The following is a 57,671-nucleotide window of genomic DNA, read 5'->3' as shown; positions in this document are numbered from 1 at the left end:
CTGGGCATTACCCCCGGCTTGGTGCGTGTATCGTTAGGAATCGAAGATACAGATGATCTGATCGCTGACTTTCAACAAGCTTTAGATGTAGCATTGTCTGTTTGATTACAGATAGTTCGGATGCTTAGTTGCGTCCGAACTTTAACTTTAAGGTGTTGTTAAAACTCCCAAGGAAATGTGTCCAAACGCTCGGGTCCGTCTTCGGTGATCAGCACCTGCGTTTCTAGCTTTATACTTTCTGATCCGCGTTCTGCGATCAGACTTTCCACACAAATCACCTGACCGACTTCGAACCGACCACCATGGTTACCCTCAAAATCCGGGTGCAGGGACACAACGGGCCATTCATCTGCCATTCCAACCCCATGTGCGGCCAATGAATAACGGAAGGGTTGATAGGCTTCGGGAATTTGCCAGCTTTTGGCATTGAATTCTGCAAAGCTGAGCCCTGGTTGGAGCAGGGCAAGATTGTGATCAATCTGAGCCCGAGCGGCAGAATACAGCCGGGTTTGCTGGCTCGTCATAGGGGCACCACCACAAGTCCATGATCGGCTTAGATCTGCGCAGTACCCGTAGGGACCAATCATATCAGTATCAAAAGAGATCATCTCGCCGGGCTGACATTCCCGATCTGAACATTCGCGATACCATGGGTTGGTGTTCGGCCCGCAGGTCAGCAATTTGGTTTCCAACCACTCCCCACCAGACCGGGCGTTTTCAAAATGCAGGTGCGCCCAGAGTTCGCGCTCTGTAACGCCGGGAACAGAATGTTGATATATGCGGGCCATCCCAGCCTCGCAAACCCGAATGGTCCAGCGCATCAGTTCGATTTCGTCGACTGATTTTATGGAACGCGCAATTTCGGTTATCTGACCGCCTTCGATGATTTTAATTCCGCGTGCGTTCAAAGTAGCCACGCCTTCGGGCTCCAATCGGTCCACTGCGAGGCGCATGTTTCCACCGCCGTGGGTGCGCAGTTCCGCGGCGATTTCGTCAGCCCAAAGATTCAGGCGTTCACCGGCCCGATCGCCTGCGGCCATAAACATCCACCCAATCGAATTGCGCCGCTCATCAATCCCGGGCAGACCATCGTTCAGGTGTTCGCACCCCTTGAATTCGAACATGATTCCGGGGCCTCCGTTCAGCAACATTGCGTAGCGAATGGGGTTATGGCTGGTCCAAACACTCATGTTCGAACTGTCAAAGGCATACCGAATGTTGACCGGGTCATAGAGCAATAGACCCGCAACCTCGTGTTGGTCCATCACCTCGCGCAATCGAGACAGACGATAAGCGCGGGCGCGATCCAGAACCGTTTGTGGCAACGGGCTTTTTAGGGGGCGATTGGCGCCTTCTGCGTTGAGATATGCGAGTTTTCGGTCGTCTTTGAAGGGGGCGCTATCAGTCATGACGCGCGCCCATAAAAGCCCAGACGTTCGCTTTCAGAAAACTGTACATCTGGTTGTTCGAAAAAAGAAAACACGGCGATCACCCGATTTGTATCGCCTTGCACTGGCGTTACGCGGTGGGCGGTGTTTTTACCTTTGAAAACGTTTAAGGTGCCGGGGGTGAGGGTAATGATATTGGAGGTCGGATCCTCACCGCGCAACAGTTTCGCGACACCGTCATAGTTGGGATCCGTATCGCTGCGTAGGTCCGTTCTGTATTCAAACCCACCACCGTGGTCCGGGGCTTGCAACAGCAGTGTGGTGGTAAATTCAGACCGATCAAAGTGCCAGTTCAAGGCTTGTCCTTTTTGATAGGACATAACATTTACTCGGGCCAACGGGTCGGCCATTACATGGAGCTGTGGCATCTCCATAGTTGCCGCGAGAAATTGAGCGAACTCGGGCCATTCATAGAGACGCAACAAAACTGACCCAGGAATCTGGTCCGCACAGAGTGTTTTGTTCGACGTTTGGAATGTGGTCAAAGCAGCGTGGTCTGGCGGCAAATCCTCCACTGGCTTGAAGTAAATGTTGTGCATCCGTTCGTGCAAAAATGCGTCTGATTGAAACGGGTTCTCCATTTCCTTTACAGCTTGTGCCGCGATGGCTGGGCGCATTAACCCATCAAGATTAAACATTCCTTCGGCCCGTAGGTCGGCACGGCACTGTTTCACCAAAGTGCGCCATTCTGGGCTGTTCGGGCGATGCAGGGGGAAGCGATCAAGATCCAGTATATCGTGCATGGGTGTCCCTTTGGGCTGTTTTACGGACCAGTGTGCGTGGCACTTGTCGAAACAACCACTATAAAATATCTTGGTCAGCATTAGATTAACTAAGGGTGCTAATGAAACTCCCTCCGCTAAATGCTTTGCGCGCCTTTGAATGTGCCGCACGAACCGGCAGTTTTGCCGCCGCTGGGGAAGAGTTGTCTGTGACACCTGCCGCTGTCAGTTTGCAGGTCAAGAATTTGGAATCTTGGTTGGGGCGCCAGCTGTTTACACGACGAGCTAATCAGGTTCGCCTGACCGACGCGGGGCGCGATTACTACCAAAATGCCGCCGCTGCTCTTGGAGAAATCGCGCGCTTTACTGACGCCTTGACGGAAAGCGCCAGTCGGCGTCCATTGGTGATCAGTGCACCCCCGGCATTGGCGGAATTATGGTTGCCCGACCGGATTGCGCGGTTTGATGTACAGCATCCAGATGTCCCCATAACGCTTAGGATCGAAGCCGAAGATAAGGATCTGGAACAACAGGGCATAGACCTGCGCCTTAGCTATGGTGGAGAGCTGCCAGATTACCGGACACAGCCGATGTTTCAGGATCAGCTGGTCGCCGTCGCGGCGGTTAGGTGTGATCCCTGCCAAACCCGACGGATTGCTATCGACTGGGGGCAAGCGATCACCTCGGTGCCCGGATGGCGGCACTGGAGTGCGCTTACTGGGAGAGCAATGGCATCAGTGGCGGAAATTTCAGCGCCCTCGGTGCCGTCAGCCTTGGCGCTGGTGAAGGCCGGAGTAGGTGTTGCACTGTTGCCTGAACAGGTGATCTGGGCGGCTATAAGTACAGGCCAAGTGGTGCGTTGCTCAGATGCCTTTTTGCCAATGCCGCGTCCTTATGTGATGATCTCGGCCCATCATCAAGCGCGGTCTCGGCGGTTGATCGCCTTGCAAAATACCCTCTTAGAAGGCGTATAAAGGGCGCTTTCGCTACGTTAGTTGTAAGCGGCGGTTTGCTGCCATTTGGTCGCAATAACCTGATACATAAACCCAATTTGACGTTTTTTGATGAATTATGACGAATTCCCGACCTTACGGTTCGAGGTTGAGTGTTACTTGCAAGCAGACGATTGGATTGGCAGCCGTCTTGTCCGCCCTTATATAAAGGGTGACCACTCGAAGGAAACGCGTTGATGAACTTTCACACCCGTGACGTGAACGAGACACCTGATCGTGACGAGGCAGCCGCCGCGTTGGAAACGCTGCGGGCCTGGGCCAAAACGGCTAGCGAAGCAGAAATCACGCAATTGGATCCAGCAGTGGCGCGATTGGTTCCCGGGTTGCTGCCAGTGAACTATCCTTCGTTGTCGCGGGAATACCCCGAAAATTTTGCTGTTGATGAGGCTTACAAAGCCACGCTGCCTGATTTGCAGAATGGCCCGTCCAGTCTAATCCGTGGGGCGAAGCAGCAGATCCAACATGTCGGGATTTCGAATTTTAGACTGCCGATCCGCTTTCATAGCAAAGAAGGCGCGGACCTCACGCTCGAAACATCCGTTACGGGTACGGTCAGTCTTGAGGCCGAGAAGAAGGGCATCAACATGTCCCGGATCATGCGGTCGTTCTATAAACACGCTGAACGGACCTTTAGTTTTGAAGTGATCGAAGCAGCACTGGATGATTACATTACGGATCTGGATAGTTTTGATGCCCGGATCCAGATGCGGTTTAGCTATCCCGCGCGCGTCGATAGCCTGCGTTCGGGTCTGTCGGGGTATCAGTATTATGATATCGCGTTGGAATTGGTGGAAACCAATGGTGTGCGTCAAAAGGTTATGCACCTCGATTATGTCTATTCGTCAACCTGTCCGTGTTCATTGGAGCTGAGCGAACATGCGCGTGTTACACGAGGACAGTTGGCCACACCACATTCGCAACGTTCTGTGGCGCGCATATCGGTCGAGGTGGATTGCAACACAGATTGTTTGTGGTTCGAGGACTTGATTGATCTGTGTCGTCAAGCTGTGCCGACGGAAACACAAGTGATGGTGAAACGGGAAGACGAACAGGCTTTTGCCGAATTAAATGCGGCGAATCCAATTTTTGTCGAAGACGCAGCTCGTCTGTTTTGCGAGGCACTGTTGGCGGATCATCATATCGGTGATTTTCGGGTTGTGGCAAGTCACCAGGAAAGCCTGCATAGCCATGATGCGGTGAGCATCCTAACCGAAGGTCCAACCTTTGCGGCGCAGAGTCTTGATCCTAAATTGTTCAACACCTTGTTCCACGTCGGTTAAGATCAATCACAGAGTTAGACCGCATCGGCTGCCTTATGTTTTGGCAGGCGCTATGTGTTTTGTTCGTTTAGTACTCATCCGAATGTGTGACGCTGCACCGCAGCAAAATTATGCTGCACTTGCAAGTTTGATCTTGTAGCATATCTCGTGACGTAAGAATCGTGTTGTTCAAACCATGACAACAGGATGGAACGGAAGGGGAGTGCAATGCGCACCCATATTGAACAACCAGCCACAAGATCCTGCCTTGGCGGGCTGTATAAGGTTCCCCTGACCGCGTTTTCACGAATTCAGTTTTTCTAGGAGCTTCCCCGATGACCGCACTCTCTAATCCGTTTGAAATGCAGGCCGCAGCCTTTCGCTTTGCTGGTTACGCGATGTCGTCACACCTAAAGATAATGCAAATCGTGACAGAGACCGCATTGCAATCTCCGATTTACTCGACCCAAGCTTGGCGCGCCTATGCTGCGCCAGTTGCTGCTGAGGCAATTCCGGTCAAGACTACTGAAAAACCTGCTTCGAAAGCTCGGGCGTCTAAGTCTGTGACAAAGGCGCCGCGTAAAGCAGTTGCTGCCAAGCCTGCGACTACAAAAGCTGTTGAAACAAAGCCTGTCCCGGTAAAGTCTGCTGTTGCCGCAGCGCCTGTTGGTACACGCAAAACAGCTGAAACCAAAAAGCCGGTGCATACCACAGCGCCAAAAGGGACTAAGACCGCCCAGGCAACTCGTGCGGTCAGTCAGCCAGCACCTGCTGTTGCGGCGCCAGCCAAACAACCGGTTAAGCCAGCGGCGGCACCAACGCGGTCAGAATCCCCGGTTGCTCCGGCTAAGGCCGAAACTGCAAAACCTGCTGTGGTGTCGACAAAGCCGGCCCCGACCAAACCGGCACAAGCTGCTGCGAAACGTACCAAACCAGCCCCGCGCCGCGCCCGTGCTACAGCAAATCGAGGCCGCCCAGTCAAAGGCAATTCGCCCACGAAAAGCTAAGGCGTCGCAGGACGGCTTGACACTTCTGCCCGACCACGCCAACGCTGCGAACCATGTTGGATTTTCGCCCTGTTGGATATGTGATTGGCCTATTGGTCGCCATTCTTGGCGGAACCATGTTGCTGCCTTTGTTTGCCGACCTGATTGAAGGGCGCGGTGAATGGCATGTATTCTTGGAAAGTGCCGTAGTTACGGTGCTGACCGGCGGGCTTATCGCGCTTAGCTGTGCCAATGGTGTTCGCGAAGGGCTGACCATTCAACAGACCTTTTTGCTCACAACTGGTGTGTGGGTTGCGCTGCCTATGTTTGGCGCAATCCCTTTTATGCTGGGCGAGACTGAGCTCCGTTTCGTGGATGCAATGTTTGAAGCCATGTCGGGCCTGACCACAACCGGGTCTACGGTGATCTCGGGGTTGGATAACCTGCCGCGCGGTCTGTTGTTGTGGCGTGGATTGCTGCAATGGCTTGGTGGCATTGGTATTATTGTTGTCGCTATGGTGTTCCTGCCTGAATTGCGGGTCGGTGGGATGCAGATCTTTCGCTCGGAGGGGTTTGATACATTCGGGAAAATCCTACCACGAGCGCAGGCGATTTCAGGCCAGATTTCGATGATCTATCTTGGGCTGACTGTGGCGTGCGGCATGACCTATCTGGGTATGGGGATGCTGCCCTTTGATGCGATAGTCCATGCCATGACCACAATCGCGACGGGTGGGTTTTCCAACTATGATGCGTCGTTCGGGACTTTTTCTGGACCTGCTGAATATGCGGCCTCTTTCTTCATGATCCTCGCGGCTTTGCCGTTTGTGCGGTATGTTCAGTTGATCAATGGGCAATCGCAACCTTTGTTTAAAGACAGCCAGATCCATGTGTTCCTGATGGTAATTGCGGCGCTTGTGGCCCTGACTGTTGCGATCCTAACCAATGTTTTTCCTCACGATTGGGAGCAGGCCTTACGAGAGGCTTTGTTTAACATCGTTTCGATCACCTCGGGCACGGGCTACGCCAGCGTCGACTATATGCAATGGGGCGGCTTTTTGGTGATGTTGTTCTTTTTCATTGGTCTTATCGGCGGTTGCGCGGGATCAACGGCCTGTTCGATCAAAATCTTTCGGTATCAATTGCTGTTTTCATCGGTCTGGGTGCAAATCCAGCGTATCCGCTCGCCCAATGGCGTGTTTGTTCCACGGTTTCAGGGACGACGTGTTGACAACGAGGTGCTGAGTTCGGTCATGTCATTCTTTGTCTTCTTCATCGTCACTATCGGTGTTGTGGCTGTGGGATTGGCATTAACCGGCTTGGATATGATCACGTCGGTTTCAGGCGCGGCAACTGCTGTTGCCAACGTGGGGCCGGGGTTGGGCAGTGAAATTGGGCCGGCTGGAAATTTCGCAGGTTTAAATGATACCGCGAAATGGATGCTGACCGTTGCCATGCTGATTGGCCGACTAGAGCTGATGGCTGTCTATGCCATCCTGACCGTACAATTCTGGAGAGCTTGAGGAGTAAGCCCGATGAAAAGACCCCTAGGTGCACAGATTTCTCATGCACTTAAAGATCGTGGAGTGGATGTTATCTTTGGCATCCCCGGTGTTCATAACCAGGAAATGTACCGTGGGATCGAAGAGGCAGGCATTACACATGTTCTGGCGCGCCACGAACAAGGGGCCGGTTTCATGGCCGATGGCTATGCACGCGCGTCGGGTAAGCCAGGGGTCGCTTATGTGATTACCGGACCGGGCGTGTGCAACATCATGACGCCGATGGGGCAGGGCTATTCGGATTCCGTTTCGATGTTGGTGATTTCTTCGTGCCTTGATGAAACAGCTGCGCGTAAGGGGCAGTTGCATCAAATGAAAGATCAAGAAGCCGCGGCTGCAACGGTTTGTGATTGGTCGCACACAGCGCATTCGCCCGCCGCAGCATATGGGCTGATTGAGCGTGCGTTTGAAGAGTTTGAAACACAGCGTCCGCGTCCAAAACACATTCAGGTGCCGATCGCTCAGCTCGAGGCTGATGCCGATCCGGCCCCTTTTCCGAATGTCCCTGCTTTGCGCACCAAAGCGTTGGAGCCTGATATCACCCCCGTTTTGTCCCTGTTGAATATCGCACAGCGCCCCTTGTTTGTTCTGGGCGGCGGAGCTCGGTCTAATTTGTGGCGCCAGATTGTGACGCAATTGGGGGCCGCAAGCCTGACCACATATGCAGGCCGTGGTATGGTCGGGGCTGGGTATAAACTGGATTTTGGAGCCGCTCTGGCACGACCGGGGAGTGCTGAAATCGTGGCTTCGGCGGATCTGGTCATCGCTGTTGGCACTGAGTTGGCCGAAGTCGATATCTGGCGTGAGGATCTTGGGCATACCGCGACACTGGTGCGCGTCGACATTGATCCAACGGTTTTGTCAGACGGGCAGCGGGCATCGGTCAAATTGCAGGCAGATGGCGAAAGCTTTGCCAAATCGCTTTGGGCAGCAACCGAAGGGTTCAAGCCAGCGACGGGTTGGAGTGAAGAGGAAGTGGCAAAGGCGCGTGCGGGGTGGCATGCGGAAACGGATATGGAGCGCCCCGGTATTGTTCCTATTGCCAATGCTCTCCGCGAAGCGATGCCCGAAGATACTATGATCTTCTCGGATATGACCCAATTTGCCTATGTCGCCAAAGAGGTGTGGGACATGCATCGTCCCTATCATTGGCATCATCCGTTTGGGTTTGGGACTTTGGGCTATGCGCTGCCTGCCGGAATTGGGGGGGCGGTGGCCCGCCAAGGTAAACCCACGGCTGTTATCATAGGGGACTATGGGTTCCATTATACCATGCCGGAATTGGGGGTGGCTGTTGAGCTAGGTTTGCCGTTACCGATTATCCTTTGGGACAATGGCAAATTGAAAGAGATCGAAGACAGTATGACTCGCGCGCAAATTGCTCCGAATGCGGTGATTGCCCAAAATCCCGATTTTTGCAAACTCGCCGAAGCCTTTGGCGCGAATTCCGTGGCACCTGCGTCATTGGATGAAATGGTGAGTGCGGTTCAGGCCGCGTTTTCTGCCAATAGGCCCACTCTGATTTACCTGACGCCTGAAGTTCTCGCCTGAGGGCGTGTTTCAGAAGTCTACAGCGTGCCTTGAAAGGAATGCCTCCATAGCCCGGCGAAAGAACATAGCCGAGCCTGGGTATCGACGACGAGTGGGAGCGGCCGCGTTAGATTTTTGAGGATCAGTTTTGCGAAAAGTAAAGGCGCGTGAAAGTCACGCGCCTTTGTTCGTTTTAAATTTTTTGGGAACGATCAGTCCCAGCAGCTTACCAGAACCGTCATACCATTCGCGCGGCGCCCAAGTTCATCAGGAGAAACATTTGCTCCTTCTGAGACGGTGGGTGTGCGTAGTCCTGCTGCGTCCAACACATCCAGCAAGGCGCGTGCATCGGCGGCAAAGCTCACGTCCTTGGGGAGTTTTTGCCCAGTTGGGAGATCTGGTAACAACATTCCAATGACTGTTCCGCCTGCATCCATCACTGGCCCGCCTGCATCACCGTCTTGTGGGGTCATTGCCAGGCGGATCAGTTCGGTTTCGCCACGCAAGCCACGTAGGTCAGCCAAGGTCCCTCGGGTCAGAGTTGAAGCACCCAGCAAGCCTTCGTAGGAGAAGCCGGAGACAGTCACGCCTGAGTTCAGGCGCGGCGCTCCATCACGAAAGTTGGCTACTGCCATTGGGGCAAGTGCCACCTTAGGGCGTAGAACCGCAACACCCAGAGCATCATCTGAACTTACGACTTCGGCTTGATAATCATGATCCAAGGTCACGCGCGCGCATCCTTTGACGGCTTCGCTGACGGTTACGACTGTGCCTCTTTCGTCGACGTAGAATCCGGATCGGGACTGGCGTGGCTTGCGGACCTGAAGTCCGGAAATGAGATCAACCTGTTGTTCTATATTGGACCCTGTTGCGGGATCCAAAACGCCGTTGGTGCGGGTGAAACTGGCCTTCATTTCGGTTAGAACGCGTGTGCGGCGATCCTCGTCACCTTCGGGCCAAATAAGGGTAAACCCTTTGATTTCGCCATTTTTCAACGCGGCCTGTGTGTAGGATACGATCCCATTGCCACGGCCTTCGATAGTAAAGCTATCTTTTCCTCGGGCGCGAGGACCGTTTAGCGGCACAATCTCGAGCGTTTGCATGATTTCATAGAGGCCAAACAAGGTGGCTTTGGTTCCCGGCTGACTGATGAGCAGCACTCGGGCGCCAAGGTCACTTTGGCTGTCGTAATGGGCAAATGGCGGTTCATAAGTTGAAAACCGAACGGCACCCAAGGGCATGTCCAGTTCGATCCCGGCTTGGTTGTCATACCGACGGGCCATGCCAACACTGATCAGCGGAGCATTGTATGCATCCATCAGGACTCGGCGCTGAACAGTGGTCAAAATACCTGAGGGTTCATACCCGTTGAATGTCTGCCATTCGGCCATGGAGCGTCGTGTGCCGGGTCCAAAGGCACCATCGATCCGGGCATTGTAAAATCCAGATGCCTGCAATGCAATTTGCAGAGCTTTCTTTTCTTCGCTGTTAAGCGCACGTTCGCTCCGGCGGGCTTCACTGGGCGTTTCGTCTGCAGCAGGTTTAGGGGCTGCTACAATGGTCTCAGCGGGTTCGGGCGTTTCAGCGGGCAAAATCGGGGATGCCACCACAACCCCGCGGTTCAGGACATTGGCGCCAATGGGCCAGAATTGCTGATCTAACGCTGAGGAACGGGCGACAAAGCTATCTCTGGGGATCTGCCGTTCCCTGCGATAGACGCGTAACACGCGTTCGGCATCCTGGCGTGCATAGGGGCCCAGAACAATCCCGTACCAGCTGCCCCCTAGCGAAAAACCGTTCACGTCCGCCAACGCGTCTGAGTAGATTTTGGCGCGCTCTTGGGCAACGCGCAGATTTGGGTGGGCTTCGATTTGAATCCAGACGACGTCTTCGGAGCTCTGTTGGGCGCTCACGGCACTCACGGAAATCATAAGCGTTAGAAAAAAGGTAGCGAAAACTCTTATCATCTGGGGTCTCTAGCTTGGGAAATTCTTAACATAAGCGCAGCTTACTCGTGATCCTGCAATATGCACCACTCCTCCGGCGACGGGGAAAATCATGTGTGTCGATATCACGACACGACGAACATTGCTGTAAACGCGCCAAGAAAGAGCAGGATCCGTAACTTCCGGCTGACAAAGAGAAAAATTCAGTTCCCAAATCAGATGACGCGTGTACGATGGCCGTGATTTCTAGACCTATTATTTTTACACTAATATTTTTGAGGGCGCTGCGTGTCATCCTATCTCCATTTAAAGACAAAGATTCGCTCTGAGCAGCACCGATTGCGCGCGGTTAGGACACTGAAAGGGTTGCGGGCCCGTTTAGAGGCGGTGATCCCATCAAAAGAGGCGCAAAATACACTTTTGTTCGCGACATGGAATTTACGGGATTTCGACCGGGCGGATCGCCGTGGATATGGGCCACGTCTGGACGAAATGCTGTTTTACATTGCAGAAGTCTTGTCAAAATTTGATTTTGTTGCGGTGCAAGAGGTTCATCAGCTGAATGAATGGCTAGAGATTATGGAAATCTTGGGCTCGGATTACGGTTACATCTGTTCAGAATCCGAGGATGAGATTCTGGGTGGAAGCGGGCAACGAATGATGTTCCTGTTCGACCGACGCAAAGTGCAGTTTGTGAACAGTGCCGGGGAAATCGCACTCCCGAACACTCTGGGGCTGTCAGAGGCCGCAGAGCACGGTGCACGTGATCTGCTTTCCAAGGGAAAACAATTTTCGCGTCCACCCTATGCGGCCCATTTTTTCACACAAGGGCTCAGGTTTTCGACCTGTACTGCGCATTTCAATTATGGAGCCGAAATCGGTGATAAGTTGCGCCAGCGCATGCAAGAGATGAAGCAGGTCATTGGATATTTTTCACAACGCGCGGATCGTGCATTAAAAGAGAAATCTGCAATGATCTTGTTGGGGGATTTCAATATTGTCTATCCTGGTCACCAAGTCATTCAATTGCTGGAAGACGAAGGATTTGTTGTTCCAGAAGTGCTCAAGACCCGTTCCAATTATAGGCAGAACAAATTCTACGATCAGATCGCGTTTAAAACAGACCCTGCGGTCATTGCCTATCGTGAGGAGGGCAAAGAGCCGAATGCGGGGGTGGTCAAGCTGTTTGAAATGATCCTGACCGAGGCCGACGCCGAGGCTTACATGCCTGATGCGGCGGAAACACCGAACGGGGCTCGAAAATCGGACCCGGCGCTTTGTAGCTACTACAGGGATTGGAAAACCTATCAGCTGTCTGATCACTGCCCAGTTTGGGCTCGCGTCGAAATCAACACAGCAAAAACATACTTTGAAGATCTGGAAGACCAATTGCGACAAGAGTAAAAGATGTGCCGTTGACGCCTTTGAGTAGCTTGCATAGGAAAGGCGCGACTTTGTCGATAGCGCGCCCATCCTCGGGCCCAGAGGGAATGCCATGACCGATCAGACCAGCGCACCGCGCTCTTTTCAGGAAATTATCCTGCGGCTTCAATCCTATTGGGCCTCCAAAGGCTGCGCGATGTTGCAACCCTATGATATGGAGGTTGGGGCAGGGACCTTTCACCCGGCAACAACTTTGCGCTCCCTCGGAAGCCAGCCGTGGGCCGCAGCTTACGTGCAGCCCTCGCGCCGCCCGACCGATGGGCGGTACGGCGAAAACCCCAACCGCTTGCAGCACTATTACCAATACCAGGTGCTGATCAAACCCAGCCCGCCCAACCTGCAAGAGCTGTACCTGGGCTCCTTGCAAGCGATTGGTGTGGACATGGATCTGCACGATATCCGTTTCGTTGAAGACGACTGGGAAAGTCCAACTTTGGGGGCTTGGGGTTTGGGCTGGGAAGTCTGGTGCGATGGCATGGAAGTCAGCCAGTTTACCTATTTCCAACAAGTTGGCGGCCATGATTGCCAACCTGTTTCGGGCGAACTGACCTACGGTCTTGAGCGTTTGGCTATGTATGTGCTCGGCGTCGATCACGTGATGGACATGCCATACAATGATCCCCAATCGCCCACGGCGCTGACTTATGGTGATGTATTCAAGCAGACCGAAGAAGAATACGCGCGTTGGAACTTTGACACCGCCAACACAGAGGTTCTGTTGCGCCACTTTGAAGAGGCCGAAGCCGAATGTGCTAACATTTTAGCGCAGGATCATGACGACCCGAAAACCGGAAAGCGCATCATCATGGCACATCCGGCCTATGATCAATGCATCAAGGCCTCGCACATATTTAATCTATTGGATGCGCGCGGCGTGATTTCGGTCACCGAACGCCAAGCCTATATCGGGCGCGTTCGTGCTCTTGCCAAACAATGTGCGGATGCCTTTGTGCAAACCACTGCGGGCGGTTATCGTGCTGAGGCAGTGTAAAAGGCAGGCCCAGCATGGATGACGCAACCCGCGAACAGTACGAAGAGAAACTGCGCAAACAACGGCGTAGAACAAAACGACTGATGCGCACCGCTCAAAGCGAAGGCTTTATGATGGGGGCCGCTGCGATGCTGCGCCCGGGCGATGTGGTGGTGGATTGCGGTGCCAACGTGGGGAATGTGACTGCCGTGCTTTGTGCGACCGGGGCAACGGTGCATTGTTTTGAGCCCGATCCCTATGCCTATGGGTTGTTGCGTGATCGTTTTGGTAAGGCTGAAAATGTCCACCTGCACAACAAGGCCGTCGGTATCGAGGCCGGCAGCATCGGGTTGATGCGTTCAGCCACCTTTGATGACGATCCCAAGAAAAACACGGTGATGAGCACGACTCTGCCCGGCGGGCGAGGCATCAGCACGGATGGATCTGATGTTATCGATGTGGAAATGATTGATTTTCCGGCGTTCCTGACGAGCTTGATCGCGACGTCGGGTGATATCGCGATGCTCAAGATGGATATTGAGGGAGCGGAGCTAGATATCCTAGAAGTTATGCAATCCCGTCGTCTGTTCGATCCAATCCGGATTACCCTCGTCGAAACCCACGAACGTAAGTTTCCGGAGCTACGTCCGCGTTTTCGCACGTTGAAAACCCAGATCGCGCAAGAATTCTCGACCAGTAAGGTCAACCTCGACTGGATTTGAAGGCACAGGAGCACCGGCCGAATGGGTCGTCACGCAGACATACCCACCGGATCAGGCGAGACCGGGCAGCAGTGTTTTGATCCCATCAGTGATCATTCCGACAGCAATGGCTGCAAGAATCATGCCCATGAGGCGGCTCATGATGACGCGCGCGGTGCCCGAAAGGTGCTTGGCCAAGGTTGGGGCGTTATAAAACGTGAAAGCAAGCAAAGCGATCAAAAACAGAAAAACACCAGCAAAACCAATCAGATGGGCGGTGTCTTTCACTTGATGTGCGTAGATGATCAGGGTCGTGATTGTGCCCGGTCCCACGATGATGGGGAATGTCAGTGGATAAAAGGCGACGGTTTCCGGCGCGGGATAGCTGTCTTTTTCCCCGTCAGTCCCGTGATGCGAACTGCTTTCAGCGCCATTCAGCATATTCAGCGCAATGAGCAGAACAACCAAACCTCCAGCAAGGCGGAAATCATCGACGCTGATGCCAAACATGTTCAAAACCTGAGTTCCTGCAACCGCAAACGCGCTGCCAAGGATCAAGCAATACAGCGCGGTCTTCAGGGCAATTTTGCGTTGTTCCGCGACGCTGGCACCCTCGGTTACACTCAGGAAAATGGGCAGGTTCGTGACCGGGTTCATGATCGCAAACAAAGCACCGAAAAAGGTTACAGCAAATGTGGTGTCCACGGCGGGCATCCTGATAATCAGATATATACTGCCCCGCACGGTGACCGAATTTCGGCACTAGCGAAAGAGGCAATACAAACAAAAGGCTTGAGGGTACAATGGGAAAATTCCTAGTCATCTTGCTTGTGCTCAGCACAGCGGTCGCAGGGGGCACGATCTATTACTTGCAAATCTATGGCTACTACTTCGAGGTGGTCGCGACCCCGGGCAAAGACGTCAAGCTGATGCCTAAAGATGGCACCGCACCTGTTGCCATTGCGTACACTGATTTTGAAGCAATCGACGCCGATAGCTCCCCCATCCGGTATCGGGGTTGTTTTAAAACAAATCTGAACCTTGAGGACCTCAAGCAGGAATATTCGGCATCTGCCAAGGTGGAGCCCCGCACGGCGCCGGATTGGTTCACCTGTTTCGATGCGCAAAAGATCGGCGCAGCGCTGGAAGAGGGGCGCGCTATAGCCTTTTTGAGTGCTAAGAATGTTGGGTTTGGCGTCGATCGGGTGGTTGCGATCACCGATCAAGGGGATGGATACATCTGGCATGAATTCAATGACTGTGGCGAAAAAGCGTATGACGGGACCGTGGTGGGAGAAGAATGCCCGCAACGGCCTGAAAACTGATCGGAGTTGAGAGAAACCAATGACCGGCGCTGTGATCATTCCTGACTTCCTGACTGCGACGTTGGGATTTGCCGTCTATCTAGTAGGGGCAGAGATAAACGCGCGCGTTCCGGTGTTGCGTCGGTTCAACATACCCGAACCTGTCACTGGGGGATTGCTGGCCTCGATTGTTGTATTGATCCTGTATCTGGTTGCCAATATTGAACTCGCCTTTGCGATGGAGACCCGCGATTTTCTACTGGTTCTGTTTTTTGCAGGCATCGGTTTGAATGCGCGCCTGTCCGACTTGATATCAGGCGGTAAGCCCTTGCTACTGCTTCTTGTCTTAACCCTTGTAACTATTCTTGCGCAAAATGTGATTGGGGCGGCTGGTGCCTTTATGTTTGGCTATCCATGGCAATCAGGGGTCCTGTTCGGCTCTGCGTCCCTGATTGGTGGGCATGGCACAGCAATCGCGTGGGCTCCGGATGTGGCAACCGCGACAGGGTTGACCGGCGCGACAGAGCTGGGCGTTGCTGTTGCGACCTTGGGTTTGGTTCTCGCCGCTCTTGTCGGTGGGCCAGTGGCAAAATTCCTTGTTGAAAAGCACAATCTCAGCCCCAGCAGACCCGGCGAAGATCACACCGTTGGCTTGCCCGATACAGGACCTGCTGACAGTAGACACATTGATCACCTAACGGTGATGCGCGTGCTCCTCCATTTGAACCTCGCCATCATTTCCGGATATTTCTTATCCGAAGCAATTGCGGCCGCAGGGCTCAAATTGCCCCTGTTCGTGCCCTGTCTGATCATGGGCATCGTGATTGCCAACCTGCGGTCTGCCATTTGGCCAGAGGCACACCCCGTATCCCGCACGCCCGCGCTTGCGATGATCTCGGAATTCGCGCTGGGGGCGTTTCTGGCGATGTCATTGATGAGCCTGCAATTGTGGACCATCGCCGAGCTGGGCGCGGTGATTGCGGTGATCATGCTGGCACAGACCACCTTTACCGTGGCGTTTGTGTTGTTTGTTCTGTTTCCCATCATGGGGGGCGGATACCGTGCTGCTGTTCTGGCCGCTGGCTTTGGCGGCTTTGCGTTGGGGGCGACCCCAACCGCAATCGCGAATATGACCGCGGTAACCAAGCGATATGGCCCGTCGCCTATTGCCTTTATTGTGCTCCCCCTTGTATCCGCTTTCTTCGTGGATATCGCTAATGCCATCGTCATTCAGGCGATCGTGAACTTCTAAGGACCGACCATGCCCGACCTGCTGATCGAACTGTTTTCCGAAGAAATCCCCGCGCGGATGCAAACCCGTGCTGGTGAGGATTTGAAGAAGCGGGTGACTGATGGTCTGGTCAACGCGGGTCTGACATATTCTGGCGCTGCGGCGCTGACCACGCCTCGTCGTTTGACCCTGACCATCCAAAGTTTATTGGCTGAATCCCCCACCATTCGCGAAGAGCGCAAAGGCCCCAAGGTCGGCGCGCCTGACAAAGCGATCGAAGGCTTCTTGCGCGGTGCGGGTCTGACCCGCGATCAGTTGGAAGAGCGTGAGACCCCCAAAGGCGCGGTCTATTTCGCGATGATCGAAAAAGCCGGACGCCCCGCTGCTGAGATCATCGCCGAAGTGTTGGAAGACACAATCCGGAATTTCCCATGGCCCAAATCCATGCGCTGGGGCAGTGGCAGTTTGCGCTGGGTGCGCCCGTTGCACTCGATTCTTTGCGTTCTAAATGACGAGGCCGGTGCGGAAATCGTGCCGCTGGACGTAGATGGCATTGCCTCGGGCGACACGACCGAAGGCCACCGATTCATGGCCCCGGGGCGGTTTAACGTGACCTCGTTCGAGGATTACGAAACCAAACTTAAACGCGCCTTTGTGGTCTTGTCGCCCTCTGAGCGAGCTGAGCATATCTGGAACGACGCCACAAATCAGGCCTTTGCCGCCGGGTTGGAAGTGGTTGAGGATAAGGGCCTGTTGGCCGAGGTTGCCGGTTTGGTTGAATGGCCGGTTGTGTTGATCGGATCCATTGACGACGATTTCCTCGAACTGCCGGCCGAGGTACTGCAAACCTCGATGAAAGAGCATCAGAAGTTCTTTTCGGTGAAGAACCCCAAAACGGGTCGCATCGAAAAGTTCATCACCGTGGCCAACCGCGAAACCGCTGACAACGGCGCGACCATTCTGGCAGGTAACCAAAAGGTTCTGTCGGCACGTCTGGCGGATGCCAAGTTCTTCTGGGAAAACGATCTGCGCACGGCCAAATCCGGCATGAGTGCTTGGACCGATGCCTTGGGCAACGTCACATTCCACAACAAGCTGGGCACGCAGGCCGAGCGGATTGAGCGTATCGCTGCGCTGGCCCGTGAACTGGCCCCAGTGACCGGTGCAAATGCGGATCAGGCCGAAAAAGCCGCGCGTCTGGCCAAGGCCGACCTGAGCTCGGAAATGGTCTATGAATTCCCCGAACTGCAGGGTCTGATGGGCCGCTATTACATTGAGGCAGCGGGCGAAAACGCTGCCGTCGCTGCCGTCGCGCAAGATCACTATTCCCCTCTTGGCCCATCGGACGATGTTCCTACTGCGCCCCTGTCAGTTGCTGTGGCATTGGCCGACAAGCTGGATACACTGACTGGGTTTTGGGCGATTGACGAAAAGCCCACCGGTTCGAAAGACCCATTTGCCCTGCGCCGTGCTGCGCTTGGTGTTATTCGTTTGATTCTGCAAAATGACCTGCGCCTGAACGGTGAAGTAGTCTCTTTGGCGCATTCAAACAGAGTGCGGTCAAATATCGATTTGGGACTGACACCGATTGAAGATGTTCATAACCTATTGTCGTTTATCCATGACCGTCTCAAGGTTTTCCTCCGTGATGAAGGCGTCCGTCATGACATTATCGACGCCTGTATTGCAATGGACGGCAATGACGACCTGAACCTATTGGCTAAACGTGCTCGGGCACTCAATGCTGTGCTCAGCACCGAAGATGGTCAAAACCTCGTTCAAGGCTTCAAGCGCGCCAATAACATCCTGACCCAAGCCGAAGACAAGGATGGTGTCGAATACTCCTATGGCGCGGACCTGAAATTTGCTGAAACCGACAGCGAAAAGGCTCTGTTTGCCGCATTGGCTGAGGCCGAGACACAGATCGCACCTGCGCTTAAGGCCGAGGACTTCCCCGCTGCTATGACCGCGATGGCGGGTTTGCGCGGTCCGATTGATGCGTTTTTCGATGATGTGCAGGTGAACAGCGACAATCAGGTGCTGCGCCGCAATCGTCTGAACCTGCTGAGTCAGATCAGAACCATTTGTTCCAGCGTGGCTGATTTGACCCGTATCGAAGGCTAAGCCAGCGTAGCGCGCTTACCCGGCGTTGCCTCGCATCTTTCCGCCAACGTAAGGCTGCGTTAAAAAACGTGCCTTACAACACCCTTGCGCCACGCTGAATCCCTCTTATGCTGCGGGGAACTCAAAAGGTGCCGCAGTGCAGAATAATCCAGATACCACCCTCATCACGCCTGACGCTCCGGTGGCAGCAACCACCCATGGTGGCCGGGCCAAATGCCTGCAACGACTGGTGCGATTGGATCTTCCGGTGCCACGTACCGTGGCCTTGTCTTTTGATGCGGTGCATCAGATCGCCGAAGGGCAGCTGCCTGATATTGACGCCATTTTGGGCGAATTTAACCCGACATCCTTGCTGTGTGTAAGGCCCAGTTCCGAAGACCCCGATTGGGGCGGACCGGGGGCTGTTCTGAACATCGGCATGAACGATGCCCGGTATGTAGATCTCTGCGATACGTTGGGGCCAACGGCTGCAGCTGCGTTGTATCTGCGATTTGTCCAAACCTACGCGGTGCATGTTGCGCGTTTGGACCCGGATGTCTTTGACGATGTTGTCGAAGAAGGCCCGCAGGGCCTGTCTGAGATGTTGCACGCCTATGAAACCGAAACCGACGAAGTGTTCCCGCAAGAACCGGGCGAACAATTGGGCGCGGTTTTGCGCACGATGGCGCGCGCGTGGGAGGGGACATCGGCCCGCCTGTTGCGTCAGGCAAAAGGCGCACCCGCAGATGCGGGGCTGGGTCTGGTCGTTCAGGAAATGATCCCCGGCCTTGGGCTGGGCGAAAGCGGATCTGGCGTATTGCAACTGGCGAATTCGACAACGGGACTTCCGCAAATTACGGGTCGGTACCTTAGCCAGTCGCAGGGCCGTGATGCATTGGGGGCAGGGGCTCCGTCCTTATATCTGGGGTGTGATCCACGTGGCCCATCCCTTGAAGAAAAAGCACCCGGTGCGTTTGATGATTTGAAAACGCATGCAGCTCTGATGCGCGAGAAATTGCGCGAAGAGATGCAAGTGGAATTTGTTATCGAAAACGGAAGTGTCCATATTCTGGACGGCGTTCGGGTGCAGAGATCGTCGCGTGCCGCTGTGCGTATCGCCGTGCGTCTGGCGCAGGATGGCATTATTCCAGAACAGGAAGCGGTGATGCGGGTTGATCCGCATACATTAAACGAATTGCTGCACAGGCAAGTTGATCCAGAAGCAGAACGTGATGTTCTGACGACTGGGATCGCCGCAAGCCCGGGCGCGGCTACCGGGAAGATCGTGTTCACATCCGCAGAAGCTCAGGCAAGTGCGGCGCGGTCTGAACCCTGTATCTTGATCCGTCGAGAAACCTCGCCCGAAGATATCCGTGGCATGCATGCCGCTGTCGCCGTCTTGACCGAAAAGGGCGGCATCACGAGCCATGCGGCTGTGATTGGCCGTGGGATGGGGTTGCCGTGTATTGTTGGAGCGTCTGGTTTGCGGTTCCAAACCAAGAAAAAAGCACTGATGGCCCCGGATGGGCGCATTTTCAAAACCGGTGATGTTCTCACCATCGACGGCACATCAGGGCAGGTTCTTGTAGGCGAGCCCGCCATGCTGGAAGCCGCTCTGGATGATAGTTTTCAAACACTCATGGGATGGGCGGACAAGGAACGTGACATCGGCATTCGCGCAAATGCGGACACCCCTGCCGATGCACAGACCGCGCGTAACTTTGATGCTCAGGGGATTGGCCTGTGCCGGACTGAGCACATGTTCTTTGAGCCTGGGCGCTTGACGGTAATGCGCGAGATGATCTTTGCTGAAACGTCGTCGGGGCGTGCGGCGGCACTGGAACGATTGTTGCCGATGCAACGGGATGATTTCACACAGCTTTTCCGGATCATGCAGGGCAAGCCAGTCTGCATACGTTTGTTTGATCCGCCTTTGCATGAATTCCTGCCCGCAACCCGCACCGGACAACGCGAATTGGCCGAAGCGTTGGATCTGCAAGTTAGTGATGTGACGCGACGTGTCGAGGCGATGTCAGAATACAACCCGATGTTGGGTCTGCGCGGCGTACGTTTGGGTGTCACGGTGCCCGAAATTTATGACATGCAGGCGCGTGCAATTTTTGAGGCAACGCTAGAGGCCAGCAAACATGGCGCGGCGGTCGTGCCCGAGGTGATGATCCCGCTGGTCAGCGCCAAGCGTGAGGTCGAGCTTGTGAAGGCGCGTATCGACACTGTTGCTGCGGCGGTTGCATCCGAAATGGGAACAGACTTTGACTACCGCTTAGGTGTCATGATGGAGACGCCGCGCGCATGTTTGCGGGCTGACGAGATTTCTCCCAATACAGCGTTTCTAAGCTTTGGAACAAATGACCTAACGCAGATGACCTATGGCCTGTCGCGTGATGATGCAGGCCGGTTCATGTCGGCGTATGTGCAACAAGGCGTTTTCACCGAAGACCCGTTCCATGTATTGGATACCGAAGGTGTGGGGGAATTGCTGAAACTGGGCGCAGAACGCGGTCGTGCAGCACAGCCCGATGTGACTCTTTCGATTTGTGGCGAACACGGTGGCAACCCCGAATCAATCGCGTTTTGCCGCGATGCTGGGTTTGATTATGTGTCCTGTTCGCCCTTCCGAGTCCCTGTTGCGCGTTTGGCCGCAGCCCAGTTGGCCATAGCTCATAAATTGGGGGGCGATCCCTAAATAACCGCAATATATAGTAGTTTTTAGACTTTTTCTGGCGTTTGACCGACGAGAGATTTCCCCAACTACTACCTTGCTTTTTCGACAAAACTGGACCTTCGCGGCGCTCTGATGTAATGCGCTTCGAGCGTTGGCTTAATTTTGCCTTTGCGGAACGAGTGTTGTGGGAAGTATTGAAATGAAATGGTTGCTTAAAATTGCTGTGCTTTCGGCAGCGATGATGGTTCCTCAGGTTTCTGTTGCGGACAAAGGTCTGGTGACTCTTCTGGAGAACGAACAGTCTTCTTTGAATACTTTACCGGGTGCGCGGTTTCGCGAGTATCTCAAAGCGATCCGACCCAAAGCGCCCGCATCAAACACTGTGCTAAAACCGGTTGACGTGACTTATACCCGGGCCTGGATAGACCAACGTGCAGCCCCTGATGGGAATGCAGATTGGCAATGCCTGTCCGAAGCTTTGTATTTTGAAGCTCGCGGTGAAACCGTCAAAGGCCAATTCGCCGTTGCAGAAGTCATCATGAACCGTGTCAAAAGCAGCCGGTTCCCTGATTCTGTTTGTGGGGTGATCCGTCAGGGAACGGGGCGCAAATACCAATGCCAATTCACTTATACCTGTGATGGCCGCAAAGAAGTGATTGCTGAAAAACGCGCGTTTGAACGTGTCTCAAAGGTCGCCCGCGCCACGATGGATGGGGTGACGCAATCTTTGACAAACGGTGCTACGCATTATCACACAACCGCAGTTCGTCCCAGTTGGGCTAAAGTGTATAAACGCACCGCAAAAATTGGTGTTCACCTGTTCTACCGTCATAACTATCGCACCGCGAGCAACTAAGCGGGCGGTGCTAACGTAGGTCAGCCGATTCAGATCTGCGGGGACCGGAAGAACGACGCATTCGACCTCTGGTGTGGCGCATGTGAGGCTGCTATAGGCCCGCGCACTGCGTAGTTTGCGCACATTGTTTCCCGAGCCCCGGAGGGCATCACCATGAGCTCAGAGATCCGTCTCGCTTTTGCGCATCCATCCGAACGATCCGAGGCTACCGCTCCGCGCGGGCCTCTCGATCGGATTTCCCTACGCGACTACATTGTCGAGGTTGAGATTGGCGCGTTCCAAGCAGAACGTGGAACAACACAGCGGATCTGCTTTAATGTCGTGGTCGAGGTCACACCGCTAACCGGTCCGATTGATGATGATGTGGATCGAATCCTGTCCTATGACCGCGTCACCGAAGCGATTGCGCACGAGCTTTCCGAAGAACGGCTGAACCTGCTGGAAACTCTGGCCGAACGCGTGGCGGAGCGGATTTTGCTTGAGCCTCAGGCCGTAAGAGCCTTTGTTCGGATTGAAAAGCTGGATCGTGGATCTGGTGCTTTGGGTGTGGAAATCGTGCGTTCAGGCGAAGTTGCACATGAGATCACCGAAGATGAAGGTCCCCATCCGCGCCTTGTTTATTTGTCCAATGATGCGATTGCGCATGAAAATCTCGGTGGCTGGATCGATCAGTTGCAAGCGCGAGAACGTCCGTTGATCTTGTGTGTCGGGGCTGCGGATTTGACGGCCCCTCAGACAGGGCACACGATGACCCAACGCCGGATTGACCTTCTGGCGATTGAGCAAAATGCATGGAAACTGGCATCGCGCGACCCTCGATGCGTTGTCGTCTCAACACGGACCGAATTGGACTGGGCGATGAAGAACGGTCAGATTTGCGTTTGGGCTCCGTCCAAAATCGTTTTGGATGCGGTCGATGGCCCTTCTGCGGCGCCCTCGGAGGCTGTGCCGTTGGCGGCATGGTTTGCGGCCACATTTGAAGCCGACGAGATGTTGGTGATTGATGCGGAGCTGCCTGAAAACCCGGGTGTTCCTCTGCGTCGGGTTCCACTGGATCAGGCTCAGTTGTGATCGAATATTACCGTCCGTTGGTGCAACAGGGGACAGCGCGACCGGATTCTGCAGTTCCTTTGGTGGGGACCAAACTTTGGTTTCGCGACGTCGAGGTGCTTACTCGAAATACGCCCGCTTGCGTTGTGCCTGTTCGTGAGGTGCCTGCAGATCAACTGGCGCGTCTTTGTTCTGCCCGCGCTCCACTTGCAGGATTAGATCTGGCACAGCCTCAGATCATGGGGATACTAAATACGACCCCTGACAGTTTCTCAGATGGTGGCCTGCACAACAGTGTTGAGGCCGCCTGTACTGGGGCTGCTGATATGACGCGGTCAGGCGCAAGTATTCTGGATATTGGCGGGGAATCGACCCGCCCGGGTGCTGCGTTTGTGCCCGCCGAGGAAGAGATCGCGCGCACTGCCCCAATTATCAAGGCCATTCGCGCCAACTCTGATGTTGTGATCTCAGTGGATACGCGTAAGGCATCGGTGGCGCAGGCTGCTTTGGAAGCGGGGGCGTCGCTGGTGAATGATGTCTCCGGGTTTACCTTTGATTCAGAGCTGGCTCCTGTTTGTGCAGCAGCGAACGTTCCTGTGTGTGTAATGCATGCCCAAGGGGATCCGGCTACGATGCAGGATGAACCTGCTTATGACAATGTCCTGCTCGATGTGTACGATTTTCTTGAAGGGCAGATTCAGGTACTTGAACGACGCGGCATGTCACGCTCTCACATACTGGTGGATCCGGGCATCGGGTTTGGGAAGACGCTGACCCACAATTTAACCTTGCTGCAAAACCTGAGCTTGTTTCACGGGCTAGGCGCTCCGATATTGCTGGGTGTCTCACGCAAGGGTTTCATAGGAAAGCTTGGTCAAGAACCTCGCGCTGACCAACGCGCACCGGGGTCGATTGCAGTTGGGCTTGCCGGGCTGAGCCAAGGCGTGCAGGTTCTGCGGGTTCATGATGTGGCAGAGACGATGCAGGCTATTCGATTGTGGCAGGCCGTACGCTGATCGTAAAACGCTAGGTGTCTGATTGGGTAAAAAGCCGCTTGAACGCGCCATATTGACTGAGCGCGACACCGAGCAAAATCAGGACCAGAGCCCAAAGCAATGACGGGGGCAGGGGTTCGTTCAGAACCAACCACCCAAAGAGGACAGACCACAGTGGTACCTGATAATTGGTCAAGCTCATGAATGTTGGGCCGGCACTGCGCACCACCATGACACGCAGCAAAAATGCGCCTGCCGTCGGCACCAGCCCTAGCAGGGCGAGTGCTAGAAATGTACGCGAATCCACGGCGGGGGGCGGGCCTTCGACAAGAAGGGCACAGATCAAGGCGATGGGCGTTCCAATCGCCAAAGTGATTGCGGTCAAGCCGGTTGAGTCCACGGTAGGGAGCTTGCGTAACAAAACGCTGGATATGGCATAACACCCTGCAGCCCCCAGAACAGCCAAGCGGCCAAAGGTTTCATTTGCTGAAGCAGAGCTTTCAAATGCCTGCCCGCCGATCAGAATGACGACTCCGGCGAACCCAATGACAAATCCTGCAACCTTGCGCCAACTGAGCTGCTCGCCGGGAACCATGAAATGGGCAAGCGGCAGCACCATCAGGGCAACAGACGCCATGGACACCCCAGTGAAGCCACTGGTGACGAATTGCTGACCCCAACTGATCAACAAAAAGGGGAGGGCAGTGCTGAGCACGCCGATAACAAGCGTCAGGCCTACGGTTGCAGGGGTGGGGCGTTCTGCAAACAGGGCCCCACCACGAACTTGCCAGATCAGCCCAACCAATGCAGTCGCAAATACAACGCGCGCTGTCGCCAGCCAAAAAGGTGTGATCCCTTCAAGGGCGATTTCAATGACCAGAAACGTCGCCCCCCAGATCACCCCAAGGGCAACGACCATAATCCAATCTCGGCGGGAAATTTCGGGGGGTTGTATCATAGCGCGACTTGACCCCGGACCAAAGCCGGGGTCAAGCGCGGAAACCTATGACTGGTCTATCTTAGGCATTAAGTGCAGGCGTCGCGGACCATCTTTTGGAATTCAGCCAACATGACCTCTCCGCCCAACCCTTCGGCCAAGGCGGCGACTGAATAATCCGGGGACCGCAGAGAACGCTGCATCTTTTCGCACACCCAAACATCTTCGGTCTGGAAATCCCCTGTTTCGAGGGCGGGCTGCGTCCAGTTCTTGGATTCGATCAGACCGCTTTCGGGATCGTATCCCGGTGTCCCTTTGAGCGGCTCTTTGTAGCTCCACCAACTTTTGGGGGACCATGTGCGCGAACGCATGATCATCGTGTCACCATCTATTGGTTCGATTATTGAGACAGTCAGCGACCAAGGCGACGGCACGATCAACGTGGTTGGAAACATCATGTAAACACCCCCATAACCAGGATCTTTGGCCCCCTTAAACGTGGGCATTCCACCTCCTTTTGCCTGTTTCTCAACAAACACCGGGATGCGGTTTTTGATGCCGTCGCGTTCTGTCGAATACCAGACCATATGTTCGCCGTGCTGGTCCCAGACATTCAGCCCCGTTTTGGGTCCGCCCAGCGTGTTCTCGTGCAGGTAGGCCAGGTGATACCCATCAATCGCGTTCTCAAAAAAGACTTTCCAGTTGCATTTGATCCGATAGACGAACTCTTCGCTGCGCTCCAATTTCTCTGAGGTGATGTCGTGAGGAAAGGGTGCAGCATCAAGCGGAGAGATCCACTCATCAAAATTGGCGTTTGGGTTTGGGTTGGCAAAGACCATACCCTTCCAACGGCCAATAGCCGCGTTGTGCAGATTCAGAGACTTGCGGTCCAGATCAGGGAAGCATTCAGACCGGTCAGGCACTCCACGCAGGCGACCGTCTAGGCCGAAGGTCCAGCGGTGATACGGGCAAACTAGCGTTTTACCAGCGTTGCCTTTGCCTTCGAGCAGCTCAGTACCCCTGTGGCGGCAGATATTTTTGAAGGCGCTTAGATTGCCGTCAACGTCTTGAACAACCGCAATGGGCTGCACGCCGATACGTGCGGTGACAAAATCCCCTGCCTGGCCAAAATCGCTGTCAAAAGCCACAAGTTGCCACGTGTTAGCGAAGAGGGTTTCCTGTTCACGTTGGAACCATTCGGCCGAATAATATGCCTCTTTGGGCAAAATTTGCGCTGGCATGGGTATCCTTTCCTAGCTTGGCCTTCAATTAACGATCAAATGTGACAAATTAAAGGATGGCTGGGAATTTAAGATAATAAGGGGATACGACAAAAAAAGGCCCCCGGTCGAAACCGAGGGCCAAAAGCTGTCAACTTGTGAGTGCTTAGTTCTTTTCTTTGTCGACCATCTTACCGGCCGAGATCCAAGGCATCATGCCGCGCAGTTTGGCACCTGTTTCTTCGATCATGTGCTCATCGTTGGCACGACGAGACGCTTTGATGGTTGGCTGACCAACCGCATTTTCCAGCATGAAGTCACGAACGAATTTACCCTGCTGAATGTCGTTCAGAACTTCTTTCATCGCTTTCTTGGTCTGCTCGTAAGGCAGGATGCGTGGGCCGGTTACGTACTGACCAAACTCAGCGGTGTTCGAGATGGAGTAGTCCATGTTGGCGATGCCGCCTTCATAGATCAGGTCAACGATGAGTTTCACTTCGTGCAGGCATTCGAAATAGGCCATTTCTGGTGCGTAACCAGCTTCGACCAGAGTTTCGAAACCACAACGGATCAGTTCAACCAAACCACCACACAGAACAGCTTGTTCGCCGAACAAGTCGGTTTCGCACTCTTCACGGAAGTTGGTTTCAATGATGCCGGAACGACCGCCGCCGATTGCGGAACAGTAGGACAGGCCGATTTCCAGTGCTTTGCCGGTTGCATCGTTGTCTACTGCAACAAGGCATGGCACGCCGCCGCCTTTGGTGTATTCGCCGCGTACGGTGTGACCGGGGCCCTTAGGCGCCATCATGATCACGTCAACGCCTTCTTTGGGCTCGATCAGGCCAAAGTGTACGTTCAGGCCGTGGGCAAATGCGATGGCTGCACCGGGCTTGATGTTGTCGTGTACGTATTTCTTGTACGTTTCTGCCTGCAATTCGTCGGGCATGGTGAACATGATGACGTCACACCAAGCTGCGGCTTCGGCGATGCCCATTACCTGCAGGCCTTCGCCTTCGGCTTTCTTGGCAGACGCAGATCCTTCGCGCAGAGCGACGACAAGGTTCTTAGCGCCTGAGTCACGCAGGTTCAACGCGTGCGCGTGACCTTGCGAACCGTAGCCCAGGATGGCCACTTTTTTGTCTTTGATCAGGTTAATATCGCAATCGCGATCATAATAAACGCGCATGTCAGCCGTCCTTTTTCGAATTGAATTGCAGAGGTTGTACCCCTGCCATCGTTGATTGACGAGGGCATGCGGCTTGATTATTTGTCGTTGGTGAGAAGAATAATTCGCCTAAACTTAGGTTCGTGTAAATTTCATGCTTGATGACATTGATCGACGCATTCTACGGCACTATCAGGCCGATCCCAGCCTGAGCACGTCCGAACTGGCGGAACGCTGTCGGATCACGTCTGGGGTTTGCTGGCGTCGGATAGAAAAGATGCAGTCCACTGGGGTGATCCTTGCACAAGAGGCGGTGATAGACTGGGGGGCGATGGGTTATGCGGTCGAGGTGTCCTTGAGGGTGACGTTAGACAAGACACAGGCGCGTGCCTTTGATGAATTTACGGCTGCTGCGCGGCTTGTACCCGAAGTGATCGAAATCCAAACATTTCTGGGTCGTGTCGATGTGCGCCTTTCCGTGATCGCACGGGATATGCGCCATTATCAGGAAATTTATCGCGACCGTATTCTGACTTTGCCTCACATCGCAGACATCGAAGCCTTGATGCACATAGCGCGCGTCAAAAGCAGCGAGGGATTGCCCGTATGATCGATTTGGATGATCTAGACCGGAAGTTGCTGTTCGCTTTGGCGAAAGACGCCACACAAAGCGCCGGAGCATTAGGGCGGCGGTTTGGGCTTTCGCAGCCTGCAACGTGGAGACGGATCAAACGTTTACAGGATGCAGGGATCATCAAGGGGCACCGTCTGCGGCTGAATGCCGAGGCTCTGGGCTTTGGCGTGACTGTTTTTCTGGGCGTTAAATTGGCTCGCAAAGGGCATATTAGCCTTGATGATTTCGAACGAGCGGTGAGTGCGATCCCAGAGGTGCAGACGGTGGAGCATGTTTTGGGTCTGTATGATTACCGGCTCCGGGTGGTGGCACGGGATTTGCCTGACTTTGAACGCGTTTTGCGCCGTCGCATCATGACCTTACCGGGGGCCGGCGATGTCGAAGCGAACGTTTTGCTCAGCGAAGAGCGTCTGCCCGGACCTTTGGGCGTCTCACTGGGGGACTAAAGTTTCCGATGTGTGTCGCAAATGAGCAGTGCAAGTCTCAGAACGATCCGAGTAGGCTTTGCGTGAACCCTGATCCCTCGTTAGATCAAGAGGGAAATTTTTGGAGAGAACGTGATGGCCGCTTTGCTCGATACCGTTGACCCTGAAGGTCTAGAAGAATTCTCGGTGGTGTTCACCGACCGCTCACTGAACCATATGTCCGCTGCGTTTCAGCAGGTGATGCGCGATATTTCGGGGATGTTGCGTGAGGTGTATAACGCCCATGCTGTTGCTGTGATCCCGGGCGGTGGCACCTACGGGATGGAGGCGGTCGCCCGGCAGTTCGCGCGTGGTGCAGACGTATTAGTGGTGCGCAACGGGTGGTTTTCCTATCGTTGGAGCCAAATCTTTGAAGTTGGCGGATTGGCGGCGTCCTCAACCGTGATGAAGGCGCGTCAGTCTGGCAATGTGGATGCATCCCCTTTTGCACCCGCGCCAATTGACGAAGTTGTTGCGGCGATCCGCGAAAACAAACCTGATGTAGTCTTTGCCCCTCATGTGGAAACGGCTGCAGGGGTGATTTTGCCAGATGACTATGTGACCGCCATGGCTGCAGCCGCGCACGAAGTTGGCGCGCTGATGGTTTTGGATTGCATCGCATCGGGTTGTGCTTGGGTTGATATGCAGGCGACGGGCGTTGACGTGTTGATTTCGGCCCCGCAAAAAGGCTGGAGTGCCTCACCCTGTGCCGGTCTGGTGATGATGTCCGAACGTGCTGAGGCGCGTTTGGAAGAAACGACCTCAGACAGTTTTGCCATCGACCTGAAAAAATGGCGCCAAATCATGCAAGCCTTCGAAGGTGGCGGGCATGCCTATCATGCCACCATGCCGACTGACGCGCTGCGCGATTTCCGCGATACCATGTTGGAAACAAAAGACTACGGTTTTGACAAGCTGCGCGAGGCACAGTGGGCTTTGGGCAATGGCGTGCGTGTTATGCTGGCTGAAAAGGGGATCACATCGGTTGCAGCAGACGGATTTGGCGCACCGGGTGTCGTGGTGAGCTATACATCGGACCCGGAGGTTCAAAATGGTAAGAAGTTTGCGGCTCTGGGAATGCAGATCGCGGCGGGTGTGCCGTTACAGTGTGATGAGCCTGTGGGATTCAGCACCTTCCGGCTGGGCCTGTTTGGTCTCGACAAGCTGTATGATGTAGATGGCACAATCGCGCGTTTGCGTCGTGTCTTGGATCAGGTTCTCTGATCATGCTTTTGGTCGGGGCGGAAATTACTGTCCGCCCCAAGGCCATACCGTAAACTTAGGCCAATAACGATGAGGCTAAGCGCTAACCAGCTGCCGCCCCAAAGCAGAGTTGAACCGCCAAATTCCTCGGCGAGCATGCGTGCATCAGATTGCAGAAATGACCGTCGGATGGTGTCGTCGAAAATATCGTATGGTACATAGATCATACTGGCGAGGCCGATCACACGTAGGAACAAGTCGTTGAGATCACGCGGTAGATACTTTGCCGACGCCACCATGCCTGCTCCAGTTATCAACCCGAACCCAAGTGCAAACCCGTCGCGGACATACAAGCCAGTCGCCGCGAGAATGAGCGCGCCCAGTCCGGCGAAAACCACCCGGTCCAAATGAGTTCGAACCGCGACGATCAGCAAGGTGGCCCCAATCAGCAGCGAACCTAAATACCCTGCACTCAAAGTAATAAACCGACTACCGCCACGCCCAATGACTGCGCCACCTTCCTGTGGCACAATGGTCAGGCGTTCCACAGTGCCACCCGTAAACAATAGGGCGGCAGCGTGTGAGAGCTCATGTAAAAAAACGATCAATATTTTTAACGGCAAAACCACTGGGGTTTGCCATAGCGCGAACAACAGCGCAGTCAGCGCAAGTAGTTGCCAGTGTCCGCGGATAAGGCCATGCATGCTCAGCGCACGCCCAATCCCATTTGCATCAATGTCTTGCGAACAGGAGCCATCGAATAGAGCGCATTCAAACCTGCGGCACGCATATCGCGCAGTGGACGCGCCTCAACCATCGAAGCTCGGTTCAATAGGTCGATCCCTTTGACGCGCAGTTCGATGTCACGGATGCGGGCTTTGTGATAGGTATCCAGCATCTCTTGATCGCCCAGACCCTCGGCGCGAGCGGTGGCCAGATCCAGTAAGCAGCGCAAATCACCAAGCGACATGTTTAACCCTTGGGCACCGATCGGGGGGACCACATGCGCGGCTTCAGCCATTAAGGCGATACGTTCCCCTGACAAACGATCCGCGGATTGGCTGATGATGGGCCAGATGGTGCGGCGCGACGCGAGCTTTAGCGGGCCGAACAATCCGCAAGATCTTTCGGTCATTGCAGCCTCAAATTCAGCCGGATCAAGCTTGGACAGCTCAACCGCTTTGGGACCGCGTTCCATCCAGACAATGGCGGATGACGGCGACCCTTGCCAATCGGGCAGGGGGACCAGCGTAAAGGGGCCACCGGATCGGTGGATTTCGGTCGATACGTTTTGATGGGCGATGGGATGGGTGACTGCAAAAGCCAATGCCTTTTGACCATACCGGGTGGTGTGGACGTTGATCCCGGCCGCATCGCGCATTGGGGAGCTTCGCCCGTCGGCTGCAAGTACCAGTTTGCACCGAACACGTGTGCCATCGCTTAACCCGACACGCGCCTCGGCCTGACGTGTAAAGAGTGTGCTTGTGCCGGTTCCGGGTCGAAAATCGACGTTGGGAAGGTCAGCCAAGCACGCTACTATTTCACGCCTTAGCAGCCAGTTTGGCAAGTTCCATCCAAAGGGTAGATCTGACAGATCAGCCGCGTTGAAATCACGCACGATCCGCGGTTCTGGCAATTCGCCCCCCGCGTCCACAATGCGCATGATCTGCAACGGCGCGGCATGATCACTCAGTCGCGCCCACAAGCCGCACTGTTCCAACAGCATTTGTGCCGGTTGCAGAAATGCAGTGGTGCGCATGTCCGACCCTTCGACGTCCCGTTCAGTCACGGGCGGCGTCGGATCAACACAAATCACGTCAAACCCAGCTGCACCAAACGCAGCTGCCGCAGTCAATCCGGCGATACCTCCGCCGGAGATCAGGATGTCGCAAGACTCGGTCATGAGCTTTCCCTTCATTCTGGGCTGCAATCTAGGCCGATACGGACACCAAGGCCAAGCGGCATCCTGTCCTGCTTTATTTTCCGCGTGAAATCAGAATGAGGATCAAGAACATGACGGGGACAAACAGGACCGCCGGCAAATAAAATCCGGGTAACCCGAACAGCAAAGTGGAACATCCCCACATGCAAACAACTGCGGCAATTGCGAAAAACCAGATATCCGCGCCACCTTCGGCCATTTCTTTGGCCATCCAGCCAAACAGTGGAATAGCAAAGACCAAACGGTTCAGTAGCGGTGGGCGGGTGGGGAAATCTGTGGCAGCCATTGGAGCCTCTTGGTTGAGAAGTATAAGCTGCAGGTAGGTGTAAAAAGATGCATTGATCAGGTGTATTTTCGTCGCAGGTCGTGATCAGGACAGCTGCGCCAGAAACCGGGTTAAATCATCTGTGTGATGTTCGATATGGTCGGCCTCGTGTGGATCTGGAGCGACGTGAACGGTCCGCATTCCCATATCGTGGGGGGCCGCCAGATTGCGGGGGTCGTCTTCGAACATAGCAGCTGTTGTCGGGGTGACGTCTGCCTTGGCGAAAACCATTTCAAAGGCCCTTTTCTCGGGCTTGGGATGATAGTCGGCATGTTCGACGCCATAGACCGCATCAAACAAACCGCTCAAACCACGGGCAGAGAGAACACGTTCGGCATAGGGTGCAGAGCCGTTGGTATAAACGATGCGTTGGCCGGGCAGGGCGCGGATGTGCGCTGCCAATGCAGCGTCGGGCTCCATGTGGCTCATGTCAACTGCATGCACAGCATCGAGGTAAGGAACCGGATCGAGATCATGTTCACGCATCAGGCCGGCCAGGGTTGTCCCGTATTCACGCCAGTAGTGCGATCTTAGGTGATCGGCCTCTACTTGTGACACACCCAAGGTGGTCATCACATAAGCCGTCATCTTGACCTCGATCTGATCGAACAGGCGCATGTGCGGCGGATACAGGGTATTGTCCAAATCGAATACCCAGTGAGAAACATGAGAGAAAGCATCTTTGACCATCCCCGTGATCTAGGCCAAAGCTGTGTTTGGATCAATGGCAAGGCTTGATTGAAGTCATCGCACAGGGATAGACAGGTTCGAATAGGGAGCGCAGATCAAATGAGCCAGAGCCGACATCCGCAGAAAGATGCTTATCACCTGATCCTCGATGCGATTGACGTTGGGGTCTATAAACCGGGGGATCGGCTTGTTGAAAGTGATCTGGCCGAGCGCTTTGGTGTGTCTCGAACTCCGATCCGTGAAGCGCTACAACGTCTTGAAACACAGTCGTTGTTGGAACGAGACGGGCGATCCCTTATCGTGGCGTCGCTTACGCATAACCAGATGTCCGAGTTGTATGCGGTACGACGGGCGCTCGAAGGGTTGGCAGCGCGCCTTGCTGCGCGCCATGCTACCGAAGAAGAGATCAAGGTTCTGTACGATATGGTCGAAAGAGATGATGCCTTGATCGATGATCCCAAAGCTTTGAGTCGTGCAAATCGTCGGTTTCATGAACAGATCCATTTGGCATCACACAACCGATATCTTGTACAACAATTGGATCTTGTTCATCGAACCATGGCGTTGATGGCGACGACCTCTTTGGCTGCCGAAGGGCGTGGCGAAATCGCACAGAGTGAACACAAAGGCATCGTGCAGGCGATCGAAGCGCGGGATGAAGAAGGCGCAGAGGCGGCGTTGCAAGAACACATATCGATTGCCTTTATGACGCGGCTTAAACTGGATGCTGGCGAACGCGAACGAAAATAGCGCCGCTCGCGGCTAAATAGGGTCGGTGACCTCTTCGACGGCCTGACCATGTTGGGTTTTATCCCAAAAGAACGGATCACTCACCAATTCGTAAAGAGCCTTGTAAGCCGCGAGCACACCTAATGGGAAATAGAATACCATTGAGGGCACCCACCCCACGAGGAAGTGTCGCTTGGACGAAGTGACTGCGGCAATCCCGACCGCAAGCGCCAGTAACTCGGTTGCGACGAATACCCCAACTGAAAATGTCATAAAGGATGCGGGCAACGCAGCCTGTACGGGATGGGGCAAGCCAAACAAGATCAACCAAAAAGACCAAAGGACCGGAGCCAGCAGGAACTGACCTAGTGTGCCAAGAAAGAATGCCTGCAGCCCGAAAAAACGACGGGCCCCTAGATCGACCCAGAGCTTGGACGGGGACCGCATGTGCACCAGATAGGTGACCATGAACCCTTTCAACCAACGTGACCGTTGCTTTACCCAAGGCCAAGTGCGGAAATTGGCTTCTTCGAATGTGACGGTATCGATCAGTTCCGTCCGATATCCAGCCCGGCACAACCGAACCCCAAGATCCGCATCTTCAGTTACATTGTGTGCATCCCATCCACCGAGTTCCTCAAGAACTTTGCGTTTGAAAAACAAGGTTGTACCGCCAAGAGGGACCACAAGTTTCATCCGTGCAATACCCGGTAGAATAACGCGGAACCAGCTGGAATATTCGATTGTAAAGCACCTGGCACGCCAACTGCTGCGCGGGTTGTAATAGTCCAAAATACCTTGCAAACAGACAACATCGTCGGGTGCGTTATTAAATCGTTCGACGACATGCTGTATCTGGTCAGGCATTGGGGCATCTTCGGCATCCCAAACACCGATAATGTCACCTTTGCAGAAATCCAGCGCGTAGTTCATCGCCCTTGGTTTGGTTGTTAAGCCCGTATGTTCAGGCACCCGAATTACGCGAATCCAACTGGGTAGCTCGGTGCGCGCCACTGTTTCACTTGTGATGTGGTCTTTTTCCTCTAACACCAGCACAACATCCAGCAATGCCTTAGGGTAGGTGAGGCGACCCAAGCGGGTGATCAATGCCGAAGCGATTTCTCGTTCTTTGTAGAGTGGAACCATGACCGATACTTTTGGCAGGCGAAATCCAATGCCTTTGGAAGAGAGGCCAGTATCCGGTTGGCTGGATGCGCGAAATTTGGACTGCAGGTAAACCACAAAAGAGATAAGTTTGAGGGTCGAAAATAGAAGCAGTGTAGCAACAGCCACAAGGAAGAGCGTCGTCAGAACTAAGGTGGGCATCAAATAGGTCGCAGCAGCCAAGCATATACTTGCGACAATGGCTGGTATGCGGGTTTCTGATTGCCAGGTTCGGCAACTATAAACTCGGTCGACACGCTCTTCAGCGGCAGCGGCGAGTGACTTTTTATATTGAGCGGCAAGGGCCGCAACGATCTGTTCTTCGTCAGCTAAAACAGGAAGTGCAATCACCCCAGCGGTTTGCAGTGTGTTTTTTGAGAGATGAAAATGGTCAGGTCTGGACGTAGCAATCAAAAGGATCGGCCCAAGACGCATCCAGGGAACAACGCGGTGTTCGAGCCAAAATTCAGCAGGCATGACATCGCATAATTCTCTTGTGGGTGGTGTTTCCTCTAGATCGGCCAATTGAACGCCAAATTGAAGCGATAACATTTCAAGGATGTCATGTTTGCTGGCCCACCCTTCAGCCACGATAATCTCACCAATCGGAGCCTTGAGCCGCAACTGTAAATGAAGCGCCTTGACGAGCTGCTGCTGGGTGATGATGCCATTGCCAACAAGATGCCGCCCAAGGCGTTTGTGGGTTTGGTCAAGCGCCAGCGCAGGTGTAGAAGAAACAAGCCTGAGATGCTGTTCGCTCATAAAAAAACCCTAACGGAAGAAAGTTTCCGTTAGGGTTGCGCGAGTTATGTTAACACAGGGTTAACGTGCGTTGGGAACTGCAGTTCAAGCCGTTGCCTTTTGCACATCCATTGCTTCAGCAAACCGTTCGAACAGGTAAAAACTGTCTTGCGGACCAGGGCTGGCCTCGGGGTGGTGCTGCACTGAATAAACGGGCCGGTCGGCCATGCGGATGCCGCAGTTTGATCCGTCAAACAGAGATCGGTGCGTTTCTAGAACGCCATCGGGCAGAGATTGCGCATCAACAGCAAAGCCGTGATTCATCGACGTGATCTCAACCTTTCCAGTGTCCATATCTTTGACTGGGTGGTTGGCGCCGTGATGGCCGTGGTTCATTTTGACTGTCTTAGCACCCAGCGCCAAAGCGAGCATTTGGTGCCCCAAGCAGATCCCAAAAACAGGCAGTTGGGTCGTATCCAGGATCTCTTTGATCATAGGAACAGCATATTCGCCAGTAGCTGCCGGATCGCCGGGGCCATTGGACAGGAAAACACCATCGGGATCATGCGCCAGCACTTCGGCAGCGGTCGAGGTCGCGGGTAAAACCGTCACATCGCAGCCGGCCGAGGCCAGGCACCGCAGGATATTGCGCTTGGCACCATAGTCGAGAGCAACGACTTTGTGCTTTGGAGCTTCTTGCCGGGTATAGCCGTCGGGCCAAGCCCACCGCATTTCGTCCCAACGATAGCTTTGGGCGCAAGTGACGTCTTTGGCCAGATCCATGCCTTCTAGACCTGCGAATTCACGTGCGGCAGCAACCAATGCTTCAACATCAAAGTTGCCTTCGGGGTCGTGAACCAATGCCACGTGCGGGGCACCTTGCTGACGAATGGCCCGGGTCAGGCGACGTGTGTCGATCCCGCCGATGGCGATGCGCCCACGGGCGGCTAGCCAACTCTGAAGATCTTGGGTCGAGCGCCAGTTCGATGGCGTTGTCGGATCCCACTTAACAACCATGCCGGCTGCTACCGGATCACCAGTTTCGTCATCTTCAGGTGTTACGCCGACGTTGCCGATATGAGGGAAGGTGAATGTCACAACTTGACCCGCATACGAGGGGTCTGTCATGATTTCTTGATAGCCAGTCATGGCGGTGTTGAAACAGAGTTCTGCAACCGTCTGGCCTGTCGCACCAAAACCGGTTCCGTAGAAAACTGTTCCGTCAGCCAGCGCCAGACAGGCAGTGGGTTTGGGCGAGGCAGATAGGGCCATGACGCGACTCTCCTGTAGGGTAAATCGAGGGATACCTAAGGGGCTTAGGCCGTTGGGTCAAGGGCGTAGAAAAATGCCCGGGTTCAATAATTTCAATAACTTAGCCATATTCGTATGCTGTTGTGTCGCGGTTTTTCTTTGGGTATGTTCGGGGTCTTGTGTTTCCATGGGGATGGACAATTAGGATGGATATGCGCACTCGGGTCGGTAACGCCCTGAAACAAGCGATGAAAGACAAAGCGGTTGATCGCTTGTCAACTTTGCGGCTGATAAATGCAGCTATCAAAGACAAAGATATCGCGGCACGCGGGGCTAGCAGTGAAGAGGCCCAATGCTGTGGCGATGCAGAAGTCCTTGCGATACTTGGAAAAATGACCAAGCAACGGCAGGAAAGTGCCCGCACCTATGAAGAGGGTGGGCGATTGGATCTGGCAGAACGTGAGCTGCAGGAAATCAATGTCATCGAAGAATTTCTGCCAAAGCAACTGAGTGACAAAGAGGTCTCAGAAGCGATTCTTGCTGCGATTACGTCGACCAGTGCTGAGTCGATCCGCGACATGGGCAAGGTCATGGGAGAGCTCAAAGGGCGATTCACCGGCCAGATGGATTTTGGCAAGGTAGGGCCCATGGTCAAGGATCAGCTCTGCGCGGCCTCACCGGGGCAATGTTAGATTGATCCAGATAAAAATCAGCAAATTGTGACCAAAGGCTTCGCGATTGCGGAGCCTTTGTTTTTGGAAAAATCTGCGTTTTGCGCTTAGAGCGTATTACGGATCAGCGACGCAGTTTGCGAACGAGTTCGGGATAGAGCGCTTTTCGTTCATCTTCTGCAAGGAACGCCCCAATCTCTACTTCGCGCCCACCCCCACTGAGGGTGATGTAGAATGGGACGGGGCCACTTTTTTCATACATTTCAGCGCGTGCCCAATATTGGTTGCATTCCCATTCCTGGGTTTGCCCATTTGGGTTGGTCCGCACCAAATGAGCGTTGTCGCGGGAAAGAGTGAGCACCTCAAGTATTCTGCGCTGCCGGTAGTTATGCTCCAGTGCATACCAGGTGCCAGCTACCATTAAGAGAACAAAAGGCAGTAGGCCCCACAAAACAGCGGACCCCAGCAAACCCAACATTGGGATAATGGCGAGGGTGAACAAGGATAGGATCAATGCAGCTGCGCCGCGCGGGGGCAGCGAATTATGGGGCCACAGTTTCAATTCCTGCACGTCTGTGGCGTCAGGTGCGCGCTCGGAATGCGCTGTAGGGGATATGGACCAAGTATAAGGCATGTTGCAGCAGCCAAGACCTAACACGATGGCGGAAACTGTCGAGAGGAAAACAGGCCTAAGTTACATGACCCAGTCGTGCCCAAGACAACGCGTCATCCAAACGATCATCACCCCAAAACACCTCGTCGCGCACGACAAAACTGGGGGCGCCAAATACGCCGGATCTAACGGCCCGATCGGTTTCATCAGCCAGTTCTTTCACAATCGCGTCTGATCGGGACCGGATCAGCGCCTCAGCCGGGTCCTGACCAGATCGATGCAGGGCCTCGGACAGATTGGGTTCGCTCCCCGCAGGTAATCCGTCAATGAACCAGATACGATAGCTTTCTCGCGTAAAGGGAATGCCCCAATCTTCTTTCAGCCCTAGAAGCGCAACTTGATTTACAAGCTGGAGATCGGGAATGGGGTATGGCGCAGGAACGCGGGCTGTTATTCCGTATTTCGCAGACCGACGTTCAATGTCGCGCCACATATAGGCGGATTTTTCAGGTTTGCCTGCAAACGGAATATTCTTTTGATCGATCATGACGCTTCGCACGTTGAAAGGTCGCCAGCGCACCGTCACATCATTAGCGCGCGCCCAATCCGGCAATCGCATAACGGTAAGGTAGCTGTAGGTGCTACCGATCGAGTACCAGAAGTCGATTTCAGGCATACGAACACTCCGAGATCCATTGTGTTTGCGAGACTGTAACGCATTTTTTCAATATTCGGAAATTGTCTGAATTGGGGAACTCTAGATCGCTTTTCTGGATCCGCATTTTAGTGAACAGGGCACCATACTTTTGCCCTGTTCACTAAACAGGAGGAAATGCGTTAATTGATGAGGTATTTTGATGCCCTTGTAATTGCGGCCTCTGTGATTGCGAGATCTTCGTCCGTCAATGCGAGACACGGATAGGTCTTGGCTGCTGATTTGAAGATACCGAGTTGGTGCAAAGCGGCGTGATACCGGTTTGTCGCTGTGGTGTCGGCATTCAGCACATCTCGGTAATTGCGCACTGGGTGTGGGGTAAACACAACTTCGAACAGGCTGGGTTCGCCAACGATTTGATAGGGAAGGCCAACGGCGTCCAGTGCCGTCCGCGTCATATCCATAATACTGTTCCCGAATAGATTTAGTTTTTCATAGGTTCCGGGGCGCCGCAGGATTTCGAGGGTTTTCAATCCTGCGACAGCGGCAACCGGATTGCCCGCAAGGGTGCCCATTTGCATCAGCCATTTGTCGCGACCGACGATCTGGGCATCGAAATGGGCCATAATGTCGGCACGCCCGACGACAGCCCCCAAAGGAAAGCCGCCGCCAATCACCTTTCCCAAGGCGCATAGATCAGGCGTGACACCGTAATGGGCCTGAGCCCCACCATAGGCAAAGCGAAAGCCAGTCACCACTTCGTCAAAGATCAGGATAATTCCGTGTTTGTCCGCTTCATCCCGCAACAATTGCAGAAAACCGGGCAGGGGCGGAACGATACGTTGCAACGGTTCTACGATAATGGCTGCAATATCGGCCCCATATTCTGCAAGAATGGATTTGACGTAGTCAAAGTCATTGAAAGGCGCGATTACCATTTCAGATGCGACGCTGTCGGGAATACCGGCGCTGTCTGGAATTGGTTGTGGGAAATTGGCTTGTTGCGTTGGCGCAAGGCTCATCTGAGCTTCGGCGCTCATGCCGTGATAGCCGCCTTCAAACTTCAGGATTTTGGAACGCCCGGTAAAGGCGCGTGCCAACCGTAGCGCGTACATGTTTGCCTCGCCTCCCGAAGCGACAAAACGCAGTTTCTCGCCGCACGGCATAGCATTGCAAATCTCTTCAGCCAGTTCGACACCTGCACTGTTATTGGCAAAGAATGTCATGCCTTTGGGGATCTGCTCAAAGATGGCTTCTTGAACTTCTTCGTTGCCGTGACCAAGCAACATGGGACCCGAACCAATCAGGTAATCGACGAATTCGTTGCCATCTTCGTCCCAGACTCGGGCAGCTTTGCCGTGGCTGATAAAGATTGAAGGATCAAAATTCCCCAACCCTCCGGCTGGTAAAACCTCCTTGGCACGTGCGGCCCATTCCGCTTGGGGTGATGTCTTTTTCATAGGTCCGTCCGGTATCAAGTCAGATTGGCAAGGCAGATCAAGAAATGGGGCACCCATTTTCCCTGGTCCAGCATCCAACGCCATTTGAAAACCCTAGCGTTACCCTCTGCAAGCAACCAGAATGATACACCTTCACGAACTCACAATGTCGTGCGTGGTTTGCCCACACAGTTAAAAGACAAAAAAACACCTGCCATAGAGATCTACGACAGGTGTTTTGTCTTTTTGCAGATATCCAGAAACCAGTCTGGATATCCATTTTTTAGTAGCTCAGCGCTTAGTGCGCGTGGCCTTTGTCCCATTCTTCCTGCTTGGGCAGGATTTCAAAGGTATGCTCTGGTGGAGGCGACGAAAGTGTCCACTCCAGCGTATCTGCATATTCATTCCAGTAATTATTTTCGGTCACTTTAGCACCGCGGAGCAGAGCGTAAATGATGATACCAAAGAACAGCAGGAACGACGCAAACGAGATGAACGCACCCCATGAGGAGATGTAGTTCCAGTATGCAAACGCTTCTGGGTAGTCGATGTAACGACGTGGCATACCCTGACGACCCAAGAAGTGCTGTGGGAAGAATGTCAGGTTCGCACCGATGAAGAACATCCAGAAGTGGATGTGACCCCAGAATTCGGAATACTGACGACCAGTCATTTTACCAAAGTAGAAGTACACGCCAGCAAAGATTGCGAATACCGCACCCAAAGACATCACGTAGTGGAAGTGGGCCACAACGTAGTACGTGTCGTGATACGCACGGTCAACGCCGGCCTGTGACAGAACCACACCGGTTACACCACCAACGGTGAACAGGAAGAGGAAGCCAAAAGCAAACATCATAGGCGTTTTGAACTCGATCGAACCGCCCCACATAGTTGCGATCCACGAGAACACTTTAACCCCAGTTGGTACCGCAATGACCATGGTGGCCAACATGAAATAAGACTGTTGGTTCAGCGACATCCCGACGGTGTACATGTGGTGCGCCCAAACGACGAAACCCAGAACACCAATCGCGATGATCGCCCAAACCATCGGCAGGTAACCGAAGACTGGTTTGCGGGCAAAGGTCGCGATGACGTGGCTAATGATACCAAAACCGGGCAGGATCACGATGTACACTTCAGGGTGACCAAAGAACCAAAGGATGTGCTGATACAGAATTGGATCGCCACCACCGGCAGGATCAAAGAAGGTGAAGCCAAAGTTACGATCCATCAGCAACATGGTGATCGCGCCCGCCAGAACTGGCAAAGACAGCAGGATCAGCCACGAGGTGACAAAGATCGACCATGAGAACAACGGCACCTTGAACAGGGTCATGCCAGGGGCACGCATGTTCAGGAAGGTTGTGATCATGTTGATCGCACCCAGAATGGACGAGGCACCCGAGACGTGAACGGCGAAGATCGCCAGATCCATCGACATGCCGCCTTCGGTGGTGGACAGCGGCGGGTACAGAACCCAACCAACGCCTGAACCGAGCTGATCGTTGCCGCCCGGGGCCAGCATCGAAGCCACACCCAAGGACGTACCAGCGACATATAGCCAGAACGACAGGTTGTTCATGCGTGGGAACGCCATGTCCGGTGCACCGATCTGCAGCGGCATGAAGTAGTTGCCAAAGCCGCCGAACAGCGCGGGAATGACCACGAAGAACATCATCAGAACGCCGTGATAAGTGATCATCACGTTCCAAAGGTGGCCGTTCGGGGTACAGACATCACCGCTCGAGAATAGGCGGAAGCCTTCGAGGCACATGTATTGAACGCCGGGCTCCATGAGCTCCAGTCGCATGAAAACGGTCAGCGTTACCGAGATCAGACCGACCAGAGCCGAAACGACCAGGTACAGAATCCCGATATCTTTGTGGTTTGTCGACATGAACCACCGGGTAAAGAAACTCCGGTTGTCCTCATGCTCGTGACCATGAATGGCTGCGTCTGCCATTTGGTGCCTCCTGTTGCAAATGAACGCGTAGACGGGATTCCCGACGCGCGTGGATTAATGCTGGTTTTAGAATGCAGGGGGGCCGCCTTCAATGGCGGAGTTTGATCTGGATCAAGAATAATTGTCGCGGGGGCACGCTTGAGCACTGATATGGGGTCGTGCAGGGTGCATTTTCAAGATGATTTGCAACAAAAAAGGACCCATGATGTCGTTCTCCTATGTCAGCACTGCCCAAGCGCAACAGGATTCGGGACTCAGAATGATCGTGGTGGGAGGTGTGCCAAGCCCTTGGGGAGAGGCCGCCAAAGGGCTGTTTCATGTCAAAAACCTGTCTTGGTACGCAACTCGTTTGGCTTATGACGAACCGGCGCAAGCAAAATGGGCTGGGGTGCAATCCGCTCCTGTGGTTTTCTGGCAGGATGAACCGCCTCTGATAGAGGCTTTGCAAATTTTGGACCTGACCCAACGGATCGCCCCTGATGTCGATCTGGTGCCAGAAGCCGATGCAACAGATATTCGTGCGTTAGTTGCGCGAATGGCTGCTCCGGGTGGTTTGGGGTGGCAGCGCCGTTTGCAGCTGGTGCATGGCGGTATGATGGGGGCCGAGGGCTTTCACCCCAAAGTGTCTCAATATCTCGCTTCAAAATATGGATATTCACCTGAGCGTGGGGAAGGGGCCGGTGCTATGGTGCAGGCGATACTCGGGGAAATGTCGGCGACCCTTGCAGATGGGCGAACCTACTACTTTGGGGATAGATTGACAGCGGCTGATATCTATGCTGCGACGTTCTTGGGATTGTTCAAACCCCTGCCAGAAGACCAATGTGCGATGAAGCCGGCCACGCGCAGTGCCTTTGAGACGTTGGATGAGGCAACGCGCGCAGCGCTTGATCCGGCGCTTATCTCTCATCGGGATCGCATCTACGCCGAAGCTTTGGAGTTGCCGTTGGCCTTATGATCGGCCCATTCCTTGACGCAGGCGCGCTGTACACCCAAAACACGCAAGCCAAGATATTCACCCCTTTCAAAAGGCTAAACCGATGATCGCTTATGATACTGACAACATATTCGCCAAAATCCTGCGTGGAGAGATCCCCGCAACGCGGGTATACGAAGATGATGAAACGCTCGCTTTCATGGATATCATGCCGCGCGCAGATGGGCATTTGTTGGTGATTCCCAAAACACCATGCCGAAACGTTTTGGATGCAACGCCCGAACAGTTGTCAGCTGTGATGAAGACGGTTCAAAAGATGGGAAATGCTGTGATGGCGGCTTTTGCGGCCGACGGGGTCACCATTCAACAGTTTAACGAAGCTGCGGGTGGCCAAGAAGTTTTTCATCTTCATTTCCACGTTTTACCGCGCCACGAAGGTGTCAAAATGCGCGCACCGGGCACCATGGGGGATTTCGATTTGATAGCGAGTCAGGCCGAGAAAATCCGCTCCGCGTTGTAAGATTTTGATCTTATTGAGCTTTAGCTGGTTTCGAATGTTTTCTGTGGATTCGCTGCTGAGATGCGATCAGGCTTAAAAAATTGCCGCCCTGTTCGGGACAGGGCGGCAGAAAATTTTAAAACCCATAGTACATGAAGTCATGGACTGAGGGACTTTTTTGAAAACACCACTCACTCACAGAACGGTATGGGAATTAAATCACGTTTCGGGCATCGCGGCATGACCCATATGGATCATGGGTTACGATATTGTTATGTTTCCTGACTTTCTCAGAGTGGGTCGTAAGGCAATAGACCCCCAGAGGCAGGCGCGGGCGCGAAACGAAGGCAGGGTAATACTCATTCGAGACGATGTGGAAAATAAGGGGCAGGTTTCACGGGACCAAGTCATCACTGCGATTTATGAGACAGTGCTGCGTCCTGAGCTCTACGAGCTCTTCATGTCCGCATGGGAAGACCACATTTCCAATATCCTGAGCGAACCGGACCTAGCGATGCGGTTGGATCGCTGCGATTTGCAGGGCGGGATGGAGATCGACCCAGAACTCCAGGCGCATTTTTCCCGAGCCTATGATATTTTGGAACAGCTTGGGCGCAAAGTTCCCAGATCTGAGTTGAAACAGAGAGTCATCGACAGTGCCGGTTTCACAATTCTATCGAACCCTGATGGCCAGATCGTGGCAGCCGGGCTCGCAGCGCGTGACATCGTGAATGAGACACATTCCTTATCGGACTTAACCGAACACCTGACAGTCAATGGCGTTCGCATGCTAGAAGATCTGTGCGAGAAAGCACGATGCGAACACGACAAGGTCCATTCGCCGATTGTTTTAACGACAGATATTCAACCACGTCACTTGATTGCGCGGATCGCTTTTGACGAAGGTGCGCCCGTGCAGGTGCTTATTGAAGGCTTGGATTATCAGTGGACGGCGGAAGCTGAACAAATGCTGATTACGTCATTTGGTTTATCACGCGCCGAAGTTGATGTGGTTCGTAATCTAATGGCGGGGTACACTTTGCGCCGCATCGCTGAGATTTCTCAGCGGTCCGAGCATACCATCCGAAATCAAACAAAATCCGTTCTGGCCAAGACCGGGGCCCCGGGACAGGCAGATCTAATAAGGCTGGTCGCCTTTTTGATCGACAACGAAGATCGCCCTAACACCGGACACCCTGGCGTGGTCTCTCTGCAAAGCACAATGCTCGAGATGGAAACCGGGTTGAAAATGCAGGTTTTCGAATGTGGCGACCCTAAAGGCTATCCAGTGGTTTACCTCCACGGCATGTTGGACGGTATGGCGCCACTTGAGTATCTGCAAAAGCAGTTCCAAGAGCAGGGACTGCGCGTGATCGCCCCTGTGCGGCCGGGATATGGGCTATCGGACGGGGTCGGAACCCCGGAAGACGCAGTCGAAATGATCGTTCGCCACGTTAATGAGCTTATATCGCGGATGAAACTCGAACGCCCAGTTGTGCTTGGCCATATGGCCGGGGCCTTGCATGGGCATTTCGTCTGCAAAAGGTTGGCCAACCGTGTTGCAGGCATGGTGGCCGTTGCCGCAGGGGGGCCCGTCCTGCGCATGAAACAGATCTCAAAAATGGCGCCGCGTCAGCGTGTTATGACCTATACCGCACGCTTTGCACCGGCATTGTTGCCATTCTTTGTGCGGGCGGGTGTGGCGTTGGTTGACAGTGATGAAATCGGCCAGTTTATGGACTCTCTTTATAGACCTGGATCGCATGAACGGATAGTTGTCGACCATTTGGGTGTCGCGGAGTTGATGCATGCTGGATATCGTTTTGCCGTGCAATCCGGGTCAACAGGGTTTGTATCAGACGGTCACATGATGGTACGAAATTGGGTACCTGAAGTGGACGGGTCAAAGACGACGGTCCTGCATCTGCATGGAGGCCGGGATCCCGTCATTCCAGCTTGTGCAACAGAGCGGTTTACGGCTGACCACGAAAATATGGAATTTCGGTTATTCCCTGAAGCTGGGCAATTTCTCATCTATGAACAGCCCGACGTTGTTCTAGGGGCGATACGTGACTTGATCACCCGCTAGGAGGCAAGAGCCTCAGCGTGCATGTGCCGGCCTTGAGCCTTGCATGTCTTAAGCCGCTAACCGTTGTTTTGTTCGAACACGCGTTCAAAGCTGCGTTTCAAAGCAACATCAACATCGTCCATTGTCACTGGGAGCCCCAGATCGACAAGGCTAGTCACCCCATGTTCGGTGATGCCACAGGGGATTATGCCTGTGAAGTGATCTAAGTTTGGTTCGACATTAATTGAAATGCCGTGAAAACTTACCCATTTGCGCAGCCGGATACCGATGGCCGCGACTTTGTCTTCGGCTTTGGCCCCTGTGGCAGTCAAGGGTTTGTCATCGCGCTGAACCCACACACCGACACGCCCGTCTCGGATTTCCCCAACCACGTTGAACTCGGCTAGCGCTGCGATGACCCAAGTCTCGAGCTGTTTCACAAAACGGCGCACGTCATGCCCGCGTTTGCCCACATCCAGCATGACATACACCACACGTTGTCCGGGACCGTGATAGGTGTATTGCCCACCGCGTTTGCTGGGATAAACCGGAAAGCGATCCGGATCCGTTAGATCTTCGATCTTGGCGGATGTGCCTGCTGTGTAAAGTGGGGGATGTTCGACCAACCAGATACATTCGTCTGCGTCGCCTGCGGCGATATACGCAGCCCGTGATTCCATAAAGGCAACAGCCGTGTCGTAATCGGTCAAACCGTCTGAAGTAATCCATTCCATTGCGGCTGCTTATCTGGTTGGAGGAAAAGGGGGAAGGGGGCTCAGACGCTCTCTTCTAGTACGCGTTGCAAAACTTGTGTGTAGGTTTCGACCCCTTGCGCACCGGTAATCAAGAATTTGCCTTCGAACACCATGGAGGGGACACCCGAAATGCCACGCTCGGTCCAGAATTGTTGTTTCTCTCTTACAGACGCGGCATGGCTGCCTGAGCTTAAGACCTGTTGCGCAGCGTCGCCATCCAGTCCCGCGCTAACGGCGCAGCGGATAAGGACGTCGCTGTCAGATACGTCCTGCTCCTGCGTAAAGTAAGCGCTGAATAGTGCCAGTTTTAAGACGTGCTGACGTCCTTGAAGAGCGGCCCAATCCAGCAGTTGGTGTGCTTGAAACGTATTAACTATACGACTGTCGTCTGAAAAGTTGAAAGCAAATCCCAAATCAGATCCCAATTGCGTGAGTTGCGCCCGAGCTTGCTGGCTTTGCTCCGGAGAGGATCCATATTTCTCTCTGATGTGTTCACCGAGATTTTGTCCTTCAGCGGGCATGTTTGGATTCAACTCAAATGGGTGCCAAAGTAGATTTGCCTGCGCGCCAATATCTGAGAGCGCTTGGTCTAGTTGTTTGAAGCCGACAATGCACCACGGGCAAACCACGTCAGACACGATGTCGATTTGAACCTTGGGGCGGGTGATTTGTTCGGTCATATTTGGGTCCTGTCTCTGAGGAAGGATTAGAGGTTGGCCATAGATAGGGATCGTTGAACAGCTCCACTAGAGTGCTGCAGTGTGAATAGTTAGTGCATGACTGGCCAGGGTTCCATCGGGTCGATGGATCCTGATGCGCGTGGATGGTGCCCTAGATCAAATTAATGTTGGAGCGTAACCCATCATCTCCTGCTGTTTTTCGCGACACAGAGCGCTTCTATCGCAGCTTACGCAGCAATTGGGTCTTTGCCTTTCCCAAGGGTTACCCATCTGCGCACTTTTATTCGGCTATGAACTATGAGGCTTGTCTTGCAGAAGTTTGGAAAAGTGTCTGTTCAAATGTGTCATAAGCACTATTGCTTGCTGATACTTAATAGACTGCCGAGACATCTTTGAATTTGCCCCAACCACCAGGATCTGACGCGGCAAGTTTGTGGCGTCTGATGCCGGGAGGGGGCTTGGCTTAAGTGAACAATGCAATGGGATCGAAGAGTGTGCGGTTTAGCTACCTTGGAAAAGCCTTGCGAACGACTTTTCGCAGCCTCTGAAAGAGGCAAGGGATGTTGCGTTGCCGCTGTCTCCAAATCAGCCCTACCAGCCGTTGAAGCCCTAACCCAAATTGAACTCTGATTGTGTCGCGCCAATGAGTGATGGGACTTCCGCCAAGTGGAATAAGTTTCATATCACCATTTGCTACCAGGCCTTCTAGGCTCGGAAACTTTCCCCTGTGTTTCAGACATCATGTCCGCAATGGGCTGATAGTGACCAAGCGTGCTGAATGTAGGAGTTAACTGTGTTGAAGCCTGATAGAGGGGGCGACTTGTGCGTTGGCGGTCCAACATGCCTAGAGCGCCTGCTGTGACTGGCTTGTGCCTTGGACTGGAAGGGGGCTGCCAGTCGTGTTGGGTTGAATTCATGTGTTGGTACAATGGATGGTACAGCTTGGTAGTGGCTCGCAGAATTGCAACCAATTACAATGACTTGTGGGGAGAAGTGGCAGCCCGTAGGGGAATCGAACCCCTCTTTCCAGGTTGAAAACCTGGCGTCCTAACCGATAGACGAACGGGCCACTCTTGCTGTGTGGCGCTTTTAGGGTTTCGAACTTGCCGGAGCAAGTGCTGATTTCAAGATTTTTGGGAAATTCGAATATTTTTTCAAGACGAGGGGGTAAGGGCAAACGTGAGGATCAGGAAAACTTGCACGCTTCCATCTTCAAATAGACGGAGCCCCCTGTCGGACAGAGTTAAACAATCGGTCTAATTCTTGGGTGTTTATTGTGTGTGCTGGGCCAATGCACACGACTGCGTGCTGTGATCTGTTCGGGGACGTTGAGGTTTCTGCGCGCCGCCCAATGACTTGGACCAAAACGGTTTCACCTGTTGGGGTCAGAACAAACCCTTTGGCCCGCGTTATGCCGAGTTCAGGAGAGGTCAGACCCGTCACAAGCGCTTTTAGGTCAAGAGGGCGAGAGATGGGAAAAACCTTGCTTTTGAACAATGAATCAGAATGACGGCTTTGTTCCGGAGGCATCTCGGGGGACCTGGGGCCAAGGATTATGTCTGAAGAAACACGCCCTTGAATGGCGTGAACAAGCGCTGCTCGCGGCGACACGGTCGCCAGCCAATTCCCAAGGTCATGAGACCAAGACTCTGCCACCAGATCTGTTTTGGTGGCAATAACAAGGTCTGCGTCCTTCAATTGGCGCAGGATTGTGTCGCCAAGGTATGTGTCGTTTGAGAGGTCGCGCACGGTTTCGCTATCGGCAAGAACCACAACACCGTTTGGTTTTAGCCCTTGTATTAACGATAGGCTGGCGGCGATTGCTCCGGGAATGGCCACACCAGACGCTTCGATCACGATATGATCAGGGCGTGGTTGGCGTTGCATCAAGTCCATCAATGCGCCAACAAGGTTGTCCCCGAAAGAGCAACAAATGCAGCCACCAGCGATAGAAATCAGGTCGTCATCCTGAGCTTCTATCAAGTCCTCATCAATTGATAGGGCACCAAACTCATTGACCAAAATGGCCAGTTTCTGTCCGTCAGGGTGGCGCAGAAGATGATTGATCAAAGTGGTTTTGCCAGCACCAAGATACCCGCCAATTGTCGTAACCGGTATCACAGGTCAGCCGCAGCAAAAATGCGCCCACCTTGGACAGTGCCCCAGACGCCGATATCCTTTAGGGTCGTGGGATCGCATGTCGTCGGATCAGCATCCAAAACAGCAAAATCCGCGTGTTTGCCGACCTCGATAGACCCGATTTCCCCATCCAGATGCAATGTATAGGCCGCGCCCAAGGTGACGGCCTGCAACGCCTCTTCCACGCTGATTTTTTCAGCCTCCCCTTGAACACGTCCACTGGCGGTAATGCGGTTCACCGCACACCATGCTGTAAACAGCGGTGCGAGCGGTGTTACAGGTGCATCCGAGTGAATTGTCATCGGCACATCATTATCCAAAGCCGTTCGGCACGCATTCATGCGTTCCGCGCGTTCAGGTCCAACGGTCAGGCGGTAATGCTCGTCCCCCCAATAGAAATGATGGTTGGCAAACAGATTGACGCACATGCCCAGTGACTTCATACGGCGGAACTGAGCCGGATCAGCCAATTGGCAGTGCTGAAGCGTGAAGCGATGATCGGGGCGCGGGTGGGCAGTTAGGGCAGGGCTCAGCATATCGAGCGCAAGGTCGGTGGCTTGATCCCCATTTGTATGTGTATGAACGCAAATGTCTGCCTCTAACGCTCGATGGTAGATCTCAGACAGTTGCTCAGGAGCGATATACCAAAGACCGTTCGGTGCGCCGTTGTGATATCCGGGCCAGCGCAGGCGGGCCGAGAAGCCCTGGATCGACCCATCAGCAATAACTTTGATCCGCCCCAATCGCAGCTGATCCGTTGATTTTTTCTTGTGCTCCAGAGTTATGGAAATCAGCTCTTCTGGTGTGTGTCCCATAAAAAACTTCAACGGTACAACCCGAGCAGGAAACGTCGGTTCCCCTGTGACTCGCAGCATCATTTCAACGGCATTGTCATCCAATCGTGATGCCAGATCCGTCACAGTCGTCGTACCGGTGCGAACGCAAAGCTTGGCAAAATCACGCAAGCCGGGTTCATCTGCATCTGTCGCGGCACGATCTAAGCCAATTATCGGTCCAACCGGCATATAAACTTCGGGTGATTTGAGGACACCAATCGACATTCCATCTGCGCCCAGTTCGATGCCCGGGTGGTTTAGGCCGGTGCGCATCATTCCCGCCAGTTCCAAAGCCTTGGTATTCACGTTCAAAATATGCCCCGAGGCGTGCAATATGCCGATGGGGCGCGTGGCTGAAACCTGATCCAAATCGTGGCGTGTGACCGTAATGTTATCCATATAAATCGGATCGAGCTGAAACCCGGTCAATGGTGCATCAGGATCGGTCAACTCCGCCTCGGCCTGTTTCAGGCGATCAAGCACATCATCCAGAGTTTTCAACCCATCCCAGACTTTGCCATTCGGGTCCATCCGGTCAAAGAAGCCACAATAAACGTGGCGCCAGAGTGTTCCTTCCATTGCATGGGCATGGCCTTCGACAAAGCCGGGCATCAGGGTCATGTCGGCAAATTGGGTGTTAAGTTCGTAGTCACCCCAGCCTTGCAGGTCTGATAAAGCCCCGACGCCCAGAATGCGGCCATCCCGGACTGCGACGTGGGTCGCTTTGGGTGCGCTGGGGTTCATCGTGACAATGGTTCTTGCTTGAAAAATCGTGATGTCTGCCATGGAAAACCTCGTGCGTTGAACCTGATTTGGGCGTGCTCAACAAACGGTAGGGGGCTTTGCAAGATTGGGAAAATGGTTTTTATTGCGCTATAAGGTCGGAAAAATAGTGAAAGGCGATTGGCGATGAATTTCACGTTAAAGCAACTTCGGTACGTAGAAGCGGCAGGGCGACTGGGGTCGATTGCACAAGCTGCGGGCGAAATGTCTATTTCCCAATCTTCCATTACCGCGGCGATTGATGCGCTTGAAACGTCGCTGACCTATGACTTGTTTGTGCGCACACCTGCCAAGGGAATCAGGGCGACTCCTGCGGGGGACGAAGCCCTGCATTTGATCCGGGCCTTTATCCATCAATCGCGCCATTTCGAAACTGAGCTGACGTCGGTTGGTGGAGACACATCCGGACACGTGCGGATCGCATGTTATGCGACTGCGGCTCCGGCATTCTTGCCACCGATTCTTAAGAATATATCGGATTCATTTCCGGGAATGTCGGTGCAGGTGCTGGAGGGGAACCTCGAAACTATTCTGGAGTTTCTCAACGAAGGTAAAGCCGATCTGGTGTTCACCTACACAGAGGGGCTTACAAAAAACCACACTTTTCAACCTCTGTTCGAGGCTCCGCCCTATGCCTTGGTGGGGTTGGATGATCCACTTGCAAAGCAACCATCAGTGACATTTTATGAATTGGTTGATCGACCAATGGTGTTGCTGGACCTGCCTCGCACACGCGATTATTTTACGGGGCTTTTTGAGCGCCGAGGCCTACGCCCAAATATCGCACATACAACGCGATCTGCCGAGATTGCACGGGCTTTGGTGGCAGGCGGATTTGGATATTCAATTCTGAATATTCGACCGCCAGATTACTATGAAGAAAAGGTCGGATATCGCGCATTGCCAATCCAAGGAGCCCCAACGGCGCAGAGTTTTGGCATCGCTACGCTGGCAGGTGCGAGAGAACCTAAGATTGTGCGAGCTTTTATTGCGAATTGCCAAAGGTTGCAGCGAGAAGGGGCCTTTGACACGTTGACTGTCTGGGACACTGAAAACCAGTAACCCTAAAAAACCAAACAAGGTGACATATTAAATCTGTTTTCTGGTGTAACAATGCTGGGCTACGCTTCATGGCAATAACCAAAAGAACATCTGGGAGGATGATCCATGAAGCACTTTATTAAGGGGCTGGTAGCCTCTGCTGCGCTGAGCGCGGTTGTTATTGGAGGTCAGGCCGCGGCCGAAGAACCGGTGCGGGGAGGCACCTTGGTTACGGTAATCGGGACCAATGTACGAAATTTGAATTCTTCCGTACAGTCGGGGATCGCAACAGGATATCCCGGGTCACAACTGTTTGCGTCGCCTCTGCGTTATGACGAAGATTGGACACCTCAGCCTTACTTGGCCGAAAGCTGGGAAGTCAGCGAAGATGGCCTGACTGTGACCCTGAATTTGGTTAAAAATGCCAAGTTTCACGATGGTGTCCCGATCACATCCAAAGATGTGGCGTTTTCAGTCGAAGTGATCAAAGAGAACCATCCGTTCAAATCGATGTTCGCTCCCGTGTCCTCGGTTGATACGCCAGACGACCATACCGCGGTCTTGAACTTGTCTAAACCGCACCCTGCTTTAATGCTGGCGATGTCTGGTCAGCTGATGTCGATCATTCCACAGCACGTGTATGGCGACGTCCCCATCAAAGAAGTAAAAACACATCCGCGAAATAACGAGAACCCTGTGGGATCAGGTCCGTTCAAGCTGGTGGAATACAAATCCGGTGAACACATTATCCTCGAACGTTTCGATGACTTCTTCATTGAGGGGCGCCCGTATCTGGACAAGGTTGTGATGCGCATCATTACGGACCCTGCAGCCAGAGCGATCGCCTATGAAAATGGCGAATTGCACATGGGGGCGTTCGAGTCCTTGCCGCGTATCATCAACCGGCTGAAAAAGGTGGATGGTCTGAGCGTGACTCCAGAAGGGTACGGCGCGATTGGACCGCTTGATTGGCTGGCGATGAACACGCAATCGGGTCCGCTCAAGGATGTTCGTGTCCGCAAAGCGATAGCTTACGCGATTGACAAGAATTTCATCCAAAAAGCCCTGATGCTGGGTACGTCCGAAGATAGCCGGACAGGCATTCACCCTGATAGCCCGTTTTATAGTACCGATGTCGAAGCCTATGATGTCGATCTGGACAAGGCCAACGCCCTGCTGGACGAGGCCGGGTTCCCAATGGACGGGGACAAACGGTTTTCGTTGACCATCGACTTTGGATGGCCGGGTGTGAAGCCGCAGGTTGAATACGTCAAAGCAGCGCTGAAAAAAGTTGGCATTGATGTTTCAGTACGCGCAAGTGCCGATTTCCCCACATGGGCCAAACGCATGGGCCAGATGGATTTCGACATGAGCTGGGATACCGTCTTTAACTGGGGTGATCCTGTTATCGGTGTGCACCGGACATATGTGTCAGATAACATTGGCAAAGGTGTTTGGTCGAATACGCAGGGTTATTCCAACGCACGTGTTGATGAACTGCTTGATATGGCCGCGCGCGAAAATGATCCGGAAAAGCGCAAAGCGATGTATGGTGAGTTCCAGCAGATCATCGCGGATGAACTGCCTGTATATCACACGAACACCCTCCCATATCACACGGTGTATTCCGACAAAGTCGGCAACCCACCTTTGGGCATTTGGGGCACGTCGACGCCAATCGACATGACCTACTTGAAAAAGTGATCTGAACAGCCGTGGCGGCAGATGTCGCCACGGCTTTGTCTTGCAAAGGGCCACGCGTGTGAAATTTCTCCAGACTACGATGATCCGGGTGATGTATGCTGTACTGCTTTTGTTGGCGGTGTTGGTGTTGAATTTCTCGTTAATGCACCTCGCGCCGGGGGATGTGGCTGATACGATTAGCCAATCGATGGGCGGTGCAGATCAAGAAGTGCTTGACCAAATTCGAGCGGACTATGGATTGGACCAACCATTTATCGTTCAATTGGGCCGCTATATTGGTGGCGTTCTGCAAGCCGATTTAGGGTTTTCCTTCTTTTACAATCAGCCTGTAACCAAGCTTATTCTTGAACGGTTGCCAGCCACGTTGTTGTTGGTGATCACGTCGCAGGTCTTGGCCTTGTTCCTGGGGGTCTTGTTGGGGGTCATTTCGGCACGTAAACCCAACGGGATCAGCAGCCACCTTGTTACATTTTTGGCTCTGTTTGGGTATTCCGCGCCGGTCTTCTGGACTGGGATCCTATTGCTAATCGGCTTTTCACTCCAGTTCCAGTGGTTCCCAGTTGCGGGAATGCGGGATGTGACGATCAGCGGGGGATTTTGGGTTCATTTCTGGGATGTAACCCGACACCTTGTACTGCCTACAATCACGCTTTCTTCGATCTTCTTAGCGCTGTATTCCCGTCTGTCACGCGCAACGATGATGGAAGTTCTGGGCTCTGACTATGTACGCACAGCCAAAGCAAAAGGGCTGACAGAGCGTCAGGTGGTTTACAAACACGCGCTCAAAAACTCGCTTTCTCCAGTGATTACACTGGCTGGCTTGCAGCTCTCTGCTGTGGTGTCCGGGGCCGTCTTGGTTGAGACCGTCTTTAGCTGGCCCGGTTTGGGGACGCTGGCGTTCCAGTCGATCATCGCACGGGATACGCCAACTATTCTGGGAATCCTGTTCTTTTCCGCTTTGGTTGTGATCGTTGGCAACCTGTTGACTGATCTGGCCCTGCGGCTGGTTGATCCCCGCATGAGGGAGAGAGCATGACCATGAACAATGACCCCGTGAACACTCCAACCGAGGCCCCCGTTGAACAAGCCCGTTCACCGTTTGCAGAGGCTTGGAGCATGTTCCTGCGCAATCATGCGGCTGTGGCTGCGTTAGGTGTGCTGTTTCTGATCGTGTTGGGTGCGATCATTGGACCTTACCTCTACCCAATCGATCCGTTCGAAATGGTTTGGGCCCCGTTTTCCCCACCGGGTGAAGAGGGATTCTTGTTGGGCACTGATTATTTGGGTCGGGATTTGTTGGCGATGATCATCAACGGCGCGCGGGTGTCCTTGCTGATTGGCCTCGCCGCGGCTGTGGTCTCGGTTGTGATTGGTGTCACGGTTGGCGCGCTCGCCGGGTTTTATCGCGGCTGGGTCGAAGAGGTGTTGATGCGCATCACAGAGTTCTTTCAGGTGCTCCCTACATTGCTTTTCTCGATGGTGATTGTTGCCTTGTTTGGGGCATCTCTCACGATGATTACCTTTGCCATCGGTATTGTAAGCTGGACAGCAGTGGCGCGCATTACACGTTCGGAATTCCTCCGCATCCGCGAGCTGGAATATGTCACGGCCTCGCGCGCCGCAGGGGCCAGCCCGATGAACCTGATGTTTGGGGTCATTCTGCCAAACGCTATGCCGCCAATCATTGTGCAGTCTGCGCTAATGGTCGGATCTGCGATCTTGTTCGAGGCGGGCCTGTCTTTTCTAGGGCTGACAGATCCCAACGTCGTTAGCTGGGGGCAGATCATCGGATCGAACCGGCAATACATTCTGGATGCTGGGTACACCGTAACTATTCCGGGGTTAGCGATATTTGTGACTGTGCTGGCGATCTCGCTGGTCGGTGACGGATTGAACGATGCCCTAAACCCCAAGTTGAGGCAGCGCTAATGGATCCGCTACTGAAAATCGAAAATTTGCGGATCGAATTGCAGACCCGCGCAGGGGTCGCACCGGTTATCGACGATTTGTCCTTTGAGCTGGCAGCAGGCGAAGCGATCAGCTTCGTCGGGGAATCAGGGTGTGGCAAGTCTATGACTGCACTCAGCATCATGGGGTTGTTGCCCGAGGGGATCGGCCGTGTTGCCAGCGGGTCAATTCAATTTGCGGGGGAAGAACTGACAACCGCGAGCCGGCCGAGGTTGCGGGATCTACGCGGTAACGATATTTCGATGATTTTCCAGGAACCGATGACCTCGCTCAATCCGGTTTACACAGTTGGGGAACAAATCGCAGAAGTTCTGCGGGCCCATCAGGGTTTGTCGCGCAGGGCCGCCTGGAACATGGCTATTGAGCTGCTAGATGCCGTGCGTATTCCAAATGCGAAAAGTCGTGTCTCGTCTTATCCGTTTCAGATGTCGGGTGGGCAGCGTCAGCGTGTGATGATTGCCATGGCTTTGGCGTGTAAACCAAAGATCCTGATCGCGGATGAACCGACAACAGCATTGGATGTCACGGTCCAAGCGCAGATTTTTGATCTGCTGCGGGATCTGCGACGGGATACCGGGACAGCGATTATCCTCATAACGCACGATATGGGGGCGGTCGCGGAAATGGCGGACAGGGTCATCGTGATGTACGCCGGTCGAAAGGCTGAAATCGGACCTGTCGAACAAATCATCGAACACCCACGCCATCCCTATACCAAGGGGTTGATTTCTTGCGTCCCGCATATCCACACCCCCTTGACCGAAGAGCGCGAGGAGTTGACGGAAATTCCGGGCATTGTTCCATCGCTCAACGATTTTGGCGCCGATTCATGCCTATTTGCGTCTAGATGCGCTTGGCGAACTCCCGACTGTACCAAGGCACGACCTAAGCCGGTTTCCTTTGAAGGCGGGCAGATTGCCGATTGCTGGCATGCGGAGGCAATTTGATGGCTGATCCATTTTTGCAGGTTGATAACTTGTCCGTTCACTTTGCCCTCAAACGCAAAGGCATGTTTGGCGCAAAGTCAGTGTTGAAAGCTGTCGATGATGTGTCGTTTAGCGTGGGGCGAGGGGAAACTCTTGCGATCGTTGGCGAAAGCGGATCAGGCAAGACAACGGCGGCTCTGGCCGTGGCGCAGCTTGTAAACGCTGCTGGCGGATCGGTTAAACTCGACGGCGAGGATGTTCTGGGTGTTCAGGGCGATGCTTTACGAGCCATGCGCGAACGGGTTCAATTCATTTTCCAGGACCCATATTCCAGCCTAAACCCACGCCGCCGTGCCGAAGATCTGGTGCGGGAACCGCTTGACAGTTTGACGGACAAAACCAAGGCTGAGAAACAGCAGATCGTTGATGAACTGTTTGCAGCCGTGGGACTGCGCAAAGAGCAGCAACGCCTGTTTCCGCATCAGTTTTCTGGTGGGCAACGCCAGCGGATCGGTATTGCACGGGCCTTGGCGACCCGACCCGAAGTCATTATTTGTGATGAACCGGTATCAGCACTGGACGTGGCTGTTCAGGCGCAAATCCTAAACCTCCTGCGGCGTTTGCAAACCGAATTTGGCCTGACGTTCCTGTTCATCAGCCATGATTTGGGCGTTGTGCAACATGTCAGCGACCGCATTGCGGTGATGTATATGGGGCGGGTGGTTGAACTTGCGGATCGCCTTAGCCTGTTTAATTCCCCGCGCCACCCCTACACCAAGGCATTGCTGTCGGCAGTGCCTGCTGTGTCGCGCAAAGATCGGGCAGCGCGTCAGCGCATTTTGATTCCGGGTGATCCGCCCGACCCGGTCAATCTGCCTGCGGGGTGCCGTTTCGCCAGCCGCTGCCCACACGTGATGCCGATCTGCAAAGAGCAAGAGCCCATGATGCAAAACGTTGGAACAGGCCACCTTACTGCATGCCATTTGACAGAGCAGGAAGAGGCCGCAGTGTAATTTCCGGTTGAGTGCACGCCATACAGGCTGTGCGCTCAACCCGTGGATAATCGGATGTGACTTTGGGTTTCCGCAACATCAGGTAGGGCTCTGATCTGATCCAGAATTCCGTCCAACCGTTTCAATGATGATGTGCGGATTTCGACAACAATATCAAAGTTCCCACTCAGCGTATGAATATCCATGACAGCTTCCATCCGTCGCAAAGACGCTTGGGTCACGCGCCCGTCGTCGGCCTTGAGGCGGATCAGGGTGAACGCGCTGACTTGGTGGTCATCTTCTGACGACCCCAATTCGACAGTAAACCGATGAATAACCTTCAAATGCAGTAGCTTGTCGATCCGGTTTTGAACGGTTCCCCGGGAAACACCTAGATCTCTTGCCAGATCGGTGACAGTGGCCCGCGCGTCTTTGGTCAGCCGCAAAAGCAACTTGTGATCCAGCTCATCCATGGTCGACCCTCATGTGATTGATGAATGACTTTTTGTCAGAAATTTCTCGAATTGCAAGAATTTCTGTCGTTCTGATTGGCGCGCGGGTTTTGTTCACTCTTCGCATCAATATGCAAATACGCGCGAAAGAGGGTTCTCCCAATGCAAAACGACAGCATAGACATGTCCCACTCCTCAATTCTCCATTCTGCTGGTTTCAGCGACGCTGAGCTGGATTCTGGCCCGCTTGAGGTGCGCACGCCGGTGGATGGGA

General features: G+C 53.8%; 52 protein-coding genes and 1 tRNA gene (1 of these 53 running past the window's edge). 30 read left to right on the top strand and 23 right to left on the bottom strand.

Translation table 11 applies throughout. The annotated features are described in order from the left end of the window. A protein-coding gene (gene metZ, locus ABWV33_RS13975) for an O-succinylhomoserine sulfhydrylase (RefSeq protein ID WP_353331587.1) crosses the window boundary here: on the top strand, positions 1–105 show its final stretch. 1,086 nt of this gene lie to the left of the window's left edge; only the last 105 of its 1,191 coding nucleotides appear in the window; the start codon falls outside the window, past its left edge; it ends in the stop codon at positions 103–105. 53 nt (positions 106–158) lie between these two features. Here metZ and ABWV33_RS13970 read toward each other — a convergent pair whose 3' ends face one another. Together ABWV33_RS13970 and ABWV33_RS13965 are read right to left on the bottom strand one after the other, a co-directional pair. Beyond that, on the bottom strand, positions 159–1,409 hold the full coding sequence (locus ABWV33_RS13970; protein WP_353331585.1) for a M24 family metallopeptidase: 1,251 nt from the start codon (positions 1,407–1,409) through the stop codon (positions 159–161). Beyond that, a complete protein-coding gene (locus tag ABWV33_RS13965; protein ID WP_353331583.1) occupies positions 1,406–2,191 on the bottom strand; it encodes a HalD/BesD family halogenase in 786 nt (261 codons plus the stop codon). The genes ABWV33_RS13970 and ABWV33_RS13965 overlap by 4 nt, the downstream gene beginning before the upstream one ends. A gap of 101 nt (positions 2,192–2,292) precedes the next feature. On the opposite strand from ABWV33_RS13965, the gene ABWV33_RS13960 reads away from it, so the two are divergent. The 5 genes from ABWV33_RS13960 to ABWV33_RS13940 all read left to right on the top strand — a co-directional run bounded on the left by ABWV33_RS13960 (position 2,293) and on the right by ABWV33_RS13940 (position 8,541). Beyond that, positions 2,293–3,144, top strand: coding sequence for a LysR substrate-binding domain-containing protein (locus ABWV33_RS13960; protein ID WP_353331581.1), 852 nt, complete (start codon positions 2,293–2,295; stop codon positions 3,142–3,144). Positions 3,145–3,359: 215 nt separating this feature from the next. Next, positions 3,360–4,463: a GTP cyclohydrolase FolE2 gene (gene folE2 / locus ABWV33_RS13955; protein ID WP_353331579.1), complete on the top strand. Its 1,104-nt coding sequence runs from the start codon at positions 3,360–3,362 to the stop codon at positions 4,461–4,463. 314 nt (positions 4,464–4,777) lie between these two features. Beyond that, on the top strand, positions 4,778–5,449 hold the full coding sequence (locus tag ABWV33_RS13950) for a hypothetical protein (protein ID WP_353331577.1): 672 nt from the start codon (positions 4,778–4,780) through the stop codon (positions 5,447–5,449). 53 nt (positions 5,450–5,502) lie between these two features. Further along, on the top strand, positions 5,503–6,951 hold the full coding sequence (locus tag ABWV33_RS13945; RefSeq protein WP_113823455.1) for a TrkH family potassium uptake protein: 1,449 nt from the start codon (positions 5,503–5,505) through the stop codon (positions 6,949–6,951). Between the two features lie 12 nt (positions 6,952–6,963). After that, positions 6,964–8,541: a thiamine pyrophosphate-binding protein gene (locus ABWV33_RS13940; protein WP_353331575.1), complete on the top strand. Its 1,578-nt coding sequence runs from the start codon at positions 6,964–6,966 to the stop codon at positions 8,539–8,541. A 191-nt stretch (positions 8,542–8,732) separates the two neighbouring features. Here ABWV33_RS13940 and ABWV33_RS13935 read toward each other — a convergent pair whose 3' ends face one another. Beyond that, complete coding sequence (locus ABWV33_RS13935; RefSeq protein ID WP_353331573.1) at positions 8,733–10,487, bottom strand: serine protease; 1,755 nt, start codon at positions 10,485–10,487, stop codon at positions 8,733–8,735. A gap of 318 nt (positions 10,488–10,805) precedes the next feature. Here ABWV33_RS13935 and ABWV33_RS13930 point away from each other — a divergent pair, with 318 nt between their 5' ends. From ABWV33_RS13930 to ABWV33_RS13920, 3 genes are all read left to right on the top strand, one after another. Further along, positions 10,806–11,870 carry an endonuclease/exonuclease/phosphatase family protein gene (locus ABWV33_RS13930; RefSeq protein WP_353331571.1) on the top strand — a complete coding sequence of 355 codons (1,065 nt, stop codon included), beginning with the start codon at positions 10,806–10,808 and terminating at the stop codon, positions 11,868–11,870. 91 nt (positions 11,871–11,961) lie between these two features. Next, entirely contained in the window at positions 11,962–12,900 is a 939-nt protein-coding gene (locus ABWV33_RS13925; protein WP_113823459.1) for a glycine--tRNA ligase subunit alpha, read from the top strand. A gap of 14 nt (positions 12,901–12,914) precedes the next feature. Then, the gene (locus ABWV33_RS13920) at positions 12,915–13,601 is read left to right on the top strand and encodes an FkbM family methyltransferase (protein ID WP_353331569.1); all 687 of its coding nucleotides are present in this window, start codon (positions 12,915–12,917) and stop codon (positions 13,599–13,601) included. A 51-nt stretch (positions 13,602–13,652) separates the two neighbouring features. Here the strand turns inward: ABWV33_RS13920 and ABWV33_RS13915 are convergent, their stop codons facing one another. Next, on the bottom strand, positions 13,653–14,294 hold the full coding sequence (locus ABWV33_RS13915) for a MarC family protein (RefSeq protein WP_353331567.1): 642 nt from the start codon (positions 14,292–14,294) through the stop codon (positions 13,653–13,655). 89 nt (positions 14,295–14,383) lie between these two features. Here ABWV33_RS13915 and ABWV33_RS13910 point away from each other — a divergent pair, with 89 nt between their 5' ends. From ABWV33_RS13910 to folP, 7 genes are all read left to right on the top strand, one after another. Then, the gene (locus ABWV33_RS13910) at positions 14,384–14,905 is read left to right on the top strand and encodes a DUF6446 family protein (RefSeq protein ID WP_353331565.1); all 522 of its coding nucleotides are present in this window, start codon (positions 14,384–14,386) and stop codon (positions 14,903–14,905) included. A 19-nt stretch (positions 14,906–14,924) separates the two neighbouring features. Continuing rightward, a complete protein-coding gene (gene gltS, locus ABWV33_RS13905) occupies positions 14,925–16,136 on the top strand; it encodes a sodium/glutamate symporter (protein ID WP_353331563.1) in 1,212 nt (403 codons plus the stop codon). 9 nt (positions 16,137–16,145) lie between these two features. Continuing rightward, positions 16,146–18,239 (top strand): glycine--tRNA ligase subunit beta, encoded by a 2,094-nt coding sequence (gene glyS / locus ABWV33_RS13900; protein ID WP_353331561.1) that lies wholly within the window; start codon positions 16,146–16,148, stop codon positions 18,237–18,239. Positions 18,240–18,375: 136 nt separating this feature from the next. Continuing rightward, complete coding sequence (locus ABWV33_RS13895) at positions 18,376–20,922, top strand: putative PEP-binding protein (protein ID WP_353331559.1); 2,547 nt, start codon at positions 18,376–18,378, stop codon at positions 20,920–20,922. A gap of 178 nt (positions 20,923–21,100) precedes the next feature. Beyond that, on the top strand, positions 21,101–21,757 hold the full coding sequence (locus tag ABWV33_RS13890) for a cell wall hydrolase (RefSeq protein WP_353331557.1): 657 nt from the start codon (positions 21,101–21,103) through the stop codon (positions 21,755–21,757). Between the two features lie 153 nt (positions 21,758–21,910). Next, positions 21,911–22,828, top strand: a complete 918-nt coding sequence (locus tag ABWV33_RS13885) for a dihydroneopterin aldolase (protein ID WP_113823467.1) — start codon at positions 21,911–21,913, stop codon at positions 22,826–22,828. Continuing rightward, positions 22,828–23,823 (top strand): dihydropteroate synthase, encoded by a 996-nt coding sequence (folP, locus tag ABWV33_RS13880; RefSeq protein ID WP_353331990.1) that lies wholly within the window; start codon positions 22,828–22,830, stop codon positions 23,821–23,823. Before ABWV33_RS13885 ends, folP begins: the two co-directional genes overlap by 1 nt. Before the next feature lie 10 nt (positions 23,824–23,833). On the opposite strand, the gene ABWV33_RS13875 is transcribed toward folP, so the two are convergent. The 3 genes from ABWV33_RS13875 to ilvC all read right to left on the bottom strand — a co-directional run bounded on the left by ABWV33_RS13875 (position 23,834) and on the right by ilvC (position 27,148). Continuing rightward, positions 23,834–24,760, bottom strand: coding sequence for a DMT family transporter (locus ABWV33_RS13875; protein ID WP_353331555.1), 927 nt, complete (start codon positions 24,758–24,760; stop codon positions 23,834–23,836). 68 nt (positions 24,761–24,828) lie between these two features. Then, a complete protein-coding gene (locus ABWV33_RS13870; protein WP_353331553.1) occupies positions 24,829–25,980 on the bottom strand; it encodes an SRPBCC family protein in 1,152 nt (383 codons plus the stop codon). A 145-nt stretch (positions 25,981–26,125) separates the two neighbouring features. Then, entirely contained in the window at positions 26,126–27,148 is a 1,023-nt protein-coding gene (gene ilvC / locus ABWV33_RS13865; protein WP_113823470.1) for a ketol-acid reductoisomerase, read from the bottom strand. A 133-nt stretch (positions 27,149–27,281) separates the two neighbouring features. Between ilvC and ABWV33_RS13860 the strand changes: the two genes are divergently transcribed. The 3 genes from ABWV33_RS13860 (at position 27,282) to ABWV33_RS13850 (ending at position 29,449) form a co-directional block, all read left to right on the top strand. After that, entirely contained in the window at positions 27,282–27,737 is a 456-nt protein-coding gene (locus tag ABWV33_RS13860) for an Lrp/AsnC family transcriptional regulator (RefSeq protein WP_353331551.1), read from the top strand. Beyond that, on the top strand, positions 27,734–28,207 hold the full coding sequence (locus tag ABWV33_RS13855; protein WP_121996463.1) for an Lrp/AsnC family transcriptional regulator: 474 nt from the start codon (positions 27,734–27,736) through the stop codon (positions 28,205–28,207). Before ABWV33_RS13860 ends, ABWV33_RS13855 begins: the two co-directional genes overlap by 4 nt. A 114-nt stretch (positions 28,208–28,321) precedes the next feature. After that, positions 28,322–29,449, top strand: coding sequence for an aminotransferase class V-fold PLP-dependent enzyme (locus tag ABWV33_RS13850; RefSeq protein ID WP_353331549.1), 1,128 nt, complete (start codon positions 28,322–28,324; stop codon positions 29,447–29,449). Here the strand turns inward: ABWV33_RS13850 and ABWV33_RS13845 are convergent. From ABWV33_RS13845 to ABWV33_RS13830, 4 genes are all read right to left on the bottom strand, one after another. Then, positions 29,437–30,132 (bottom strand): M50 family metallopeptidase, encoded by a 696-nt coding sequence (locus ABWV33_RS13845; protein ID WP_353331548.1) that lies wholly within the window; start codon positions 30,130–30,132, stop codon positions 29,437–29,439. The two genes, ABWV33_RS13850 and ABWV33_RS13845, sit on opposite strands and share 13 nt — an antisense overlap. Before the next feature lie 2 nt (positions 30,133–30,134). Then, positions 30,135–31,331 (bottom strand): UbiH/UbiF family hydroxylase, encoded by a 1,197-nt coding sequence (locus ABWV33_RS13840; protein WP_113823475.1) that lies wholly within the window; start codon positions 31,329–31,331, stop codon positions 30,135–30,137. A gap of 73 nt (positions 31,332–31,404) precedes the next feature. Next, on the bottom strand, positions 31,405–31,656 hold the full coding sequence (locus ABWV33_RS13835) for a hypothetical protein (RefSeq protein ID WP_113823476.1): 252 nt from the start codon (positions 31,654–31,656) through the stop codon (positions 31,405–31,407). Between the two features lie 84 nt (positions 31,657–31,740). After that, positions 31,741–32,385, bottom strand: coding sequence for a pyrimidine 5'-nucleotidase (locus tag ABWV33_RS13830; protein WP_113823477.1), 645 nt, complete (start codon positions 32,383–32,385; stop codon positions 31,741–31,743). Positions 32,386–32,484: 99 nt separating this feature from the next. On the opposite strand from ABWV33_RS13830, the gene ABWV33_RS13825 reads away from it, so the two are divergent. Then, entirely contained in the window at positions 32,485–33,135 is a 651-nt protein-coding gene (locus tag ABWV33_RS13825; RefSeq protein ID WP_113823478.1) for a GntR family transcriptional regulator, read from the top strand. Between the two features lie 12 nt (positions 33,136–33,147). Here ABWV33_RS13825 and ABWV33_RS13820 read toward each other — a convergent pair whose 3' ends face one another. Both ABWV33_RS13820 and carA read right to left on the bottom strand, forming a co-directional pair. Next, on the bottom strand, positions 33,148–35,040 hold the full coding sequence (locus ABWV33_RS13820) for a glycosyltransferase (RefSeq protein ID WP_353331545.1): 1,893 nt from the start codon (positions 35,038–35,040) through the stop codon (positions 33,148–33,150). An 84-nt stretch (positions 35,041–35,124) separates the two neighbouring features. Then, positions 35,125–36,291, bottom strand: coding sequence for a glutamine-hydrolyzing carbamoyl-phosphate synthase small subunit (gene carA, locus ABWV33_RS13815; RefSeq protein ID WP_353331543.1), 1,167 nt, complete (start codon positions 36,289–36,291; stop codon positions 35,125–35,127). 185 nt (positions 36,292–36,476) lie between these two features. Here carA and ABWV33_RS13810 point away from each other — a divergent pair, with 185 nt between their 5' ends. Continuing rightward, a complete protein-coding gene (locus ABWV33_RS13810; protein WP_353331541.1) occupies positions 36,477–36,962 on the top strand; it encodes a GatB/YqeY domain-containing protein in 486 nt (161 codons plus the stop codon). Between the two features lie 103 nt (positions 36,963–37,065). Here the strand turns inward: ABWV33_RS13810 and ABWV33_RS13805 are convergent, their stop codons facing one another. The 4 genes from ABWV33_RS13805 to ctaD form a co-directional block, all read right to left on the bottom strand. Next, positions 37,066–37,575, bottom strand: coding sequence for a DUF2244 domain-containing protein (locus ABWV33_RS13805; RefSeq protein ID WP_353331539.1), 510 nt, complete (start codon positions 37,573–37,575; stop codon positions 37,066–37,068). A gap of 55 nt (positions 37,576–37,630) precedes the next feature. Beyond that, positions 37,631–38,230 carry a 2-hydroxychromene-2-carboxylate isomerase gene (locus ABWV33_RS13800; RefSeq protein ID WP_113823483.1) on the bottom strand — a complete coding sequence of 200 codons (600 nt, stop codon included), beginning with the start codon at positions 38,228–38,230 and terminating at the stop codon, positions 37,631–37,633. A gap of 161 nt (positions 38,231–38,391) precedes the next feature. Continuing rightward, complete coding sequence (locus ABWV33_RS13795) at positions 38,392–39,669, bottom strand: aspartate aminotransferase family protein (protein WP_353331537.1); 1,278 nt, start codon at positions 39,667–39,669, stop codon at positions 38,392–38,394. 277 nt (positions 39,670–39,946) lie between these two features. After that, a complete protein-coding gene (gene ctaD, locus ABWV33_RS13790) occupies positions 39,947–41,617 on the bottom strand; it encodes a cytochrome c oxidase subunit I (protein ID WP_113823484.1) in 1,671 nt (556 codons plus the stop codon). Between the two features lie 259 nt (positions 41,618–41,876). On the opposite strand from ctaD, the gene ABWV33_RS13785 reads away from it, so the two are divergent. From ABWV33_RS13785 to ABWV33_RS13775, 3 genes are all read left to right on the top strand, one after another. Continuing rightward, positions 41,877–42,575: a glutathione S-transferase C-terminal domain-containing protein gene (locus ABWV33_RS13785; RefSeq protein WP_353331535.1), complete on the top strand. Its 699-nt coding sequence runs from the start codon at positions 41,877–41,879 to the stop codon at positions 42,573–42,575. An 82-nt stretch (positions 42,576–42,657) separates the two neighbouring features. Beyond that, positions 42,658–43,074: an HIT family protein gene (locus tag ABWV33_RS13780; protein ID WP_353331533.1), complete on the top strand. Its 417-nt coding sequence runs from the start codon at positions 42,658–42,660 to the stop codon at positions 43,072–43,074. A gap of 439 nt (positions 43,075–43,513) precedes the next feature. After that, positions 43,514–45,142: a bifunctional helix-turn-helix transcriptional regulator/alpha/beta hydrolase gene (locus tag ABWV33_RS13775; protein WP_353331531.1), complete on the top strand. Its 1,629-nt coding sequence runs from the start codon at positions 43,514–43,516 to the stop codon at positions 45,140–45,142. Positions 45,143–45,198: 56 nt separating this feature from the next. Here the strand turns inward: ABWV33_RS13775 and lipB are convergent, their stop codons facing one another. The 5 genes from lipB to ABWV33_RS13750 all read right to left on the bottom strand — a co-directional run bounded on the left by lipB (position 45,199) and on the right by ABWV33_RS13750 (position 50,317). Further along, positions 45,199–45,855, bottom strand: a complete 657-nt coding sequence (gene lipB, locus ABWV33_RS13770) for a lipoyl(octanoyl) transferase LipB (RefSeq protein WP_353331529.1) — start codon at positions 45,853–45,855, stop codon at positions 45,199–45,201. Positions 45,856–45,896: 41 nt separating this feature from the next. Then, entirely contained in the window at positions 45,897–46,556 is a 660-nt protein-coding gene (locus ABWV33_RS13765) for a DsbA family oxidoreductase (protein ID WP_353331527.1), read from the bottom strand. A gap of 994 nt (positions 46,557–47,550) precedes the next feature. Next, a tRNA-Glu gene (locus ABWV33_RS13760) sits at positions 47,551–47,625 on the bottom strand. A 143-nt stretch (positions 47,626–47,768) separates the two neighbouring features. Then, complete coding sequence (locus ABWV33_RS13755; protein ID WP_353331525.1) at positions 47,769–48,677, bottom strand: CobW family GTP-binding protein; 909 nt, start codon at positions 48,675–48,677, stop codon at positions 47,769–47,771. After that, on the bottom strand, positions 48,674–50,317 hold the full coding sequence (locus ABWV33_RS13750) for an amidohydrolase (RefSeq protein ID WP_353331523.1): 1,644 nt from the start codon (positions 50,315–50,317) through the stop codon (positions 48,674–48,676). Before ABWV33_RS13750 ends, ABWV33_RS13755 begins: the two co-directional genes overlap by 4 nt. Positions 50,318–50,440: 123 nt before the next feature. Here ABWV33_RS13750 and ABWV33_RS13745 point away from each other — a divergent pair, with 123 nt between their 5' ends. The 6 genes from ABWV33_RS13745 (at position 50,441) to ABWV33_RS13720 (ending at position 56,966) form a co-directional block, all read left to right on the top strand. Then, positions 50,441–51,376: a LysR family transcriptional regulator gene (locus ABWV33_RS13745; RefSeq protein WP_113823492.1), complete on the top strand. Its 936-nt coding sequence runs from the start codon at positions 50,441–50,443 to the stop codon at positions 51,374–51,376. Positions 51,377–51,481: 105 nt separating this feature from the next. Next, on the top strand, positions 51,482–53,059 hold the full coding sequence (locus ABWV33_RS13740; RefSeq protein WP_353331521.1) for an ABC transporter substrate-binding protein: 1,578 nt from the start codon (positions 51,482–51,484) through the stop codon (positions 53,057–53,059). A gap of 58 nt (positions 53,060–53,117) precedes the next feature. After that, positions 53,118–54,095, top strand: a complete 978-nt coding sequence (locus ABWV33_RS13735; RefSeq protein WP_258547068.1) for an ABC transporter permease — start codon at positions 53,118–53,120, stop codon at positions 54,093–54,095. After that, entirely contained in the window at positions 54,092–54,988 is an 897-nt protein-coding gene (locus ABWV33_RS13730; RefSeq protein WP_251134600.1) for an ABC transporter permease, read from the top strand. The genes ABWV33_RS13735 and ABWV33_RS13730 overlap by 4 nt, the downstream gene beginning before the upstream one ends. Further along, complete coding sequence (locus tag ABWV33_RS13725) at positions 54,988–55,974, top strand: ABC transporter ATP-binding protein (protein ID WP_113823495.1); 987 nt, start codon at positions 54,988–54,990, stop codon at positions 55,972–55,974. Before ABWV33_RS13730 ends, ABWV33_RS13725 begins: the two co-directional genes overlap by 1 nt. Beyond that, the gene (locus tag ABWV33_RS13720; RefSeq protein ID WP_353331518.1) at positions 55,974–56,966 is read left to right on the top strand and encodes an ABC transporter ATP-binding protein; all 993 of its coding nucleotides are present in this window, start codon (positions 55,974–55,976) and stop codon (positions 56,964–56,966) included. The genes ABWV33_RS13725 and ABWV33_RS13720 overlap by 1 nt, the downstream gene beginning before the upstream one ends. Positions 56,967–57,001: 35 nt before the next feature. Here the strand turns inward: ABWV33_RS13720 and ABWV33_RS13715 are convergent, their stop codons facing one another. Further along, complete coding sequence (locus tag ABWV33_RS13715) at positions 57,002–57,418, bottom strand: Lrp/AsnC family transcriptional regulator (RefSeq protein ID WP_353331516.1); 417 nt, start codon at positions 57,416–57,418, stop codon at positions 57,002–57,004. Positions 57,419–57,671 lie beyond the last annotated feature (253 nt).

It is taken from the genome of Phaeobacter sp. NW0010-22 (assembly GCF_040365955.1).
Taxonomy (GTDB): Bacteria; Pseudomonadota; Alphaproteobacteria; order Rhodobacterales; family Rhodobacteraceae; genus OMPR01.
Note: the sequence above shows the minus strand (reverse complement) of the source record. Positions and strands in the feature narration are given on the sequence as shown.

Coding starts and splice junctions, on each gene's coding strand:
- ABWV33_RS13910 (WP_353331565.1), top strand. CDS start 14,384: ATGGGAAAATTCCTAGTCATCTTGCTTGTGCTCAGCACAGCGGTCGCA.
- ABWV33_RS13765 (WP_353331527.1), bottom strand. CDS start 46,556: ATGACCGAACAAATCACCCGCCCCAAGGTTCAAATCGACATCGTGTCT.
- ABWV33_RS13725 (WP_113823495.1), top strand. CDS start 54,988: ATGGATCCGCTACTGAAAATCGAAAATTTGCGGATCGAATTGCAGACC.
- ABWV33_RS13750 (WP_353331523.1), bottom strand. CDS start 50,317: ATGGCAGACATCACGATTTTTCAAGCAAGAACCATTGTCACGATGAAC.
- ABWV33_RS13860 (WP_353331551.1), top strand. CDS start 27,282: ATGCTTGATGACATTGATCGACGCATTCTACGGCACTATCAGGCCGAT.
- ABWV33_RS13795 (WP_353331537.1), bottom strand. CDS start 39,669: ATGAAAAAGACATCACCCCAAGCGGAATGGGCCGCACGTGCCAAGGAG.
- ABWV33_RS13890 (WP_353331557.1), top strand. CDS start 21,101: ATGAAATGGTTGCTTAAAATTGCTGTGCTTTCGGCAGCGATGATGGTT.
- ABWV33_RS13835 (WP_113823476.1), bottom strand. CDS start 31,656: ATGGCTGCCACAGATTTCCCCACCCGCCCACCGCTACTGAACCGTTTG.
- ABWV33_RS13970 (WP_353331585.1), bottom strand. CDS start 1,409: ATGACTGATAGCGCCCCCTTCAAAGACGACCGAAAACTCGCATATCTC.
- ilvC (WP_113823470.1), bottom strand. CDS start 27,148: ATGCGCGTTTATTATGATCGCGATTGCGATATTAACCTGATCAAAGAC.
- ABWV33_RS13800 (WP_113823483.1), bottom strand. CDS start 38,230: ATGCCTGAAATCGACTTCTGGTACTCGATCGGTAGCACCTACAGCTAC.
- ABWV33_RS13720 (WP_353331518.1), top strand. CDS start 55,974: ATGGCTGATCCATTTTTGCAGGTTGATAACTTGTCCGTTCACTTTGCC.
- ABWV33_RS13810 (WP_353331541.1), top strand. CDS start 36,477: ATGGATATGCGCACTCGGGTCGGTAACGCCCTGAAACAAGCGATGAAA.
- ABWV33_RS13825 (WP_113823478.1), top strand. CDS start 32,485: ATGAGCCAGAGCCGACATCCGCAGAAAGATGCTTATCACCTGATCCTC.
- ABWV33_RS13950 (WP_353331577.1), top strand. CDS start 4,778: ATGACCGCACTCTCTAATCCGTTTGAAATGCAGGCCGCAGCCTTTCGC.
- ABWV33_RS13850 (WP_353331549.1), top strand. CDS start 28,322: ATGGCCGCTTTGCTCGATACCGTTGACCCTGAAGGTCTAGAAGAATTC.
- ABWV33_RS13740 (WP_353331521.1), top strand. CDS start 51,482: ATGAAGCACTTTATTAAGGGGCTGGTAGCCTCTGCTGCGCTGAGCGCG.
- ABWV33_RS13925 (WP_113823459.1), top strand. CDS start 11,962: ATGACCGATCAGACCAGCGCACCGCGCTCTTTTCAGGAAATTATCCTG.
- gltS (WP_353331563.1), top strand. CDS start 14,925: ATGACCGGCGCTGTGATCATTCCTGACTTCCTGACTGCGACGTTGGGA.
- ABWV33_RS13940 (WP_353331575.1), top strand. CDS start 6,964: ATGAAAAGACCCCTAGGTGCACAGATTTCTCATGCACTTAAAGATCGT.
- ABWV33_RS13945 (WP_113823455.1), top strand. CDS start 5,503: ATGTTGGATTTTCGCCCTGTTGGATATGTGATTGGCCTATTGGTCGCC.
- ABWV33_RS13875 (WP_353331555.1), bottom strand. CDS start 24,760: ATGATACAACCCCCCGAAATTTCCCGCCGAGATTGGATTATGGTCGTT.
- ABWV33_RS13935 (WP_353331573.1), bottom strand. CDS start 10,487: ATGATAAGAGTTTTCGCTACCTTTTTTCTAACGCTTATGATTTCCGTG.
- ABWV33_RS13870 (WP_353331553.1), bottom strand. CDS start 25,980: ATGCCAGCGCAAATTTTGCCCAAAGAGGCATATTATTCGGCCGAATGG.
- ABWV33_RS13730 (WP_251134600.1), top strand. CDS start 54,092: ATGACCATGAACAATGACCCCGTGAACACTCCAACCGAGGCCCCCGTT.
- ABWV33_RS13775 (WP_353331531.1), top strand. CDS start 43,514: ATGTCCGCATGGGAAGACCACATTTCCAATATCCTGAGCGAACCGGAC.
- lipB (WP_353331529.1), bottom strand. CDS start 45,855: ATGGAATGGATTACTTCAGACGGTTTGACCGATTACGACACGGCTGTT.
- folE2 (WP_353331579.1), top strand. CDS start 3,360: ATGAACTTTCACACCCGTGACGTGAACGAGACACCTGATCGTGACGAG.
- ABWV33_RS13780 (WP_353331533.1), top strand. CDS start 42,658: ATGATCGCTTATGATACTGACAACATATTCGCCAAAATCCTGCGTGGA.
- ABWV33_RS13805 (WP_353331539.1), bottom strand. CDS start 37,575: ATGCCTTATACTTGGTCCATATCCCCTACAGCGCATTCCGAGCGCGCA.
- glyS (WP_353331561.1), top strand. CDS start 16,146: ATGCCCGACCTGCTGATCGAACTGTTTTCCGAAGAAATCCCCGCGCGG.
- ABWV33_RS13715 (WP_353331516.1), bottom strand. CDS start 57,418: ATGGATGAGCTGGATCACAAGTTGCTTTTGCGGCTGACCAAAGACGCG.
- ABWV33_RS13855 (WP_121996463.1), top strand. CDS start 27,734: ATGATCGATTTGGATGATCTAGACCGGAAGTTGCTGTTCGCTTTGGCG.
- ctaD (WP_113823484.1), bottom strand. CDS start 41,617: ATGGCAGACGCAGCCATTCATGGTCACGAGCATGAGGACAACCGGAGT.
- ABWV33_RS13820 (WP_353331545.1), bottom strand. CDS start 35,040: ATGAGCGAACAGCATCTCAGGCTTGTTTCTTCTACACCTGCGCTGGCG.
- ABWV33_RS13745 (WP_113823492.1), top strand. CDS start 50,441: ATGAATTTCACGTTAAAGCAACTTCGGTACGTAGAAGCGGCAGGGCGA.
- ABWV33_RS13830 (WP_113823477.1), bottom strand. CDS start 32,385: ATGGTCAAAGATGCTTTCTCTCATGTTTCTCACTGGGTATTCGATTTG.
- ABWV33_RS13965 (WP_353331583.1), bottom strand. CDS start 2,191: ATGCACGATATACTGGATCTTGATCGCTTCCCCCTGCATCGCCCGAAC.
- ABWV33_RS13960 (WP_353331581.1), top strand. CDS start 2,293: ATGAAACTCCCTCCGCTAAATGCTTTGCGCGCCTTTGAATGTGCCGCA.
- ABWV33_RS13785 (WP_353331535.1), top strand. CDS start 41,877: ATGATCGTGGTGGGAGGTGTGCCAAGCCCTTGGGGAGAGGCCGCCAAA.
- ABWV33_RS13920 (WP_353331569.1), top strand. CDS start 12,915: ATGGATGACGCAACCCGCGAACAGTACGAAGAGAAACTGCGCAAACAA.
- ABWV33_RS13915 (WP_353331567.1), bottom strand. CDS start 14,294: ATGCCCGCCGTGGACACCACATTTGCTGTAACCTTTTTCGGTGCTTTG.
- ABWV33_RS13840 (WP_113823475.1), bottom strand. CDS start 31,331: ATGACCGAGTCTTGCGACATCCTGATCTCCGGCGGAGGTATCGCCGGA.
- carA (WP_353331543.1), bottom strand. CDS start 36,291: ATGGCCCTATCTGCCTCGCCCAAACCCACTGCCTGTCTGGCGCTGGCT.
- ABWV33_RS13845 (WP_353331548.1), bottom strand. CDS start 30,132: ATGCATGGCCTTATCCGCGGACACTGGCAACTACTTGCGCTGACTGCG.
- ABWV33_RS13885 (WP_113823467.1), top strand. CDS start 21,911: ATGAGCTCAGAGATCCGTCTCGCTTTTGCGCATCCATCCGAACGATCC.